Below are 43,840 nucleotides of genomic sequence, written 5' to 3'. Positions count from 1 at the left end.
CCCCCGGCGTCGTTTTTTCATGGCACCGGCCTAGGAGTTGTAGCCCAGCGGGTTGTTCTTCTGCCAGCGCCAGTGGTCCTCGCACATCTGGTCCACGGTCTTGGTGGTGGACCAGCTCAGGTCGGCCAAGGCGGAGGTGGCATCGGCCCAGAAAGCGGGGAGATCGCCCGCCCGGCGGCCGGTGATCTCGTAGGGAAGGTCGTGGCCCACGGCCTTTTCGAAAGAACGCAGTACCTCCAGCACCGACGATCCCTTTCCGGAGCCAAGGTTCCAACGGAACACGCCTGTGCGGTCAGCCACGTGGTTCAGCGCTGCAACGTGGCCTTCGGCAAGGTCCACGACGTGGATGTAGTCACGCAGGCACGTGCCGTCAGGGGTGTCGTAGTCGCCGCCGAACACCATCAGCTTTTCGCGTCGGCCCACGGCGACCTGGGCGATGAACGGCACCAGGTTGTTGGGGATGCCCTGGGGGTCTTCGCCGATCCGGCCGGACGGGTGTGCTCCCACCGGGTTGAAGTAGCGCAGGAGCGCGATGTGCCACCGGCTGTCCGCGGCACCGAGGTCCGACAGGATGTCCTCGATCTGTTCCTTGGTCCGGCCGTACGGGTTGTTGGCGCCGATTTCCATCTTTTCGACGTACGGAATGGGGTTGTGCTCGCCATACACCGTGGCTGAGGAGCTGAACACGAGGGAACGGACGTCGTACCGGTCCATCACCCGGATCAGGTTCAGTGTGCCCACCAGGTTGTTGTAGTAGTACTTCAGCGGCTCCCGGACGGATTCTCCCACCGCTTTGAGGCCGGCGAAGTGGATCACGGCGTCGATCCGGTCCCGGGCGAAGACGGCATCGACAGCCGGCTCGTCCACGAGGTCGACGTTGTGGAACACCGCTTCCTTGCCGCTGAGCTCGGCTACGCGGCGCAGCGACTCCTCGCTTGAATTGACCAGGTTGTCGATGACCACCACCTCATGGCCGGCTTCCTGAAGGGACAGAACTGTGTGCGACCCGATGTAGCCGGTGCCGCCCGTAACCAGAATTCTCATGGGCTCAACGCTATCCCACTTCGCCGGGCTTCCGCCCGTGTTGCCCACAACTTGGCGGCACAACTGTGCTAAATAATAAGGGTGCCCAAAATTGTTGATGCCGCAGCCCGGCGACAGGAAGTTGTCATAGCAGTTTTCAGGATCATCGCGACGGACGGGCTGGAACGGGCCTCACTGCGCGAAGTGGCCGACGAAGCCGGGCTGGCGGTGGGTTCCGTCCGCCATTACTTCTCCAGCAGCGACGAGCTCCTGGCCCATTCCTTCGGCGTTGCGGTCGACAGGATCACCGGAAGGCTGGACGAGGCCCGGGAGAACCTCAGCCGGCTGGTCCCCGGCACTGCGGAGCACCGGGAGGGAGTGTTAACCCTGCTGGGCCAGTTCCTTCCCCTGGATGAGGAACGGGCGGTGGACGCGTGCGTCTGGATGGCGTTCAAAAACGCAGCCCGGATCAAGCCCTTCCTCGCCGCCGAGGCCGACCGCAGCCACCGGGCCGTGGCCGCCGTTGTCGGTTGGCTGGTCATGGAACTGCGGGCGCCCGGGGAGGCAATGGACGGCGACGGCCACCTGGGCCTGGTGACCGAAGCGGAGCGGCTGCTGGCTACCTTGGACGGACTGACGATGCATGCTTTGCTGCAGCCGGAATGGATGACTGCCGAAATGTGCAGGGACGTCCTGTCGTCCCACCTGCACAGCCTTGGACAGTCTGAAACCAGCCATTAACGTCAGTAGTCAACAGGATTAGACTGGGACAGTAAACAAGCCAAGGGAGGCCATTCGGATGCACCAAACAGGCGGTCCTGGCTGGCGAATCACCATGGACACTTCAGGTCCCATGCTCATCGCACTTTACGTTCGCGACGCCGCCGGCCTCGACAGTGCCGGGCGTCCGGCACTGTGTCACATGGCACCGAAGATCCGTCCGGTGGACCACACCAACCTCACGTCCGAAGTGGGCGGGATCAGCGCGCTGAAGACTGAATGGGAGGCCTGGTGGGAGCAACTGCTCAAGGCGCACCCGCAAATGACCCCCGACGTGACGCCTCCGGACTTTGAGGCTTTTGGCAACTCTCCGGCACTCCAGCGCGTGCTGCAGGCGCATTTCGGTTCGGCGCTGACGTGGGCGCGGGAGCGCCGCGCAGAATACGCGGAGCTGGAAGCCGAACGGGAGGCCAGCGGCGCCCCGCAGCTCTTGGGCGACATGGTGGAGGACCGGCTGCTGGAGGTGGGCCGCGGTTCGCGGGACTTCAACCTGACCATCGTCGAACTTCCATTGACGGAACCCCGGGCCTGGTACCTCGAGCCGGACAAGATCATCATGAGCAAGGAACTGCTCTCCCAGCCTGAGGTGTTCCGAAGCTACGTCCAGCCCGTCGTGGAACTGCTCGTCTGAGGCTCTAGCGTCAGGGAGTCCCGGTAGCGACCGTGACCCTGACCTGACCGGACAGGGCCTCCGAAGGCTGCCAGCCGTTCCTGGACGCCCGGTCCCAGCTGCGGCCCTCGACGCCGACCGCCGTCACGGACAGCGACTTCGCGTTGGCCACGGCCCACTGCGCCACAGCCCAGGCCTGGCTGCCGCTCGCCTCCAGCACGACGGTGCTGCCGTCGGCCGTCGCCGGGATGTTCCCGAATGCCGCTGCCACTTCGTCAACGACGGCCTGGACATCACCGGCTTCCTCGGGCGATTTGAGGGTGCAATCGAGTGCTGCGGCAGACTGGCCGGTCAGGGCGGAGGCGAAGACCCTTCCCATGTCCTCGTGTTCGGCGTAGGCCTGCGGGTACGCCGAACGCTGGACCTGCTGGGCGGCGGCGGTGATTTCCAGCGACTCGTACTCCGGGATCTTCACCAGGGCGTCGTAGAACGCACCGCTCGAATAATAAGGGTCCATCACCTGTTCCTCGGTGCCCCAGCCCTGCGAGGGACGCTGCTGGAACAGCCCGCGGGAATCCGGCCCGGCATGGTCGCCGTGCCCGATGTTGCGCAGCTTGGATTCCTGCATGGCGGTGGCCAGGGCGATACTCGCCGCCCGCGGCGGCAGCCCCCGGCGCACCGCAACCGCCGTTATCAGGGCCGCGTTGGCCGCCTGGTCGGTGGCCAAGTCGGCTTTGCGGGACCCTGCGACGGCGGTGCACTTTTCGGCAATCAGCGTTTCCGAGCGTTGAATAAAGGCCACGGCCGTGTAAACGCCGCCGGCAATAAGTGCCAGAGCCAGCCCCAGGACTAGCAGGCGGCGCAGGCCACGTCTCCGTGACACGAAGTTACTCCCTCACGCCCTGGACGGGCCGGTTGACTTCTGCGGGCGGACGGAATCAGTTGGCGTGGAGTGCCTCATTGAGTTCCACGGTCTGGCCCTTGCGGGGGAGTACCTCCACCGCGCCGGTCGAGGAATTCCGGCGGAACAGCAGGTTGGGCACGCCGGAGAGCTCAACGGCCTTCACCACCCGGGTGGTGTCCTCGCCGTCGGCATCCTTGGGCCCGACCACGCGGACGCGGGTCCCGGCCGTGACGTACAGGCCGGCTTCCACCACCGAGTCGTCGCCGATGCTGATTCCGACGCCGGAGTTGGCGCCCAGCAGCACACGTTCGCCGAGGGAGATCTTTTCCTTGCCGCCGCCCGAGAGGGTGCCCATGATGGAGGCCCCGCCGCCGACGTCAGTGCCGTCACCGGTTACAACGCCCGCAGAAATGCGGCCTTCCACCATGGAGGTGCCCAGGGTGCCGGCGTTGAAGTTCACGAAGCCCTCGTGCATGACCGTGGTGCCTTCGGCGAGGTAGGCGCCAAGGCGGACGCGGTCGGCGTCGGCGATCCTGACCCCTGCGGGCACCACGTAGTCCACCATGCGCGGGAACTTGTCCACGCCGTAGACAGTCACGGCTCCGCGTTTACGCAGCTTGGCCCGGGTCAGCTCGAAGCCGTCTACGGCGGCCGGGCCGAAGTTCGTCCAGACGACATTGGGGAGCTTGCCGAAGATGCCGTCCAGGTTGATGGTGTTGGGCTGGACCAGCCGGTGCGAAAGCAGGTGCAGTCGGAGGTAGGCGTCCGCGGTGTCGGCGGGGGCTTCGTCAAGGTGAACCTGGACGAAAACAACCTGCTGCTCGGTGCCGCGGTCGGCGTCGCTGCCGGCTGCGGCGATCTCGGCAAGCACGGGATCCGCGCTCTCCACATTCCGGAGGCTGTCCGCTGCGGTTCCGAGGGACGGCGCGGGGAACCAGACGTCCAGCACGGTGGCCTCGCCGTTGCGGGTGGAAATGGTGGCCACACCGTAGCCGTAGGCGGAGCGGGCGTCGGCGGACGCGGAATTGTCAGCGGGCACGGCGGAAGCAGCAGCGGTTTCAGTCATGCCCCCAGTCTATCGAGAGGGAGGCTCAGGTCTCGAACTAGACTGTCATCGTGACTGCTCAAACTGCCTCTGTCCGCCTGGATCTCCGCCAGGACGTCGCCCTCCTCACCGCTGCGCTTATCGACATCAACAGTGTCTCGGCCAACGAGAAGGAGCTGGCCGACGCCGTCGAACATGCCCTGCGGAAGATTCCGCAGCTTACCGTGGTCCGCGACGGCGACTCCATCATTGCCCGGACCGCACTTGGCCGCACTGAGCGCGTCATCCTGGCCGGACACCTGGATACGGTGCCACTCCCCACCACCGAAGGGGCCCTCGGCACCGTCCCCTCGTTCTGGCCGTCCGGCGCGCCGGGGGAAGGGCTGCTGTATGGCCGCGGCACTACGGACATGAAGGGCGGCGTCGCGGTGCAGCTGGCGCTGGCGGCCACCATGTTCGACGGCGGCGCGGAGCCGGGCAAGGACGTCACCTTCGTGTTTTACGACCACGAGGAAGTGGAAGCGGTGAAGAGCGGCCTCGGGCGGCTGGTGCGCAACCACGGCGGCCTCCTGGACGGCGACTTTGCCATACTGCTCGAGCCGACGCACGGAACGGTGGAGGGCGGGTGCAACGGCACCATGCGGTTCGAGGCAACCACCATCGGTGAAGCAGCACACTCCGCCCGGGCCTGGATGGGAAGCAACGCCATCCATGCCGCCGCACCCATCCTCGCGAGGCTGGCAGCCTACGAACCGGCCACCATCAACGTGGACGGCCTGGACTACCGGGAAAGCCTCAACGCGGTGAAGATCAACGGAGGCACGGCCGGCAACGTCATCCCTGACCGCTGCGTGGTGGAAATCAACTACCGCTTCGCTCCGGACAAGACTCCGGATCAAGCCGAAGCCCACGTCCGCGAACTCCTCGACGGGTTCGATGTGGTCAAGACCGACAGCGCGGCCGGTGCGCGGCCGGGGCTGAACCATCCGGCTGCCGCATCCTTCGTGGCCGCTGTCGGTGCCGAGCCCAAGCCGAAGTACGGCTGGACCGACGTCGCGCGTTTCAGCGAGCTGGGTATTCCCGCGGTCAACTTCGGCCCGGGCGATCCCTTGCTGGCGCATAAGGACAACGAGCACGTTGACGCTGACGCGGTCCGTGAATGCCTGAGGGCGCTCCGGACGTGGCTGGCCAACTAGGCGGACAACGTCCCTGCCAAAGCAGGAAGGCCCTGATCCTTTGATCAGGGCCTTCCTGGTTCTCGCGTTCGTTACTGCTATTTCACTTCGGCTTCAATCGGCTCAGGCTCCGCTTTGGCCACGCCGCCGGCGGCCTTCTTGGAGCCGCGGCGTTCAATCCAGACTGCGATGCGCGAAACGCAGATGTTGATCGCAATGTAGATCGCAGCGGCTACGAAGAATATCGGGAACAGGAACTGCGTTCCCAGGAAGTCGGCCATGACCTGCACTGCCCGGAGCAGCTCACCGTACGCGACGATGTAACCCAGGGACGTATCCTTCAGCAGCACCACGAGCTGGGCCACGAGCGAAGGCATCATCCGGCGGACGGCCTGCGGCAGCTCAATGATCATGCGGGACTGGAAACTTGTCAGGCCAATGGTGAGGCCCGCTTCACGTTGCCCCTTGGGCAGGGACTGGATGCCGGCGCGGATGATCTCCGCAAAGACAGCCGCGTTGTAGAGGACCAGGCCGGCCACCACTGCGATGAATTGGTTGGTGCCAAAGACCAGCAGGACGAAGAACATCATCAGGACCACGGGCATGCCGCGCAGGAATTCCAGCACGATCCGGGTGGGAATCCGGATCGCGGCGAGGTCGGAAATCCGAAGCAGGCACACCAACAGTCCCAGAGGGAACGCAATGACGGCGGCCACAGCGGCAGCGCTGAGGGTGGCGCCGATGCCGTTGCCGAGCAGCGTCCAGACGTCCGCGCGGGTGAAGATGGCCCAGCGGCGTCCCTCGAAGATGCCCTGCTGCGCCAGCGTACTGACGATCCACGCTAACAGGCCAAGGATCAGCAGGGACCCGACTACGGAACCGATCAGTGAGACCCGGCGGGCTTTTGGCCCAGGGACGTCGTACAGAACTGAGCTCATCGGGCGATCGCCACCTTTCGTTCGACGGTGCTCGCCAGGATGCCCAGCGGAACAGTGATCAGCAGGTAGAAGAATGCCACTCCGAGGAGAACGGCCAGGACCTGGTCGCCATTGGAATTGGCCAGCTGGCGGCCGTAACCGAACAGCTCCAGAACGAAGAAGGCGCCGGCAACGGAGGAGTTTTTCACGAGCGCGATCAGGATGTTGATCAACGGCGGGATCACCGTCCGCAGTGCCTGCGGGAGAATGATCAGGGAAAGCACCTGGCCGAATTTCATGCCAATGCTGCGTGCTGCTTCGGCCTGGCCGACGGGAACGCTGTTGACACCGGAGCGTACGGCTTCCGCGATGAAGGCCGCCGTGTAGGCACTCAGGGCAATGATGGCCGCCACCTCAAACTGCTCGAATTTCACGCCGAGCCGGGGCAGGACGATCGCGGCAAAGAAGAAAGCAATGGTCAGGGGGGTGTTCCGCAGGATCTCCACATAGGCCATGCTGAAGCCGCGGAGGGCAGCAACAGGGGAAACACGGGCCGCGGCCAGCACGGTTCCCAGCAGGAGGGCGATGACTCCGGACACGGCGGACAGGAACAGGGTTCGGAGAAAGCCTTCCCAGTAAAGTGGCAGGTTTTCGATGATGACGTCCATAACATCCTTTGGCTGTGTGTCGCGGACGGGAGCGAAGATGGGAGCGGCGGTTGCCGGAGGCGCGGTACGCGGACTCCGGCAACCGCCGGCGCTATTTAGTAACGGTTGATGGCCGGGAGTTCCGGAGCCGTCTTGATGACGGCGCCGGCGGTGGCTTCCCATGCCTTCTTGTAGGAGCCGTCCTTCGCGAATTCTTCCAGCTGGTCGTTGATCCAGTTGCGGAAGACGGTGTCGTCCTTCTTCAGGCCGATGCCGTAGGGCTCCTTGGTGAAGGTCTCATCCGAGGCCAGCTTGAAGGCGTCAGGTTCCTTGTCCACGAAGCCGGCAAGGATCACGTTGTCGGTGGTGATGGCTTCCACCTGCTTGTTGCGCAGCGGTTCGAGGCAGGCAGAGTATGTGGCTGCGGGAACGAGTTCTGCTCCGTACTTCTCCACGATGGTGCCGGCAGGGGTGGAACCGGTCACGGAACAGACCTTCTTGCCCTTGACGTCCTCGGGCTTCTTGATGGTGTCGTTGTCCTTGTTAACCATGAGCGCCTGGCCGGCCTCGTAGTACGGCCCGGCAAAGCTAACGACCTGCTTGCGCTTGTCGTTGATGGTGTACGTGGCGATGACCAGATCCACCTTGCCCTGTTCGATGAAGGGCTCGCGGTTGGCCGAGACAGTCTCCGACCATTCGATCTTGTCCGCAGCAATGCCCAGCTTGGCGGCAATCAGCTTGCCCATCTCGACGTCAAAACCGATGGGCTTGCCGTCAAGGCCGACCTGGCCGAACAGCGGCTGGTCGAACTTGGTGCCGATCTTGATGGTGCCGGCAGAGGAGAGCTTCGCCATGGTGCTGCCAGCTGCGAAGGTGGGCTTCTCGGCGACCGTGGGGTTGCTGGTGGTGCCGGTGCCGCCGCCGCCGCAAGCGCTCAATGTCAGAGCGAGGGCTGCTGATGCTGCAACCACAAAGGACTTTCGTCGGGTCAAAAATGCCTTCATGACATTACCTTTCATTGGCGGCCACTGTGGTGGCCTGGGTGCGAACTGAGTAGGTGCGGTCTCGGGGAATCAGTGGGTGAGGAGCTTGGAGAGGAAGTCCTTGGCGCGGTTGCTCTGCGGGTTCGTGAAGAACTCCTCAGGCGTCGCGTCCTCGACGATCTGGCCGTCGGCCATGAACACCACGCGGTCGGCGGCCTTGCGGGCGAAGCCCATCTCGTGGGTGACCACGATCATGGTCATGCCTTCCTTGGCCAGCTGGATCATGACGTCAAGGACTTCATTGATCATTTCCGGGTCAAGCGCGGAAGTGGGCTCATCGAAGAGCATGACCTTCGGCTTCATGGCAAGGGCCCGGGCAATCGCCACGCGCTGCTGCTGGCCGCCGGAAAGCTGCGCCGGGAGCTTGGGTGCCTGGTGTCCCACGCCGACACGCTCCAGGAGCGCCATGGCGTCCTTGTCCGCCTGCGCCTTGGGCACACCCTTGACCTTGATGGGCCCCAGGGTGACGTTTTCCAGGATCGTTTTGTGGGCGAAGAGGTTGAAGGACTGGAACACCATGCCGACGTCGGCACGCAGCTTGGCGAGTTCCTTGCCTTCCTCCGGGAGCTCCTTGCCGTCGATGGCAATCTTGCCGTCGTCGATGGTCTCCAGGCGGTTGATGGCCCGGCAGAGTGTGGACTTACCGGAACCGGAGGGTCCGATGACCACAACAACTTCGCCCTTGCGGACGTTCAGGTTGATGTCCTTGAGTACGTGCAGCTGGCCGTAGTGCTTATTCACGGCTTTCAGGGAGACGAGAGCTTCGCCGGGCACTTGAGTAGTCATAAGAGAGAATCTAGCGAACATTAGCGGGATATGACGGCAATCACTCCAACTTCCTGCAGATCGTGATTCAAGAGATACCTGCAGGTCAGGGCCCCGGGTAGCCTCTGCAACAGGATCGGACGCGCCGGACAGTCTGGCTTGGAGAACCGCGCTAGCCTTGGTGGATGAGTACCGATCCGCAGCCTTCTCCAACTCCAGTACCTCCCATTGCCACCCGTCACAAGGGTCCGCTGGAGCTGCGTCGAAAGCAGGCGGCAGTGGAGATGTCGGACCAGCACCTGCTGGACACGAAGGGGCCCGGCCAGTTTGTCCACACTGACCCGTGGCGGGTCCTCAGAATCCAGAGTGAGTTCGTGGAAGGCTTCGGTGCGCTCGCGGACCTCGGGCCCGCCGTCAGCGTGTTCGGCTCCGCACGCACCAAGCCGGGCTCCGTCTACTACGAACTGGGCGTTGAGGTGGGCCGCAAACTGGCCGAAGCCGGGGTGGCCGTCATTACCGGCGGCGGACCGGGCTCCATGGAGGCTGCCAACAAAGGCGCCGTCCAGGGCAACGGTGTATCCGTGGGTCTCGGTATTGAGCTTCCGTTCGAGCAGGGACTCAACCAGTGGGTGGACCTCGGGATCAACTTCCGCTACTTCTTCGCGCGGAAGACCATGTTCGTGAAGTATGCCCAGGGATTCATTGTGCTGCCTGGCGGCCTTGGCACCCTGGACGAACTCTTCGAGGCGATGGTTTTGGTCCAGACGCGGAAGGTCACGTCCTTCCCCATAGTCCTCCTGGGCACCGCTTTCTGGGGGCCCATGCTCGACTGGATCAGGGGCACCCTGGTGGAAGACGGCATGATTTCCGAGAAGGACCTCGGCCTTATCCAGGTAGTCGATGAGCCGGCGCACGCGGTGGACCTCGTTATCCACGGTGCCATCCGGCCGCCGCAAGGCAGCGGCACGGGCAACGGCACTGGCGGGCCGAACGGCAACCAGCGGCCGGAATAGCGGCCGCCCCGGCGTCTGGCACGATGGATCCTGTGAGTTTCTTCCTGATCTTCCTCGCCATCGCTTTGATCGGCGCCGCGCTCTTCTTCGGAGCAGATTTTACGTCCGGCATATTCCGGCGCCGGCATTCCGGAGGCCCCGCGCTGTTGGACGGATTCGACGAGCCCGTGGCCTCACTGCCGCCGGTGCTGCTTCCTGCCGACGCTGCACCGGCCGACGTCGACCGGATCCGGTTTGCTTTGGGCCTGCGAGGCTACCGCATGGACCAGGTTGACCAGGTGCTGGATGAACTCCGTGACCAGTTGGCCGCCAAGGACCGCGAAATTGAGCGGTTGCGGGCGGAACTGCGCGCGCCGGCACAGCCGGGGGAGAGCAGGCCTTGAGCAGACCGGGCACTTCCGCGGACCGGGCGGGGCCGGACCGAACCCTGGGACTGAACGGCCTGGTGCGAACCAAAGTTGCGTCCGCCGCCGCGCGTGCCGGCACGTGGCGGTGGTGGGCACAGGTGGCAGGCGTCTACGTTGCTGCACGGATCGTCAGTGCCTGCATCTTCATGGCGGCCGCCCTGCACCAAGGCGTCAACCCGTGGTTCCCCGCGGAACCCGACTACTGGAACTTCATCAATATCTGGGATGCCCGCTGGTATGGCGAGGTGCTCCGGAACGGATATCCGAGCCAGCTCCCCGTGGACGAAAGCGGAAACGTCCAGGAGAACGCCTGGGCTTTCTACGGGCTGTTTCCGATGCTGGGGCGGGCGTTGTCGGCCATGACGGGCCTGGACCCCGCACTTGCCCTCACATTCATCGCAATGGCATCCGGGCTGGGGGCCGCCCTGGTGGTGTACTGCCTCTTCCGGCAGAAAGCCGGCCACCGCACGGCCATGTGGGCAGTGGTTTTCTTTTCCACCTTCCCCGTCGCCGCAGTGCTCCAGGTTCCCTATGCCGAATCGCTGAACCTCCTGCTGCTGGCGTCGGCACTCCTCCTGGTGATGCAACGGCGGTACCTGTGGGCCATGCCGGTAGTGCTCCTCATGTGTCTTTCCAGGCCAACGGGGGTTCCGTTCGCAGCGATGGTGTGCGGGCTGCTCGCGACCCGGCTGTGGCTGCGGAACCGTCCTGCCGCCCCGGGCAGTCCGGCGGCACAGCACAGTGGTCGGGACCTCGCGGCGTTGGCGGGCCTGGCCGCAGTCAGCGGACTCAGTGCCCTGATCTGGCCTGCCATCGCGTGGGCAGTGACCGGCGATCCCGCCGCCTATACCAATACGGAAACCGTCTGGCGCGGCCACGACCTCGTGCCGTTCAAGCCCTGGTTCGACACTGGAATCCAGCTTTTTGGACCTGTGCTGGGTGTCCTGGCTCCCTTTGTCTTTGTCGCCGTCTTCGGGCTTGCCATGACGTCCCCGCCCGTGGTGGCGCTGGGTGCTGAGCTGCGGCTCTGGTGCGTCTGCTACATGGGCTATCTGCTCGTGTTCCTGCACCCCCAGACCAGCACTTTCCGCATGCTGCTGCCGCTGTTTCCGCTGGCCTTGGGCGCAGCCCTGCTGTCCCGATCCCGGGCATACCGCGGGACTGTGGTCACCATGTTCGTGCTGCTCCAGATTGTCTGGATCGTCTGGCTGTGGGCCTGGGCCGAACTGCCCGGCGGGGGAGACTATCCGCCGTGAGACGTCCGTGAGCCGGTCCGCGGAACTATGACGCACGGCACAGTCGGCCGCAATTTTCCAAGCGATGAAGAAAATCCATCAATTAGCTACAGGCGGGTAATTACAGGATAATAGGGGTTAAGCATGAACAAATTGCATTCAGAACTGTTCAGCCATGGCGGTAGCTGCTAGGCCGCCATGGGGCTTGATTGACGACGCGGCCACAGCCCGCCCGGGCTGGTAGGTCCTGGGACTATTGGAGGGGATTTTCCTCATGGCGGCTATGAAACCACGCACCGGCGACGGCCCTATGGAAGTAACCAAAGAGGGCCGCAGCTTGATTATGCGTGTGCCGCTCGAAGGCGGGGGGCGGCTTGTGGTCGAACTCAACGCGGCGGAGGCGGCAAACCTTAAGGAATGCCTCGTCGGCGTTACCGAATAGATTTGCTGGGGCGGGGTCCGCGGCCGTAAGGCTGCGGGCCCCGCCTTATTTTTTAACCGCTACCAGCAGCCCGTCGCCGGTGGGCAGCATTGCTGAAGCCAGGCGGTCGTCGTCGCGGATGGATTTGCCCACCTGACGCAGCACCACCGTGGTGGAATCCCGGGCAGCCGGGTTGGCCACGCGGTCCTTGTCCAAGGCGTCGTTGATAATCAGCAGCCCGCCGCGCTTGAGCAGCCGGATGGCTTGTTCGACATACCCGGGGATGCCCGGCTTGTCCGCGTCAACGAACACCAGGTCGTACGCGCTGTCGGTCAGCCGCGGCAGGACGTCGCCGGCGCGGCCGGAAATAGTGCGGGTGCGGTTGGCGGGGCTTCCCGCTTCCTGGAATGCCTCCCGCGCAGCCCTGAGGTGTTCAACATCCACATCGATGGTGGTCAGGACCGCCTGGGGGCCGAGCCCGCGGAGCAGGCAGACGCCGGACACGCCCGCGCCGGTTCCGATTTCCACCGCTGTCTGTGCCTTGGACGCCGCAGCCAGCACGGTAAGCACCGCTCCCACGCCCGGTCCCACCGGAGTCACGCCCAGCTCAAAGGAACGCTCCCGAGCATGCAGCAATACTTCATCCTCGGCAGGCAGATCTTCTGCATAGGACCAGCTCGTGGACTTATCGGCGCTCATGAGGATTCGCTTTCTGGGCGGCAAGGGGATTGTTCCTATCAGCGTACTGTGTCAGGGGGTGCCGGGCCCGGAGGTGGCGAGTCGGCAGGCTGTGGCTTCCGGCCGATGTGACGGGAACCACCCTGTTACGGGGTCCGGGGGCGCGCGTCGTTCCGCCCAAGGCTGAAGCCCTGCAATAGTCAGGAAATTCCCAGCCAACTTTGAAATGATTGGAATCCGCTCATCCAGGAGGTGATCGGCGCCGAAGCACTGGTGTCAGCACCATCCAGGCGTTAGTTCCATCCACGAGGGGAGTGGACGATGTCAGCATCAGTTGTGGCACCTGTCCCGGCAATTGAAGATTCAGTGGCCCAGCCGGACACCGAGTGGGTCAGGCCAACCTGGGAGGAAGTGGTCACGAACCACTCCGCCAAGGTATACCGCCTTGCCTACCGCTTAACCGGCAACAAGTACGACGCCGAGGACCTCACCCAGGAGGTGTTCGTCCGGGTATTCCGGTCCTTGGAGAACTTCAAGCCCGGTACGCTCGACGGTTGGCTGCACCGGATCACCACCAACCTCTTCCTGGACCAGGCGCGGCGCAAGAGCCGCATCCGCTTCGATGCCCTCGCTGACGACGCCGAATCGCGGTTGCCAGGCCGCGAGCCCGGTCCGGAACAGAGCTTTGAATTCAACAACCTGGACCTCGACGTGCAGGCCGCCCTCGAAGAACTGCCGCCTGACTTCCGGGCCGCCGTCGTGCTTTGTGACCTTGAGGGCCTGTCCTACGACGAGGTGGCCGAGGCCCTGGGCGTCAAGCTCGGAACCGTGCGGTCCCGCATCCATCGCGGCCGTACCATGCTCCGCGAAAAGCTGGCGCACCGTGATCCCAGGACCAGGCAATCCCTCAAGCCGCGGCTCAAGCTGCCGCGCATCGCCGGCATCCTCTGATCGGCTCCATGGGTCAGCTGAGAAACCTGCTGCGGTGCCTGGGAGGCAACTGTGCGCGCGGAATCCTGCCGCGCAGCAAGCGCGGCCGCAGCTCAAAGCACATAGAATCCTGCCCGGAATGCACGTCGCTTCAGTGGCGTGAGCGCCAGTATCTTGAGCGCCTGCGCAGCGCGGCCATCCCCGCTGCAAGCGAGGACTTCACTGCCAGGCTGTTGGCCAGGACGCAGCAGCTCGCGTCCGCGCCGGGCGGTACGGCCGCCGGCCATGCCGTGCGCCGAAGCACGCCCGCAGGGTTCCCGGCGCTACGCGCACTGGGCCTGGCGGCGGGCGGGGCCCTGGCCGCGGCCGGAGTGGTCACCGGCGCTGCCTACTTCGTGGCCGGTGACCCCCGGCCCGTCGCCGACGGCACCCCTGCAACGTGGTCCCGGCAGCACGAGGCCGCTTTCGGACTTCAACCGCCGGCCGGCAGTGCTTCCCCCGGGTCCGCCGGAATGCTGACATCCACAGACCTTGAGGGACTCCGCACGCAGGGATGGTCGTGCCCGGAGCTTCGCGACATGGGGTTCCACGTCCTTTGGGCGCGGCATGAAACCGTCGCCGGACAGGCAGTCCTGGAACTGCGGCTCACTGACGGGACACACTTTGCCACAGTCCTCGAACAGCACTCGCGGCCGGCACCCGCTGACGGCGCACAACCAACCGTGCCGCTGTCATCACCCACGAACATTTTGACCGGCCGTCCTGCCGAGGTCGACGGGTTCGTGCGTTCGCCTGGGGCCTCTGGGGCCGCTGCGGCAGGCGGGGCGGTATGGATCAATGCTTCTGCCCCGTGGCGGGCCATTTACCAGGCTCCGGGCGTGACCTTCACCTACATCTCGGATCTGCCTGCTGACTCCGCCGATGATGGCGTGGCAGAACTGGTTCGCTCGGGTTCCACCACCTCAGTGCGCAGCCCCGAGGTCCCCGCGACCGGAACGGCCGGCAGCGCCGCGCCCGGCACGGAAAGCGTGCCTGCCGGGGAAGGCCTGCCCGATAGGCTGCAGCGCGGCCTGGGGCGCATCGTGGAGCTGTTTACGCCATGAGCCGGCCGCCCGGAGCAGCCGCCGGTGTGCGCTCCGCGTCAGAATCGTCACCACTGTGCCGGAGAGGGTAATCTTCCTAAGGTGTTTGGAATCAACGGTCCGGAGTTTCTTCTTCTGCTGATCATCGGGGTCCTGGTGATCGGCCCCAGCCGGCTGCCCGAATACACCCAGAAACTGGCGAACCTGGTCAAGGAAGTCCGCCGGATGGCGTCCGGCGCACGGGAGCAGATCAAGGACGAAGTCGGCATCGACATCGACGAGGTCGACTGGAAGAAATACGATCCCCGCCAGTACGATCCGCGCCGGATCATCAAGGAAGCCCTGCTCGACGACGACACCAAGCCTGTCAGTGCCGGGGCGCCGGCTGCGGTCGCGGCAGTTGCCTCTGCCGCCGCGGCATCCTATGCGGAAGAGCGGCCGGCGCGCGTCATCGAACGGCTGCCCGAGGGCGAGCCTGCCCCCTTCGACTCCGAGGCCACGTAGGGCCCGGATTTCGACAGGCCCAATCACCCGGGGACAGGCTCCATCACCGGGGCTGGAGGCCCAGCTTCATACCCGTCAGGCCCCGCGGCCTTGCAGCCAGCTTGTCCGCAATCCCCGTCAGCGCCTTGGCCGCCGGGGTCTCGGGACGGCCCAGCACGATCGGTTCGCCGGCGTCGCCGCCCTCGCGCAACAGGATATCCAGGGGAATCTGGCCCAAAAGCGGCACATCCGCGCCGACGGTCGCGGTCAGGCGCTCGGCGAGGACAGCGCCGCCGCCGCTGCCAAACAATTCCATTCTGCCGCCGTCGGGCATTTCCAGGTAGGACATGTTCTCCACAATCCCGGCCACGGACTGGCCCGTCTGGGTGGCGATGGCACCAGCCCGCTCGGCGACGTCGGCGGCAGCGGCCTGCGGTGTGGTCACCACCAGGATCTGCGCCTTCGGAAGCAGCTGCGCCACGGAGATGGCGATGTCCCCCGTGCCCGGAGGCAGGTCGAGGAACAGCGCGTCCAGGTCGCCGAAATAGACGTCGGTGAGGAACTGCTCAAGGGCTCGATGGAGCATCGGCCCGCGCCACGCCACCGGCTGGTTGCCCTTGACGAACATGCCGATGGAAATAACCTTCACCCCGTACGCGACCGGCGGCAGGATCATGTCATCCACGCGGGTGGGGGCCTGGTCGATGCCCATCAGCGCGGGGACCGAGAACCCGTACACGTCGGCGTCGATGATGCCGACGCGCAGCCCCTGGGCAGCCATGGCGCAGGCGAGATTCACCGTGACGGAGGACTTGCCCACCCCGCCCTTGCCGCTGGCAACAGCAAACACCTTCGTGAGGGATCCGGGCTGGTTGAACGGGATGCCGCGCTGGCCGCCCGGTCCGCGGAGTTTTTCCTTCAACGCGTCCCGCTGCTCCTGCGTCATCACTCTGAGCTCGACGTCGACCGCCGTCACTCCGGGGACCGCGGACAGCGCGGCCTCGGAGTCCGCGGTGATGGTGCCGCGCAGCGGACAACCGGAAATGGTGAGCAGCACGACGAGCCGGACCCGGCCGTCGTCGGCGATGTCCACGGACTCCACCATGCCAAGTTCGGTGATGGGGCGCCGCAGTTCGGGGTCGATGACAGTGGCCAGTGCAGCGTCCACTGCCTGGGCCAGGGGGGTGCTCATGCAGTCAGTGCTCAGCTTTCGGGGGAATTGAGGTGCGCGGGAGTGCCAGGGTGGTCCGGCTTGACCTTGGGGATCTGCTGGGTCCGCGGGTTGCGCTGTTTGTCGCGGCGTTCCTTCAGCTTCTCCTTGAGTTTGTCCTTCGGCGACTCGTGGCTGCCGGCGCCGGACGGATCATGGGTGCGGAGTTCCTCCTGCGCCTCCAGCATGTCCTCGAGCAGGCTGCGCAGCTCGGCGCGGACGTAGTCGCGTGTGGCGACCTCGCGGAGCGCGATGCGCAGGGAGGCCAGCTCCCTGGTGAGGTACTCGGTGTCGGAGAGGTTGCGTTCAGCGCGCTGCCGGTCCTGCTGGAGGGACACGCGGTCGCGGTCATCCTGCCGGTTCTGGGCCAATAGCAGCAGCGGGGCCGCATAGGAGGCCTGGAGGGACAGCATCAGAGTAAGCAGGGTGTAGCCCAGGGCCTGCGAGTCGAACTGCCAGGCCTCGGGCGCGAAAGTATTCCAGACCAGCCAGAAGACGCAGAAGATCGTCATGTAGACCAGGAAGGTCGGCGTGCCCATAAAACGGGCAAAGCCTTCCGTGGCGTGGCCGAACGCGTCGGGATTCGGCGAAAACTTGGGAAGAATGCGCTGGCGCCCGCTGAGCGGCGTATCCAGGCCAGCGGATGTCTTGGCTCCGGGACGGTGGGAGGAGTTCCGGGGTGAGCTGAGATCAGCCAATGCGGCCTCCAAGTTTCCTTATCGGGGCGTCATCATCGTGGGCGCGCCAGTCGTCCGGCAGCAGGTGGTCAAGCACGTCATCAACAGTCACCGCCCCCACGAGGCGTCCGTCCTCGTTGACGACCGGGAGTGAGTTCAGGTTGTAGGTGGCCAGGGTGCGGGCCACCTCGCTGATGTGAGCCTGGTCCGACACAGGTTCCAGGTTCTTGTCCACCAGATTTCCGAGCGGTTCAGGCGGCGGGTAGCGAAGGAGCTGCTGGATGTGGACCACGCCAAGGAACCGCCCCGTGGGCGTTTCCAGCGGCGGACGGGCAATGAAGATCGACGACGCGAGCGCCGGTGAGAGCTCCTCGCGCCGGACGTGGGCCAGGGCTTCGGCCACCGTGGCCTCAGGAGGGAGGATCACCGGGACAGGCGTCATGAGTCCACCGGCGGTGTCCTCGTCGTACTCCAGGAGGCGCCGGACGTCCTCGGCCCCTTCGGGTTCCATGAGCTGGAGCAGTTCCTCTGCCTGTGCCGAGGGGAGTTCGGCGAGGAGGTCGGCGGCGTCGTCCGGATCCATCTCTTCGAGGACGTCGGCGGCGCGGTTGACGTCGAGGGCGGAGAGGATTTCCACCTGGTCGCCTTCGGGCATCTCCTGCAGGACGTCGGCGAGCCGTTCATCCTGAAGTTCGCTGGCCACTTCGAAGCGGCGTTTGTCGCTCATCTCCTGCAGCGCTTCGGCGAAGTCGGCCGGTTTCAGGTCCTCGTGCGTGGCCACGAACTGGGTGGCGGCCTGGGGCTCCGTCCTGGCGCCCTGCAGGGCATCCGCCCAGTCGATGATCATGGTCTCGTTGCGGCGGAGCCGGCTCAGCGGCGAGAGGGAGTGGCCGCGGCGCACGAACAGTTTGCTGACGAACCAGTCGCCGGAACGGTGCCGGTCCATGGCGATGTCCTCGATGGTGGCGTCGCCGCTGCCGTCCGCCAGGGTCACGCGGCGGTCGAACATTTCGGCCACCACCAGGGTTTCGGCGCCGCGCTGTTCGAAGCGGCGCAGGTTCACCAGGCCGGTGCAGATGACCTGGGTCTGGTCGATTGAAGTAATCCTGGTCATGGGGACGAACACCCGCTTCTTGCCGGGTACTTCCACCACGATGCCCACCACGTGGGGGGCGCCCCGAGTGCCGCGGGAGAGCACCACGACATCGCGCAGCCTGCCCAGCCGGTCGCCCAGGGGGTCGAAGACATCCAGTCCGAGAAGGCGCGCAACAAACACCCGCGAAAGATTTGTGCTCACTTGTACAGGCTACCGAGTCTGCTCTCTTTTAGCTGAATTTCAGCCTGCACACAGCCGGATGGGCAAGAATGGAGGTATGTCAAACATTTTTGGTGCTCCCAAGGCCGGTGTCCCGAACGGGCCGGATGAATTCCGCACGGTTCCGGCCGGGGACACCGTCGGTTCGTATAACTCCTACTTGGACGCCCAGAAGGCGGTGGACTACCTCGCGGACCAGCAGTTCCCCGTCCAGCTGGTGTCCATCGTGGGCAACGACCTGAAAATGGTGGAGCGCGTCACCGGGCGGCTGAGCTACCCGCGGGTCGCTCTGTCGGGCGCATTGAGCGGCATGTGGTTCGGCTTGTTTGTCGGCGTGATGCTGTCCTTCTTCTCGCCGACCGGCGGCTACTTCTCGATTGTGACCTCGGTGCTCATGGGTGCGGCGTTCTTTATGCTCTTCGGCATTGTCACCTACGCAACGCAGCGCGGGAAGCGTGACTTCACGTCAACGAGCCAGGTGGTGGCCACGAACTACGACGTCGTGGTGGCCTTCGAGGCTTCCCACGAGGCACGGCGCATGCTGCAGCAGCTGCCCATGACCCCGTCGGACGCGTCTGCAGGGTCTGCTTCCTATGGCCAGGGGGGCTATCAGAACCAGCCCTTCCAGCAGCCCGGGCACCAGCACGGTCCGCAGCAGGGGCCCCAGCGGCCCGCGGGTTGGAACGACCCCTACGGCCAGCGGACCCCGGAGGCAGGGAACCAGCCGGCCGCGGGCGCCCACGCGACATCCGGAGCGGTCAGCCAAGGTCCGCAGCCCCCTTCCGAGGAACACCCGCAGCACGCGGCCGCGCCGACGCCCGCGGTGCGCTACCCGGACCTCCCTGACGGCCGGCCGCAGTACGGGGTGCGCGTGACCGACGCGCCTACGCCTGAAGGCGGCGCCAAACGTGAGCCCGCCGAGGGCAACACTCAGCAATAACGCGAACACCAAAGGCCTCCGTCCGGACGATCCGGACGGAGGCCTTTGTGTTTCCGATTTACGGCTTTCCGGGGCTACGCGTGGTCGGCTTCCTGATAGATGCCCGCCATCCAGGACTCGACGTCGTCGGCCTTGCGGGGGAGGGCGGCACTGAGGTTGACGGGACCGTCGGCCGTCATCAGGATGTCGTCCTCGATCCGGACGCCGATGCCGCGGTACTCCGCGGGAATTGCGAGATCCTCGTTCTTGAAGTACAGGCCGGGTTCGATGGTGAACACCATGCCCGGAGTGAGGACGCCGTCCAGGTAAAGCTCACGCTTGGCCTGGGCGCAGTCATGCACGTCGAGGCCCAGGTGGTGGCTGGTGCCGTGCGGCATCCAGCGGCGGTGCTGCTGGCCCTCGGGGCTGATGGCCTCCTCGACGGACACGGGCAGCAGGCCCCATTCGGCAAGGCGTTCGGCCAGGACCGTGGTGGCGGCTGTGTGGATGTCACGGAACTTGGTGCCGGGGCGGGCTGCGGCGAAGCCGGCGTCCGCTGCGTCCAGGACGGCTTCGTACACCTTCCGCTGGATGTCGCTGAACGTGCCGTTGGCGGGCAGGGTGCGGGTGACGTCGGCGGTGTAGAGGGAATCAGCCTCAACACCTGCATCCAGCAGCAGCAGTTCGCCGGCGTTGACCTTTCCCGTGTTCCGCGTCCAGTGCAGCACAGTGGCGTTGTTGCCCGAAGCCGCGATCGTGTCATAGCCGAGCTCGTTGCCCTCTTCCCGGGCACGGGCGAAGAAGGCACCTTCGACTACCCGCTCGCCGCGCTGATGCGTCAGTGCGCGGGGCAGCGCCTTGACCACCTCGGCAAACCCTTCCACCGTGGCGGCCACGGCAATTTTCATTTGCTCGATTTCCCACGGGTCCTTGAGCAGGCGGAGCTCGGAGAGGGCTTCCGTGAGCTTCTCGTCGAGGGCATCCAGCACGCCCAGGTCCAGGTTGTCCGGGTCCTTGGCCGTGTTGTAGCGGGCCGTGTCCACGAGGGCGTCGATGTTGTCATCCACCTTGCGCACCAGCCGGATGGAAATGCCGCCGATTTCGGGGGCGCCCACGTTCTTGGTGATGGCGAGTTCGAGCTGGTCGATGTGCGCCGTGGCGAGGCCCAGCCTCCGCTCGAACTCCGCGAGCGTGGGGCGGGCGCCGATCCAGAATTCGCCGGAGCGGGAGTCTGCATAGAACTGTTCGGTGTCCCGGCCGGCCAGGGGCCGGAAGTACAGAGTGGCGCGGTGGTTTCCGCCGTCGTCGCCCGTACCTTCCGGCACCGGTTCCAGAATGAGCACGGCGTCGGGCTCGTGGTCCAGGCCCAGGCCGGTCAGGTGCGCGAAACCGGAGTGGGGGCGGAAACGGTAGTCGCAGTCATTGGAGCGGACCTTCAGGGGCCCGGCGGGGACCACCAGGCGTTCGCCTTTGAACAGGCCCGAAATGGCGCGACGCCGGGCCGCGGCGTGGTCGGCCACGACATCCCGATCGGGGAGCTCCTGTGCCGAGGGCGCCCAGTTGCTGGCCATAAAGGCTTTGAAGGCGTCGGAGCTGGGCCGCTGCGAGCGGTTGTTGACGCGCTCTTCGAGGGGCTGGGTGGCTGTAGTTTCACCGTTGTAGGTGTTATCTGCATCGTTCACGGTCCCATCGTCTCACCAGCTGCGTGGCCGGGGCCACCGAACACTGCACCGCACACTGCACGCACACCGCACCGGCCGCCCACGGCGGGCATCTACTAGGCTGGGCAGGTGAAGATTGATCTGCATGCGCACTCGAACGTTTCCGACGGCACGGAGGCGCCCGCAGCGGTGATGGCGTCCGCCGCGGCAGCAGGCCTGGACGTGGTGGCCCTGACCGACCACGATTCCACTGACGGCTGGGCCGAGGCGTCCCTCGCGGCCCGGGCCGAAGGGATTGCGCTCGTGCCCGGCATGGAAGTGTCCTGCCGGACCGAGGAAGGCATCAGCGTCCATCTCCTCAGTTATCTCCATGACCCGTCGCACCCGGGCCTGCTGGAGGAAATCACCAAGGCCAAGGACGCGCGCCTCACCCGGGCCGAACGCATGGTCACCCTCCTGGCCGAGGACTACCCGCTGAGCTGGGACGACGTCATCCACCACGTAGCACCCGGCGCAACGCTCGGCCGGCCGCACATAGCCGACGCCCTGGTGGCCGCCGGAGTGGTCGCGGACAGGACCGAAGCCTTCGCCTCGATCCTGACCTCCCATTCCCGGTATTACGTCCAGCACTACGCCCCGGATCCGGCTGTCGCCGTGGCCCTGGTCCGGGCGGCGGGCGGCGTGCCGGTGTTCGCCCACCCGGTGGCGTCCGCACGCGGCCGCGTGGTGGGCAGGCGCACCTACCTGGAAATGATCGATGCAGGCCTGGCCGGATTGGAGATCGAGCACCGCGACAACCCGGAAGACGGCCGGGCCTACCTCCGGGCGCTTGCGGAGGAGCATGGCCTGCTGGTCACGGGCTCATCCGACTACCACGGCACCGGCAAGCCGAACCTGCTGGGCGAGAACCTGACCTCGCCCGAGGTCTTGGCGAGGATCGAAGAGCAGGCGACCGGAACCGCCGTCGTACGTCCTTGAACTGTATGCCCGACTGACTGGCAGTTAACGCTGTGAAATCGGCGGATGACGACGTTAAGTGCGAGTCAGTTGGGCGGGAAGGACGTGAACGTCGCGTGGGCGCTGAGGCGCTTGGCCATCACGTCGATGGCGGGCTGGTTCTGGTCCACGCAGACGAATTTCCGGCCAAGTTTGGCGGCCACCGCACCCAGGGTGCCGGAGCCAGCGAAGAAGTCCAGGCACCAGTCGCCCGGCCGGCTTGAAGCGGCCACGACGCGGCGGATCAGGCCCTCGGGCTTCTGCGTCGGGTAGCCGGTCTTTTCCTTGCCGGTGGGGGAGACGATGGTGTGCCACCAGACGTCCGTGGGCAGCTTGCCGAGCTCCCGCTTTTCCGGAGTCACCAGCCCCGGCGCCATGTATGGTTCGCGGTCCACTTCAGCGCTGTCGAAGTGGTACTTGGCCGGGTTTTTGACGTACACCAGGATGTTGTCGTGCTTGGTGGGCCAGCGGAACTTGGCACGGGCGCCGTAGTCGTAAGCCCAGATGATTTCGTTCAGGAAGCATTCGCGGCCAAAAATGGCGTCCAGCATCACCTTGGCGTAATGCACTTCCCGGTAGTCCAGGTGAAGGTAGAGGGTGCCGTCGTCGGCCAGCAGCCGCCACGCTTCCACGAGCCTCGGTTCCAGGAACGACCAGTAGTCACTGAAGGCGTCGTCGTATTTGTGCAGGGCGCCTTTGATCGTGTCATAGGAGCGGCCCTTGAAACCCACGCGGTCGCCGCCGCCGTCCGCGTTCCGCACCATGGTGGTCTGCTGCCGGCTCTGGGCGCGGCCGGTGTTGAACGGCGGGTCGACGTAGATGAGTGTGAAGGCGCCGTCCGGCAGCGTGGGGAGGTACTCGGCGTTATCCGCGTGTACCACCAGGTTGCTGCCGTCCGGCGCCCAGACGGTGTCAGTCATTGAGGGGTTTAGGCCTCAGTGTTGCCGTGGTGCGCGCCGTCCTGCGCTGCAGTTCCGCCGCCCACCACTTCGCCGTTGCGGCGGCGGGTGCGGGTGCGGCGGCGGGCGCGGGTGGCCCGGTCAACCTCGGCGGGCGCCGCAGCTGCCACCGGGGCTGCCACCGGGGCCGCCTCGGCAGCGGGAGCGGCTGCTGAACTGCTGTCGGAGGAACGACGGCGGCGGTCACCTGAGCGTGAGCCCTCGCGTCCGGCGCTGTCCCGGCTGCCGCCGGCGTCGCTGCGGCGGGAATCGCGTCCGCCGGAGCGGCTGCCGTCCCGTCCGCCGCCGGTGCTTCCGCCACGGGCGGTGTCCCGTCCGCCGTCCCTTGCGCTGCCGCGCCCGGGTTTCTTGCCGGTCTCGCCCAGGTCCTCGAGGACTTCGGCGTCGACGCCGGCAAGGACGCGCTTGTCGCGGGGCAGGCGGCCCTTGGTGCCTTCGGGGATGTCCAGCTCTTCGTAGAGGTGCGGCGAGGAGGAGTAGGTTTCCACCGGCTCCGGGTAGCTCAGGCCAAGGGCCTTGTTGATGAGGCCCCAGCGCGGCATGTCGTCCCAGTCCACGAACGTCACGGCGGTGCCCTTGTTTCCGGCGCGGCCGGTGCGGCCGACGCGGTGCAGGTAGATCTTTTCGTCCTCGACGCACTGGTAGTTGATCACATGCGTGACGTCGTCGACGTCGATGCCGCGGGCGGCGACGTCGGTGGCCACCAGGACGTCGACCTTGTTGTTCCGGAAGGCGCGCAGCGCCTGCTCGCGGGCGCCTTGGCCGAGGTCGCCGTGGATGGCGGCCGCGGCGAAACCGCGGTCCACCAGTTCCTCGGCCACCTTGGCGGCGGTGCGCTTGGTCTTCGTGAAGATGATCGTGCGGCCGCGTCCGCGGGCCTGCAGGATGCGGGCGACGACCTCGACTTTGTCCATGCTGTGGGCACGGTAGATCAGTTGGCGGATGTCGCGCTTGGTGAGGCCCTCGTCGTCCGGATCAGCAGCACGGATGTGGGTGGGCTGGGTCATGTAGCGGCGCGCCATGGCGATGACCGGGCCGGGCATGGTTGCCGAGAACAGCAGGGTCTGGCGGACGGCCGGGGTTCCCGCGATCAGCGTCTCTACGTCCGGCAGGAAGCCGAGGTCCAGCATTTCGTCGGCCTCGTCGAGGATGACGATTTTGACGTTCTTCAGGCTCAGGTGCTTCTGCTTGTAAAGGTCGATCAGCCGCCCTGGGGTGCCGACAACAACCTCGACGCCCTTCTGCAGCGCCTCCACCTGGGGCTCGTAGGCACGGCCGCCGTAAATGGTGGCAATGCGGGCATTGCGCTTGCGGGCAGCGTTTTCGAGGTCCTTGGCAACCTGGACAGCGAGTTCGCGGGTGGGCACAATCACCAGTGCCTGCGGCGCGCCCGGGACTGCCAACTTGTCGAATCCGGGGTCGTCGCGTCCCACCACGCGCTGCAGCGCGGGGATGCCGAAGCCGAGGGTCTTGCCGGTACCCGTCTTCGCCTGGCCGATGATGTCGTGGCCGGCGAGGGCCACGGGCAGGGTCATCGCCTGGATGGGGAAGGGGTGCGTGATTCCGGCGTCGGCCAGGGACTCGACGATGTCGGCGCGGACGTTGTAGTCGGCGAAGGTTTTTTCTTCAATCTCGTGCGGTTTTTCGTCCGAGATGATGGTCTCTTCCGGCTCGATCGATTCGGTGCCGGTGTCGTCGGTCAGAAGTTGGTGCGTGTGCAATTCACTCACAGGGGAGTTTCCTTATTCATTTGGGCATTGGCGCTGCTTGCTCAACGGGGCCGGCCGCAAGGCCGTTCCGGAGCACGCTCAGGCGCGCAAGCAAATCCAGTGGAAGCCGATCGCGGGCTATCTAAATGCTGGCACTGGGGACCAACGGGTGTATCTCAAGATCGCGTAGGGGCGGGCTTGTTGAATTCAAAAATCATGGAAATCAACGACCGGGCATCCATTACTACCCCTTCAGTCTAGCTGTTGACCGCAACCATCACCGACTGACGCCCCGGGCACGGCCCACAGCCAATCCACAATCACTCCACCAACTCCAGCCGGATCGCGCGTGTGTCGATGTCCGAGGAGATCAGCCTGACCCGGACCGTGGTGCCGGATTCAAGTTCGCCGGGGCACCTGGCGGTCACTGCCGGGTCCGCGATCTGGATGATGCCGGACGGTCCGTTCCCGTTTCCGTTGCCGCCGTTTCCGTTTGTCTTGCCCGGTTTCGAACCGGAGATGACCACGGCGTCGAACTCCTGCCCGATGTGGTTGACAAGGAGGGCGGCCTCCACCGTATCCAGGGCCAGCCGCTCCATCCTTGCTGCCAGCTGGTCCGAGGCCGCCATGATCTCCGGCAGGGACGGCAGGGCGTCACGGGCCCAGCCGGGGACAGCAGTGCGGTTGCTCAGCGCCTCGCAGATCACCAGGACAAAACGGTCTATCAGCCGCCGCAGCGGGGCCGTGGTGTGCGCGTAGGCAGCTCCGATTGCCGACTGGATGGCGTCCTTCGGCACTGTGCCGTCAAAGGGCGTATAGCCGGCGCCCCGGAACAACATGCCGGCGGAATGCAGGATGGCCAGCTGCCTGGGGTCCGTGGGATCAAGGGAGCGCAGGTACTCCCCGTAGCTCGCCCGGCCGTCCCAGGGCTTTCCGAGCGCGTTCGTCTGCCGTTTGAAGTGCAGGAGCGAGCGTTCGTCGGGCGAAGGCATGGTCCGCAGGATCCCCACTTTGCCTTCCAGCATCAGGTCCGCCGCAGCCATGCCGGTCATGAGGGAGATCTGGGCGTTCCAGTCCTCCACCGGAAGGGACGGAGCAGCGACAATGCGGTAGCCGCCGTCGGGCAGCTGTTCAATGTCCTGTTCCGGCATGTTCAGGCTGGCTCCGCCGCGCAGCCTCTCCAGTTCCACCCGCTTGAGCCCCACTTCCTTGAGCAGCTGCAGGACGGGGGCGGCAGTGCCGGCATCGAGTTCGGCCTGTACGCCCTTGTAGCTGAGCTTGGCACGGCTCCGGATTTTGGCACGGCGCACCAGCACTGACTGGACGCGGGCCCCCGCGTCCAGGCCGAACTCCCAGACGAAAGCGGAGCACATTTGTCCGGCCAGCAGGCTGCCCGCCTGTTCGCTGATGACTTCCGGGTGAAGCGGAATCCGGCCGTCAGGGGCGTAGAACGTCTGCCCCCGGCGGCGTGTTTCGGCGTCCAGCGCCCCGCCGGGTGCCACAAAGGACGGCACATCGGCGATGGCGTAGAAAACCTTGTACCCGTCGCCTGACCGCTCGATGAACAGGGCCTGGTCCAGGTCCGTGGACGACGCCGGATCTATGGTCACAAAGCCCACATCCGTGAGGTCCAGGTCCGGCATCTTGTGTTCCGCAATGGCCGCCAGCGCATCCTGAAGGACATCATCAGGAAACGGCCCCGGCAGCTCCAACTCCGTACGGAGCGCGTTCAACGCGTCGGCCAGCCGGTTGGTCTGTTCGTGGACACTTGGAGTTAGGCGATGATGGGACACGAAAGTCAGGTTAGCTCCATTTCCGCCATTAGTCTTGGACGATGAGCTCAACCCCGGCTGACACTGCTCGCTACAACCGCTTCGTCGCGGACCTGTTCGGAATGATGGCATACGGCGAGCTTTCGGCCTTTGAGCGGTTTGCCGCCGACGCACGGTATTCACCCACCCTCCACGACCGGGCGGTGCTCGGCAGGATTGCCGTAGTGGAGTTCCGGCACTACGAACTGGTGAGCGCCCGGCTCGAGGCCAGGGGGATCGACGCCGAGGACGCCATGTTGCCTTTCCAGCCAGCCGTGGACTACTTCCATTCGCGGACACGCCCGGCCGACTGGTACGAATCGCTGATGAAGGCCTACGTCATCGACACGGTCTCTGCCGACTTCTACCGGGCCATCTCACAATACGTCGACGCCGAAACGCGGGAACTCATCGAACAGATCCAGGCCTCCGATGAAACGACGGAGGTTCTCCGCGACCGGCTCAAGGGTGCCCTCGCCGATGATCCCAGGCTCGCCTCCAGGCTGGCGCTGTGGGGCAGGCGGCTGCTGGGCGAAGCCCTGACCCAGGCGCAGCGCGTCAGCTATGAGCATGCGTTCCTGGGAAGCCTGATCGGCGGCGAGGACACCGCCGAGGCGAAAGCCCTGGTCAGCGGCCTGATCGCCGGGCTGGCGGAAAACCACTCCAAGCGGATGACGCAGCTCGGACTGACCGGATAGTCAGGATGCGCCGGTGTCGAGCGCTTCGAGCAGTGACCGCGCGGCCGCGGCGGGATCGTCCGCCTCGGTGATGGCGCGGACCACCACAATCCGCTGCGCCCCTGCAGCCACCACCGGCTCAACGTTGCCCAGGTCAATGCCGCCGATGGCGAACCACGGAACCGTCGTCCCGGCGGCCGCTTCTTCGTCGGCGGCGCCCGCCGCGTAGCGGAGCAGGTCGAGGCCGACGGCGGCCCGCCCCGGCTTCGTGGGGGTGGCCCAGACCGGCCCCACGCAGAAGTAGTCCAGTCCTCCGGTACCGCGGGATGCGGCCCTGGCGGCGTCGATCTGCCCGGTGCTGTGCGTTGACAGGCCGATGACGGCTTCGTTGCCGAGGAACTTCCGGGCCGCCGCCAGCGGAAGATCCTTCTGTCCGATGTGGAGCACGGGCGCGCCGGAAAGCGAGGCGATGTCCGCGCGGTCGTTGACCGACCACAGGCGCCCGTGGCGGCGCGCAGCGGACTCCAGCACAGCAAGAAGTTCGAGCTCTTCGGCCGCCTCCAGGTTCTTGTCGCGGAGCTGGATGATGTCGACGCCACCGGCGTAGGCGGCATCCACGAAGTCTTCGAAATCGCCGCGGTCCGTGCGGGCGTCAGTGCAGAGGTACAGGCGGGCATCGGTGAGGAGAGCTTGCTCGGTCATGGCACCAGCCTAGTTCCCCTAAACTGGGGGAGTACCGCGGGAGCCCGCAGCAGCTGTCACAAAGCTGCAGGGCTGAGAGGGCGTCAGAGCCGACCGCTTGACCTGATCCGGTTAGTACCGGCGTAGGGAAGGATGACTATGGCCCCGCATACCCCAGCAGGCAGCCCCGCCGCGCGCAGCCGCGACATCAGCGCCGACGTCGCCGTGGTTGGCGGCGGAATCATCGGCCATGGCATCGCCTGGGAGGCCCGGCAGTCGGGCCGGTCCGTGGTGCTCATCGATGACGCGCCCGGTACGGGAGCGAGTTGGGCCGCCGCCGGCATGCTGGCACCGGTCAGCGAACTCCACTACCAGGAGGAGGACCTCCTGGAGCTCATGCTTCACTCCTCAGGGCTGTGGCCCGCGTTTGCGGCGAGCCTTGAAACCGAGGGGGTTCCCGGGGAATCCGGCAACGGCGGCCCGGACACCGGCTACCTCACGACGTCGACCCTCGCCGTGGGGGCCGACGCCGCCGACCGCCGCGCGCTCGCCGACCTTCGCGGCGTCCAGCTGTCGAGCGGCCTCACCGTGGAACCGCTGACCGTCAGGGAAGCGCGGGCACGGGAGCCGTTGCTGAGTCCCGGGATCTCCTGTGCCTTCGACATCCCGGCGGACCACCAGGTGGATCCCCGAAAGCTCCTCGCCCTCATCGCGGAGTCGCTGGCAGGTTCCGCCGTGCGCCGGCGGGCGGCCGGCCTGCTGTGGGAGGACGGGCGGGTCAGCGGCGTCAGCCTGGCCGGGGGAGGTGCAGTGCACGCAGCGGAGACGATTATTGCCAACGGGCTGGAGTCTGCGTCCCTCGGCGGGCTGCCCGCGGGACTGAAGCTGCCCCTCCGCCCGGTGTACGGGGACATCCTGCGGCTGCGGGTCCCCGCCTACCTGCGGCCGCTGCTGACATCCACCGTCCGCGGCATGGTCCATGGGGTTCCCGTCTACATCGTGCCCCGGCAGGACGGAACCGTGGTGATCGGGGCCACGCAGCGTGAAGACGCCCTCCCGGGGGCAGACGCTGCGGACCTTGGAGCCGGACACGCAACGCCGGTCCGTTCAGCCGTTTCAGCCGGCGGCGTCTACCAGCTGCTCCGTGACGCGCAGGTGCTGGTTCCGGCCGTCGCCGAACTGGAACTCCTGGAAGCCACGGCAAGGGCGCGTCCGGGAACGCCGGACAACGCGCCGCTGCTGGGGCGCGTAGCCGCTGCGGGAACCGGCAAGGACGTCGAAGGGCTGATCATTGCCACCGGATTCTTCCGGCACGGCGTCCTGCTCACTCCTGCGGCAGCGTCCATCTGCAGGGAGCTCATGGACGGCACCGCCGACGTCCGCTGGGCGCCTTTCCGGCCCGACCGGTTTTCCGGCCTTTCGCCAACGCCGGCAACACCGGCAACGCCACCGAACATCGTCACAATTGACCCGAACAAGGAAACAGCATGAACATCACACTGAACGGCACCGTCCATGCGGTGGACGACGGAGCGTCTGTCACCACCCTCATCAGCCAGGTCACTGGCAGGAACCTCGCCCCCAACGGGCAGGCCGCCGACGGCCGGAAGCTGGGCGTCGCAGTGGCCCGGAATTCCGAGGTGGTGCCGCGCAGCCAGTGGTTCGTCACGGCGCTCGCCGAGGGCGACGACGTCGAACTCGTTACCGCGGTACAGGGAGGTTGAGCATCATGGCAGGAACTACGGTTGCCGGCATGGCAGGGACGGCACGGCACGCGGCGGCGGACCCCTTCATCGTGGACGGTGTCCACCTGGGATCGCGGCTGATCATGGGAACCGGCGGCGCGCCCAGCCTGGACGGTCTGGGGGCGGCGCTGATCGCCTCTGGCACGGAGCTGACCACCGTGGCCATGCGCCGCTATTCCCCGGCGGAAACAGGTTCGCTGTTCCAGCTCCTGGTGGACCACAACATCAGGGTCCTGCCCAATACGGCCGGCTGCTTCACCGCACGGGACGCCGTCATGACGGCCGAACTGGCGCGGGAAGCACTGGAAACGGACTGGGTGAAGCTTGAAGTGATTGCCGACGAGCACACCCTCCTGCCGGACGCCGTGGAACTCGTGGATGCCACAGAGCAACTGGTCAACCGCGGGTTCAAGGTGTTCGCCTACACGAATGACGACCCCGTGCTGGCCCTGCGGCTGGAGAACCTCGGAGCCACGGCCGTGATGCCGCTTGGATCGCCCATCGGCACCGGCCTGGGCATCCTGAACCCGCACAACATCGAACTCATCGTTTCCAGGGCATCAGTTCCCGTGGTGCTGGACGCCGGCATCGGTACGGCGTCCGACGCGGCCCTCGCCATGGAACTGGGCTGCGACGCGGTGCTGCTGGCGACCGCAGTGACCCGGGCGCAGAACCCGGCGATGATGGGGGAGGCCTTCAAACACGCTGTCATCGCCGGTAGGCTGGCGAAGGCGGCCGGCCGGATTCCGCGCCGTGAACACGCCCTTGCCTCGTCCGCCATGGAGGGCCGGGCGGAGTTCCTGTAGCAGTCCGAACCAGGCAAGGAGCCAGCGGTGACCGGCAAGGAAGACGTTCTGACGCGAGCCCGGATCGACGCCGCCCTGGCGGACCTTCCCGACTGGAGGTACCGGCTGGGAGGCCTGGTGACCGTTTTCAAGACGCCGACGGTGGCCGGAGCGCTCGAGCTGATTGCCGCCGTCGGGCGCCTCGCCGAGGAGCAAAACCACCACCCGGACCTGGACTGGCGCTACAACAGGGTGTTCATCCGCTTCACCTCGCACGACGCCGGCTCGGAGGTGACGGAGCGTGACGTCACCGCTGCAGCGGCCGTGAGCCTGGCAGCCGCTGCTGCGTCGGCGGCCGCTGAGCCCGGCCTGTACCGGACAGTGGAGATCGCCATAGACACTGCGAACCCGGACGAGATTTCCGAGGTGTGGCGGACCGCCCTTGGCTACCGGAAAGGCAGGTACGGCGACCTGGTCGACCCCTACGGCCGCGGCCCGGGGGTCTGGTTCCAGGAAACGCCCACCCCGAACGAGAACCGCTTCCACCTGGACATCCACCGGAGCAAAGCGGAATCCGGCCCGGCACTGGAGAAAACCGCAGCCACCGGGGCCTTAATGAACCGTGACCACGCACCCAACTGGGTGGTGGTCACGGATGCGCAGGGAAACCGGCTGTGCCTCTGCACCGAGGAAGGGCACGAACCGGATCTGTAGCCCTGGCTAGAGTCTCAGGGCTGCCGTCAGCTGCTTTGTGTCATGCAGGGTACGCTTCCGGCCCAGGTACACCGCGGCAGCGAGTGCCGCCCCGGTGCCCAGCACCATGGGCAGCACCCAGGGAATCCACGTCAGGCCGGGCTGGTAACCAAGCCCCGCTGCCATGAAGATGATCCAGCTCAGCATCCCCACGGCAAGGGAAACGCCCGGCGGCATGGCGATGCCGTACTTCGCATGGCGCCGGTCGTTGGCCCAGACAACAAGGCCTGTGGCAGCGGTGACCAGGGCCACGATTACCAGGGAAAGCATTTTCGGCGAACTCCTTGCTGCAGAGCGGATTGGTCTACGTGGGGTGCCTAGAGCTGGCCGAACCCGACGCGGCGGGCTTCCTCTGCCCCGATTTCAACGTAACCCAGGACGTTGGCGGGAACGATGACCACGCGGCCCTTGTCGTCAGCCAGGCGAAGCTCGGAACCCTTGGCGATGGCTTCCTCGACGAGCTTGGCAACAGCGTCAGCATCCTGAGCCGATTCCAGCACAATTTCGCGGCCGATGTTCTGAATGCCGATCTTTACTTCCACAGCGAGGCCTCCCAGCCAATCAAAGTTCTAAAGGTGTTCTCTATTTGTAGTCTAGGTTTCCTTGGGAAAGCGGGAGATTCCGCGCCAAGCTAAACGATAGATCAGGTCACTGGCCACATCGAGGTCCAGGTTTCCGTCAGTTTCGAGCCAATAGCGCGCGCTGACCTGCGCCATTCCGGCGAGTCCGCGCCCCAGCAGCTGGGCCTCCAGCATTGGGAGCTTCGTGTCCTCGGCGATGACCCGCGCAATGGCATCGGCAAAAGCCTTGTTGAAAGTTTCGAGCCTGGAACTGACGTCGCTGTCATTAATCAGGTCCGATTCAAAGACCAGGCGGTGCGCCTGGTCGTCGCTGGCAATAAAGCGGTAATACGCCCGCATGACCGCCTGGACGCGCTCGTCATTGTCATCGGTGGAATTCAGGGCGCCCATCATCAGCTCGGTCAGGGAACTGAGGTGGCTGTCCAACAGGGCAAGGTAAAGCTCGCGCTTGGAGGGAAAGTGCTGGTACAGCACCGGCTTGCTGACGTGTGCCGTTTCCGCGATCTCGTCCATGGCCGCACCGTGGTAGCCGTTGGCCACAAATACTTCCTGGGCGGCCGCCAGTAGCTGGGCGCGTCGTTCGTCACGCGGGAGCCGCGCTGAACGCGCACCGCCGGTCCGCGTCTGTCCCGCGGCTGCCTTCCCGGCCTGTGTCCGATCAACCGGTGCATGATGAACCACTGTTGGCCTTCTTTCGATTGCAGTTACCTACACTTTACGCGCGGGTAATATGACCTGGCGGTATCTTCGGGCATACATTGAAGTATGGCTTCCACGTTCACCGCAACTGCTGTCCCTGCAACCCTGGATCCGCTCGTGGAACCGGCGGATGCCCTGACCGCCGAAGAGGTGGAGCGCTACTCCCGCCACCTCATCATTCCCGAAATCGGCACGCTGGGCCAACGCAGGCTCAAGAACGCCAAGGTCCTGGTCATCGGAGCCGGCGGCCTGGGCTCGCCGGCGCTCCTTTACCTTGCCGCCGCAGGCGTGGGAACCCTGGGAATCATCGACGACGACGCCGTTGACCTGAGCAACCTGCAGCGTCAGGTCATCCACGGGGTTGCGGACGTGGGCAGGCCCAAGATCGAGTCAGCCCGTGACTCCATTGCCGCGCTGAACCCCTTGGTGGACGTTCGGCTCCACAATGTCAGGCTGGACGCCTCGAACGCACTGGAGCTGTTCGCAGGCTATGACCTCATCCTGGACGGCGCCGACAACTTCGCCACACGCTACCTGGTCAACGATGCCGCCGCCATCCTCGGCAAGCCCTACGTATGGGGCTCCATTTTCCGTTTCGACGGCCAGGTCAGCGTGTTCTGGGAGAAGCACGGCCCCACCTACCGCGACCTCTACCCGGAGGCGCCGCCGGCCGGTTCGGTGCCCTCCTGCGGCGAAGGCGGCGTGTTCGGGATGCTGTGCGCGGCCGTCGGCTCGCTCATGGTGACCGAGGCAGTGAAGCTGATCACCGGCGTCGGGCGCTCCATGCTGGGACGTGTGGCGCTGTTCGACGCCCTCGGCGGCAGCTGGCGCGAGATCAAGGTGGCACGGGACCCGGCGGCTGAACGCATCACGGAACTCACGGACTATGAGGCATTCTGCGGAATAGCTCCGGAGGCTGAAACGGCCAAGGAAAACACCGTGACGGCCACTCAGCTGGCCACCATGCTGGCCTCGCGCAAAGCCGGCCTGAAGGACTTCGAACTCGTGGACGTCCGCGAGCCCGGCGAGCATGACATCGTCAGCATTGACGGCTCCGTCCTGATCCCGCAGGGCAGGATCCTGGCGGGGGAGGCGTGGGCCGAGCTGCCCCAGGACAAGGACATTGTGTTCCACTGCAAGGCCGGGACGCGCTCAGCGGCCGTCCTGGCGGCGGCGCGCAAGGCAGGCTACCAGCGGGTCAGCCACCTCGACGGCGGCATCCTTGCCTGGGTACGGGAAGTGGAGCCGGCCAAGCCGGTTTACTGAGCAATGAACCAGGACACCAGCAGGACGCCGCAACGTAAAACCGGTTCCGGCTTCGGCAAGGAGTCGACCGCCGCTGAGGTCGTTGCCGGCATCGACCTGACCGGCAGGACTGCCATCGTCACGGGCGGATACTCCGGACTCGGACTGGAGACGGTCCGGGCACTAGTGTCCGCCGGCGCCGAGGTGCTGGTGGGCGCACGGAGGCCCGGCCATGCGCGGGAAATGCTGGAAGCGGTCGGAATACCCTTCGGACTGCCTGCCGGAGCAGAAGGCGGAGCCGTTAGTGTCGGGGCGCTGGACCTGGCGGATCTGGCCAGCGTGAAAAGCTTTGCAGACGGGTTCCTGTCCGCGGCGTCCGGGGACCCAGCCGCAGGGCTGGACATCCTCATCAACAACGCAGCCATCATGGCCAGCCCCGAGGAGCGCGTCGGTCGCGGCTGGGAGTCGCAGTTCGCCACCAACCATCTGGGACACTTTGCCCTGACCAACCTGCTGTGGCCCGCGCTGGCGGCCGGCCACGGCGCGCGCGTGGTCTCGCTGTCGTCCACCGGGCATAAGCTGTCGCCCATCCGTTTCGACGACATCAACTTCGACACCGGCTACGACAAATGGAAAGCCTACGGCCAGGCCAAGACGGCCAACTCCCTCTTCGCCGTGCACCTGGACTTCCTCGGAAGGGACACCGGCGTTCGGGCATTCGCCGTGCATCCCGGCGGCATCATGACGGAACTGCAGCGCCACCTGCCGCGCGAGGAAATGGTGGCGGCCGGCTGGATGGACCAGGACGGCAACGTCGATGCCAGGTTCAAGACCCCGGCACAGGGCGCCGCAACCACAGTGTGGGCCGCCACGTCCCCGGCGTTGCAGGGCATGGGCGGGGTCTACTGCGAGGACTGCGACATCGCCGAACCCACCCGGACGGGGAGTCCTGAAGCCCGGATCAGGGGAGTGGATGCGCACGCGGTGGATCCGTCGGATGCTGCGCGCTTGTGGACGCTCTCGGCGGAGATGACCGGGATAAACGCCTTCGGCTGACATCTTGCCGCCCGGTTGGCTCCGCGTTTGGCTCCGCGTCGGGCGCGTGCGCCGGGGCGGGCCGGAAGCCTGAGGCTAGGCGGTTTCCCGCCGGAGGTCGGCGGACGCCGGGCCGGCCTGGCCGTGGTCCACCGGGCATTCGGCAGCCGGGGCAGCGGCGGGCTGCTCAACGGTGATGCCGTACAGCGCGTCAAGGGCCGCAATGTACTGTTCCTGCTGGCCGTTGGAGGCCAGCTCCCGCGCGCGGACCGTGGGAACGTGCAACAGCTGCTTGACCATCCGGCGCAGGGCGAACTCGACTTCCTCAGCGGCGGCCGTGCAGCCGTGGCGTGCCCGGACCTTCTCCATTTCGGCGTCGAGGACGTTCATGGTGTGGCGGCGCAGCGCGACAATCGCCGAGTCCACGGACCTGGCCTCGCGCTCCTGCTCAAACGCTGCAGCCGCGCCGGTAACGATGCCGCTGGCCTGTGCCAGCGATTCGGCCTGCTCCTGGGGGGCAGCGAGCCGCACGGACTCGAGCGTCAGCAGCTCCACGCCGTCGAGCTCTCCCACGGCGGGATCGAAATCATGGGTGAGCGCCAGGTCGATGGCGATCAGAGTCTGGGGTGAGCCGGCGCGAACGCGGGCGAGTTCATCCGCTTCGACGCGGGTATCGGAGCCGCTGCACCCGATCATGACGTCCGCTGCGGCCACCGCGGAGGGAAGCGAATCGGCGTCGAGGGCCTTGCCGCCGCGCGTAGCGACGAAGGCTTCGGCGCGTCCGGAGGAGGAAAAGACGGAAATATCGGTGCATCCGCGTTCGCGGAGCAATGACATGGTGGCGCCGGCGTAGGCGCCGGTCCCGAAGACCACGGCCTTCTTGGTGGACCAGTCGGGGTTTTCCGAAAGGTCAGTGGCGAGATCCAGCGCCACCGAGACAATGGACAGTCCGCGCGATCCCAGGGCCGTCTGCGCACCGACATCCTTGGCGGTCTTGGATGCTGCCTGGAAGAGGCGGACGAGCCCTGAGCTGGCAGTTCCTTCATGCTGGGCGGTGATGAGTGCCCGGCGAACCTGCCCCGCGATTTCGCGTTCGCCCACCACAGCCGAGTCCAAGCCGGAGCTCACGGCGAAAAGGTGTTGGCTGACTTCGCCGCCGGTGCGCGTATTGAATGAGCGGGACACCAGTTGCTCGTTGAGTCCGGTGCGTTCACTGATCTGGGCAACGAGGGCGGCCCGTGCGGCTTCCACGTCATCCGGATGGGGCGCTTCACCATAAATTTCGAAGCGGTTGCAGGTGGCAAGCACCACCGCACCCGTCACTGCCGGCGACCCGGAGAGTGCGGATGTAGCAAGCTCGGAAGCACCGGTGCTCAGTTGAGCAACGGTCTCGAGGTCGATGTCGGCGTGTGTAGCCACCAATGAAAAAAGAACCACAGCATCACAATCATAGCTTTTACGTCGCGGCGTAGAACAACAAAGCACCGTGGTGAACCCCACGGCGGCCTGTGATTCCTGCCACGGAGGGCCGTGGCTAGCCCCGGATGACAGCCTGTCGTTATCTTTTCGGCGCGACTTTAGGGACAATCGGAGTCATGACTTCAAGCGCTGCAACGTCCAACGGTACGGTTTCCGACGCCCCGTTCACCGATGCCACCCTGGATGCAGGACACCCGCTGATGGACGGCCGCACGGCTGATTCGCCGCTCATCACCGCCTACCGCGGCGGTAAGCCGTCCCGTCGACCCGTCTGGTTCATGCGGCAGGCCGGCCGTTCCCTGCCGGAGTACCTGAAGGTGCGCGAAGGCGTGGCCATGCTGGATTCCTGCCTGCGTCCCGAGCTGGCCTCCGAGATCACGCTGCAGCCCGTGCGCCGGCACGACGTCGACGCCGCCATTTTCTTCTCGGACATCGTGATTCCGTTGAAACTGGCCGGGGTGGGCGTGGACATCGTTCCGGGCGTTGGTCCGGTCCTGGACAAGCCGGTCCGCACCGCCGAGGACGTCGCGGCACTCCCGCAGCTGACCTGGGAAGCGCTGGAGCCGATCCGGGAAGCCGTCCGCCTTACCGTTGCGCAGCTGGGCAAAACGCCGCTGATCGGTTTCGCGGGTGCGCCCTTTACCCTCGCCGCGTACATGGTTGAGGGCAAGCCCTCCCGCGACCACCTCGGCCCGCGCACCATGATGCACGCCGACCCCGAAACCTGGACTGCCCTGGCCAACTGGGCTGCCGACGCCTCGGGCATGTTCCTTCGCGCCCAGCTGGAAGCCGGTGCTTCCGCAGGCCAGCTGTTCGACTCCTGGGCGGGCTCGCTGGGGCTGGCCGACTACGAGCGCTTCGTGGCCCCGGCCTCTGCCCGTGCGCTGGACCACGTCCGGCACCTCGGTGCACCGCTGATCCACTTCGGCACCGGAACCTCCGAACTCCTGGTGGCCATGCGCGACGTCGGCGTCGACGTTGTGGGCGTTGACTACCGGCTGCCGCTGGACGAAGCCAACCGCCGGCTGGGCGGCACCGTCCCGCTGCAGGGCAACATCGACCCCGCCCTGCTGTCAGCTCCGTGGGCAGTCCTCGAAGCGCACGTGCGGGAGGTCATCCGGGCCGGATCCTCCGCCCCCGGCCACGTCCTGAACCTGGGCCACGGCGTACCGCCGGAGACCGACCCCGACGTCCTGACGCGCGTCGTCGAACTCATTCACTCGATTTCCCCGGAGTAAATGGTGAGCGCAGCCACGCCGGAAGCGTCCGTTACTACGGCCGTGGTGGTGGGAGGCGGCGTTTCCGGCCTGCTCGCCGCCCTTGAGCTTGCCAAAGCCGGCAGGCACGTCACCGTCCTGGAAGCCAGCGAAGCCTGGGGTGGCTGCGTGGGCAGCCATGTGGTGGGCGGCCTGACGCTGGACAGCGGAGCGGAGTCCTTCGCCACCCGTACAAACGCCGTTGCGGACCTCGCGGCAGAACTCGGCATCGCCGGCAACATCGTGGCGCCCCATCCCGGCGGTGCCTGGGTTCAGCTCCCCGAAGGCGCCCGCGAGCTCCCCAAAACCGGCGTGCTGGGCATTCCGGCCAACCCGTGGGACCCCGAAGTGCGGCGGACGCTGGGACTGGCCGGTTCCCTCCGGGCGTCCCTGGACAGGCTCCTGCCGGCTTCCGCGGGGACCCGCGCGGGCATCACCAGTGTCTCGGCCCTGGTCAGGCAGCGGATGGGCCGCCGCGTTCTGGAACGCCTCGTCGAGCCGGTGGTGGGCGGCGTGCACTCCGCAGATCCCGCGCTCCTCGACGTGGACATGGTGGCGCCCGGGCTCCGCGACGGAATCAAGGCCCACGGCTCCCTGGCCGCCGCTGTCGCGGCCCAGCGCCGGGGGACCCCGGCGCAGGGCACCAAGGCGGGATCCGCCGTCGCCGGCCTCCACGGCGGCATGCACACCATGATCAGCGCCCTCGTGGCGGAGCTGCGCCGGCGCGGCGTGACGCTCCTGCCCGGAACCCTGGCAGAGGCTGTGGCCAGGACAGCTGACGGTTGGCGGGTTTCGGCGGGGGAACAAACGTACGACGCCGGTCTGCTGGTAGTTGCCCTTGATGGCCCGTCCGCCGTCGGGCTGCTGCAGGATGCCGTGCCTGACCTGGCCGGGCACCGTCCGGCTGCCGGTCCGGACGTAAAGCTTGTGACACTTGTTGTTGACCTTCCGGAACTGGACCGCCGGCCGCGCGGAACGGGCATCCTGGTGGCACCGCAGACACCCGGCATCGAGGCCAAGGCCTTGACCCACGCCACCGCCAAATGGGACTGGCTGGCGGCCGCGGCGGGGCCGGGGACCCACGTCGTCCGGCTGTCATACGGCCGGGGTGAGCGCCTCCCCTCAGAGGGTGCCATCGCACCTGTCGGAGCCGGCTCCCGCGAGGGTGACCGTGCCCTGCTTGATGCGGCCTTACGGGATGCGTCGGCACTGCTGACAATGCCTGTCACGGCCGATGACGTTCTTGATTGGGACGTCGTCAGCTGGGGCGGTGTTTTGCCTTTCGCAGCCGTGGGCCATCGGCAGCGGGTGGCGGAAGTCCGCAGGGTCTGCGCTGCTGACGGAAGCCTCGTGATGGTGGGCGGGTGGCTGGCGGGCAACGGCCTGGCAGCGGTTGTGGCCGACACCAAAAAACAAATCGCGGACAGCCTCCACTAGCCCGCGAGTACCGCGTGCAGGGCTTCTTTGCAAGTTTCAAATGGCACGAATTTCTGGCTAGGGTCGATGACTATGGTCAATCAGAAGTCCGAAGAAACTCGAACGCTGACTGGTTTCCATGGGGGTCTTCGGCGCGGCACGGCAGCAGCGGCGCTCGGAGCGGTACTAGTCCTTTCCGCAGGTGTTCCTGCATCCAACGCTGTATCCCTCGTCCCGGCTCCGGACACCACAGACGGCGCTGACGCCGCCACGACGGCTTCCGTGGAAACGGGTGCTCTCCCGCTGGATATCTGGGCATCCGTGGTCCTGGGACCCAAAGGCGATCCAGCCCGCCCGCCCGCACCCGGCACCGGCAAGCAGACGCCGCCCGGACAACGGTCGCAGCCCACGCCGTCGCCATCTCCGACGACCGACCCGGTGACGCCTTCGCCGTCGCCCGACCCGGAGACGCCGTCGCCGTCACCGGACCCGGAGACGCCGTCACCGTCTCCCTCCGAAAGCAGCGCGCCGTCGGGCACTCCAGCACCTCCCGCGGGCGGGGCTGCAGGCCCGTCCACCGGTCCGGCACAGGCGCCGGCCGCGCCTGCTCCCGCCCCCGGAGCGGCTCCTGCCGGTACGCCCGGGGCGCCAAGCCCGTCGCTGCCCGGAAGTGCCGCACCGGCCGCTCCGGGAACGGCACTAACCACTCCCGGCACGTCCGCGAAAGTGCCGGCCACTGGCGTAACGGTGCCGGCGACCGGCAGCCGGGCCGCAGGGTCCGCAACCACTGCGCCGGCGTCGGCATGGACAACCACGAACAGGTACGGTCCTGCCAACATGGCCATATTGACGTCGGCAGGGGTCATGCCGCTGTCCGGGCCCGGCTACGGTGTCTCGAGCGCACCGGTGATGCGGTCTGCCGTGAGCGTCTCGCCGATGGGCGACTTGTCGCCCCAGGTCTGGTGGGGTGCCGGGCTGGTCGCGCTGGCCTGCGCCGCCGGGGTGGCCTACGTGCGGATGCGCCGGATCTGAGTCAGTTGCGGGCAGTATGACCTGTGAAATTAAGCACTTCTACACGTTGTAGAACAGTTCGGTTTCGACTTAGGCGGCACCGAGGGGCAGACTGGTAACTATGAGCCACACTTCTGCCGAATCTGTCAGTAAAACCGAATCAGTAGCCGGAAAATCAGCAGCCGAAGAAACAGAGCAGTTCTTCACCCTCTGGACGGTTTTCAAGCGCTCCTCGAACGTCCAGCGCAGCGGCGATGCTGCCATCGAATTCGAAGCACTGCTGGGCCGCCTTGCGGATGCCGGGGTAGTCCACCGCGGCAGCTACGACGTTTCGGGCATGCGTGCAGATGCGGACATCATGGTGTGGCTCCACGGCCCCAAGCCCGAGGCGCTGCAGCAAGCCGTCCGCGACATCCGCCGCAGCAGCCTCTTTGCCGGCACTGAGATCGCCTGGTCCGCCATGGGCGTGCACCGCGAGGCCGAATTCGCCAAGAACCACACGCCCGCGTTCTCCCGCGGCGTGGAACCCGCCGAGTGGCTCTGCGTTTACCCGTTCGTCCGCTCCTACGAGTGGTACCTCCTGCCCGACGCTGAGCGCGGCGCCATGCTGCGCGACCACGGAATGCTGGGCCGCGACTTCCCGCAGGTCATCTCCAACACCGTTTCGTCCTTCGCCCTGGGCGACTGGGAATGGATCCTCGGCCTCGAGGCCCCCGAGCTGGTGGACCTCGTTGACCTGATGCGCCACCTGCGCGCCACCGAGGCCCGGCACCACGTCCGTGAAGAAATCCCGTTCTACACCGGCCGGCGGGTCACCGCCGGGGAGATCGCCGAGGTCCTCGCATGAGCCCGCTCGAATCCCAGGAAGCGCCTGGCTCGGCAGCCGCCAGCACCGCCGTCAACCCGGTCACCGAAGCCGGCCGGATGGCGCCAAAGGAGTACGACGCCGTCCTCCTCGCCTCGTTCGGCGGCCCCGAAGGCCAGGACGACGTCATCCCGTTCCTGCGCAACGTCACCCGTGGCCGCGGCATCCCGGACGAACGGCTCGAAGAGGTCTCGCACCACTACAGGGCCAATGGCGGCATCAGCCCGATCAACCAGCAGAACCGTGCCCTCAAGGCCGGTATCGAAGCCGAACTTTCCGCCCGCGGCATCGACTTGCCCGTCTTCTGGGGTAACCGGAACTGGGATCCTTACATCCCGCAGACCCTGCAGGACGTGTACGACGCCGGCCACCGCAAGGTCCTGATGGTCACCACGAGCGCCTACTCGTGCTACTCCAGCTGCCGCCAGTACCGCGAAGATATCGGCCTTGCGCTGACCTCCACCGGCCTGGACGGAAAGCTGGAAGTGGACAAGGTCCGCCAGTACTTCGACCACCCCGGCTTCGTGGAACCGTTCATCGAAGGCACCGCCGCCGGCCTGGCCGACGTCCGCGCCCAGCTGGCCGCCGCCGGCACCCCGGACGCACCCGTTCACATCCTGTTCGCCACCCACTCCATTCCCACGCGTGACGCCGAAGCCGCCGGTCGTTCCGAGGACGAGCCGCGCCAGTTCGCTGAGGGCTCGGCCTATGTTGCCCAGCACCTGGCATCCGGCGCCGAGGTGATCCGCCGGGTCGAGGAGGAAACCGGTGACACCGCCCCGTGGTCGCTCGTTTACCAGTCCCGCTCCGGCGCCCCGCACGTTCCGTGGCTCGAACCGGACATCAACGACGCCATCGAGGAACTCGCCGGCCAGGGCGTCAAAGGAATCGTGATCGTGCCCCTTGGCTTCGTCAGCGACCACATGGAGGTTGTCTGGGACCTGGACACCGAAGCGCTGGAGACCTGCCGGAGCCACGGCCTCGCCGCAACCCGGGTGCCCACCCCCGGCACGCACCGCAAGTTCGTGGGCGGCATCGTGGACCTGATCTGTGAGCGCACTGCCGCGAACAACATTGCCGACAGGCCCCACCTGACCGACCTCGGCCCCTGGTACGACGTCTGCCGCCCGGGCTGCTGCGCCAACTTCCGGGGCGAGAAGCCCACCATCGCAGGAGCGGACACCACCGTCGGAACGGGCCACGACCCCTACCCCTCGGACCCTGCTGCCGCCCCGGCTCCACAGGCGGCGGGACAGGAATCGCTGTGACAGTCCGCATCGGGACGCGCGCCAGCAAGCTGGCGCTCACCCAGACCCAGCAGACGGCGGACCAGCTTGCCGCAATAGGCGGTTTCCCCGTGGAACTCGTGCACATCAGGACCGACGGGGACGTCCTGACCGGCTCGCTCTCGCAGATGGGCGGCACAGGTGTGTTCGTTGCTGCCTTGCGCGATGCGCTGCTGCGGGACCAGTGCGACGTTGCCGTGCACTCGCTCAAGGACCTGCCCACCGGAGCCGCTCCCGGGCTGACCCTCGCTGCAACGCCAAAGCGCGTGGACGTCCGCGACGTGCTCTGTGCCCGCGACGGTTTCAAACTGGCCGACCTGCCGCAGGGCGCCCGGGTGGGTACCGGTTCCCCGCGCCGGGCAGCGCAGCTCCGCGCCGCCCGTCCAGACCTGGACGTCGTGGACATCCGCGGCAACGTGGATACGCGGCTGGGCCGTGTCCCCGGCCTGCCGGGCAACGCGACCGACGCCGTGGTGGACGGGAAATCCTGCGACCTCGACGCCGTCGTGCTTGCGGCTGCCGGCCTTGAGCGCATCGGCCGGCTGGACACCATCAGCGAATACCTCGAAACGGACGTGATGCTTCCGGCCGCCGGCCAGGGCTCACTGGCCATCGAATGCCGCACCGCTGATGCGCCGCGGAAAACCGGGTCCACCGAGGGCTCCCAGGGACCGCTGGCGCAGGCGCTGGCAGCGCTCGATGACACGGACACGCGGCTGGCGGTCACGGCCGAGCGGGCACTCCTGGCCCGGCTGGAGGCAGGCTGCGCGGCTCCGGTGGGTGCCTACGCGTTCCGCAAGGGAAGCATGCTGTACCTGGAGGCCGCGGTCTGCGCTGTCGACGGGAAAGCCTCCGTCCGCGACAAGCGGGCAACAGACGGGCTCACCGAGGTGGGCGCCACGCTTCTCGGCATCGAACTTGCCGAGGTGCTGCTGGCGGCCGGCGCAGCCGACATCGCGGACCTTGCCGCTTCCTGAACCGGCGGAGCCCGCCACATGATGGGACGACGCAGTGCCCGCCGCGCTGAGGGCGAGCCAGGGCCGCGGGTGCTGGAGGGTGCCCGCGTCCTGGTCACCCGCAGCCCGGACCGGGCAGCGGCCCTCCTCGCCGCCCTGCGGGAAACCGGCGCCGAGCCGCTACTGCTCCCGCTGATCGATTTTGAACGGGCCAGGGACCTGCATTCCCTGGAAGTCGCCTTCGACGCGCTGGGTGCAGGCGCCTACAGCTGGCTGGTGATCAGCAGTGTGACCACCGTCCAGGCGCTCGAGGAACTCGCCCGGGAACGGGGCAGCACGCTGAGCCGATGGCTGCCGGGCTCCGTCCAGGTGGCCACCATCGGGCCCGCCACGCGGCGTGAACTTGAATCACGCGGGGTCACGGTCGACCTTGCGCCTGCCCGGCTTCAGTCCGGCGTCGGGCTCCTGGACATCTGGCCGCACGGCCAGGGCAGCGTGTTCCTTCCGCAGGCGGACATCGCGGACGGCAGGCTGGCCGACGGGTTGGAAGCACTCGGTGCCAGCGTCCAGGCAGTGACTGCCTACCACACGGTGGATTACCCGGCGGATCCGGCCCGTAGCTTCACCACGGAGGCATCCGCCGCCGTCGCGCAGCCCGGAACTGAGGTGCTTACTCCGGCCGAAGCGAAAGCCGAGCTTGCCGCCGGGCGGCTGCATGCCGTCGTCGCCGCTTCACCCAGCGCCGCCCGCCGCATCCATGCGGGGCTGTCGCCCCTGGGTGACTGCCGGTTCGTGGCGATCGGGCGTTCGACGGCAGCTGAGGCCGCATCGCTGGGGCTGCCGGTGGCCGCCGTCGCCGAGGAGCCAACAGCGTCCGGCCTGGTGTCCGCCGTCCTCCAGGCGCTGGCACCAGGACATTCCACACCACCACCCTCCGCCGCTGAAACCCCCGTCC

Annotated in this window: 46 protein-coding genes and 1 riboswitch; of the genes, 26 read left to right on the top strand and 20 right to left on the bottom strand. The window is 66.5% G+C overall.

Features of this window, described 5'->3' with window-relative positions:
* Positions 1-30: 30 nt before the first annotated feature.
* Positions 31-1,044, bottom strand: a complete 1,014-nt coding sequence (gene galE, locus AC07YR_RS21065; protein ID WP_055796729.1) for a UDP-glucose 4-epimerase GalE — start codon at positions 1,042-1,044, stop codon at positions 31-33.
* Positions 1,045-1,125: 81 nt separating this feature from the next.
* Between galE and AC07YR_RS21060 the strand changes: the two genes are divergently transcribed.
* A complete protein-coding gene (locus AC07YR_RS21060) occupies positions 1,126-1,764 on the top strand; it encodes a TetR/AcrR family transcriptional regulator (RefSeq protein WP_494735146.1) in 639 nt (212 codons plus the stop codon).
* Between the two features lie 58 nt (positions 1,765-1,822).
* A complete protein-coding gene (locus AC07YR_RS21055; protein ID WP_055796723.1) occupies positions 1,823-2,434 on the top strand; it encodes a hypothetical protein in 612 nt (203 codons plus the stop codon).
* A gap of 10 nt (positions 2,435-2,444) precedes the next feature.
* Here the strand turns inward: AC07YR_RS21055 and AC07YR_RS21050 are convergent, their stop codons facing one another.
* Positions 2,445-3,296, bottom strand: a complete 852-nt coding sequence (locus tag AC07YR_RS21050) for a hypothetical protein (protein WP_494735145.1) — start codon at positions 3,294-3,296, stop codon at positions 2,445-2,447.
* 55 nt (positions 3,297-3,351) lie between these two features.
* Positions 3,352-4,383: a 2,3,4,5-tetrahydropyridine-2,6-dicarboxylate N-succinyltransferase gene (gene dapD, locus AC07YR_RS21045; protein ID WP_055796717.1), complete on the bottom strand. Its 1,032-nt coding sequence runs from the start codon at positions 4,381-4,383 to the stop codon at positions 3,352-3,354.
* Positions 4,384-4,433: 50 nt separating this feature from the next.
* Between dapD and dapE the strand changes: the two genes are divergently transcribed.
* Complete coding sequence (dapE, locus tag AC07YR_RS21040; protein ID WP_436058129.1) at positions 4,434-5,558, top strand: succinyl-diaminopimelate desuccinylase; 1,125 nt, start codon at positions 4,434-4,436, stop codon at positions 5,556-5,558.
* 77 nt (positions 5,559-5,635) lie between these two features.
* Here dapE and AC07YR_RS21035 read toward each other — a convergent pair whose 3' ends face one another.
* The 4 genes from AC07YR_RS21035 to AC07YR_RS21020 form a co-directional block, all read right to left on the bottom strand.
* Positions 5,636-6,475 carry an amino acid ABC transporter permease gene (locus AC07YR_RS21035; protein WP_055796711.1) on the bottom strand — a complete coding sequence of 280 codons (840 nt, stop codon included), beginning with the start codon at positions 6,473-6,475 and terminating at the stop codon, positions 5,636-5,638.
* Entirely contained in the window at positions 6,472-7,122 is a 651-nt protein-coding gene (locus tag AC07YR_RS21030) for an amino acid ABC transporter permease (RefSeq protein WP_055796710.1), read from the bottom strand. The genes AC07YR_RS21035 and AC07YR_RS21030 overlap by 4 nt, the downstream gene beginning before the upstream one ends.
* Before the next feature lie 95 nt (positions 7,123-7,217).
* Entirely contained in the window at positions 7,218-8,105 is an 888-nt protein-coding gene (locus AC07YR_RS21025) for a glutamate ABC transporter substrate-binding protein (protein WP_055796707.1), read from the bottom strand.
* A 69-nt stretch (positions 8,106-8,174) separates the two neighbouring features.
* Positions 8,175-8,930, bottom strand: a complete 756-nt coding sequence (locus AC07YR_RS21020) for an amino acid ABC transporter ATP-binding protein (RefSeq protein ID WP_028269433.1) — start codon at positions 8,928-8,930, stop codon at positions 8,175-8,177.
* Between the two features lie 164 nt (positions 8,931-9,094).
* Between AC07YR_RS21020 and AC07YR_RS21015 the strand changes: the two genes are divergently transcribed.
* The 4 genes from AC07YR_RS21015 to AC07YR_RS21000 all read left to right on the top strand — a co-directional run bounded on the left by AC07YR_RS21015 (position 9,095) and on the right by AC07YR_RS21000 (position 12,006).
* Positions 9,095-9,922, top strand: a complete 828-nt coding sequence (locus AC07YR_RS21015; protein WP_055796704.1) for an LOG family protein — start codon at positions 9,095-9,097, stop codon at positions 9,920-9,922.
* 23 nt (positions 9,923-9,945) lie between these two features.
* Positions 9,946-10,305, top strand: coding sequence for a DivIVA domain-containing protein (locus AC07YR_RS21010; RefSeq protein ID WP_494735144.1), 360 nt, complete (start codon positions 9,946-9,948; stop codon positions 10,303-10,305).
* A 44-nt stretch (positions 10,306-10,349) separates the two neighbouring features.
* The gene (locus AC07YR_RS21005; protein ID WP_494735147.1) at positions 10,350-11,585 is read left to right on the top strand and encodes a putative hexosyltransferase; all 1,236 of its coding nucleotides are present in this window, start codon (positions 10,350-10,352) and stop codon (positions 11,583-11,585) included.
* A gap of 253 nt (positions 11,586-11,838) precedes the next feature.
* Positions 11,839-12,006, top strand: a complete 168-nt coding sequence (locus AC07YR_RS21000) for a DUF3117 domain-containing protein (protein WP_009357720.1) — start codon at positions 11,839-11,841, stop codon at positions 12,004-12,006.
* A gap of 45 nt (positions 12,007-12,051) precedes the next feature.
* Here AC07YR_RS21000 and AC07YR_RS20995 read toward each other — a convergent pair whose 3' ends face one another.
* A complete protein-coding gene (locus tag AC07YR_RS20995; RefSeq protein ID WP_436058127.1) occupies positions 12,052-12,684 on the bottom strand; it encodes an O-methyltransferase in 633 nt (210 codons plus the stop codon).
* A 300-nt stretch (positions 12,685-12,984) separates the two neighbouring features.
* Here AC07YR_RS20995 and sigE point away from each other — a divergent pair, with 300 nt between their 5' ends.
* From sigE to AC07YR_RS20980, 3 genes are all read left to right on the top strand, one after another.
* Positions 12,985-13,614, top strand: a complete 630-nt coding sequence (gene sigE / locus AC07YR_RS20990) for an RNA polymerase sigma factor SigE (RefSeq protein WP_494735143.1) — start codon at positions 12,985-12,987, stop codon at positions 13,612-13,614.
* 8 nt (positions 13,615-13,622) lie between these two features.
* Complete coding sequence (locus AC07YR_RS20985) at positions 13,623-14,696, top strand: anti-sigma factor (RefSeq protein WP_494735142.1); 1,074 nt, start codon at positions 13,623-13,625, stop codon at positions 14,694-14,696.
* A gap of 81 nt (positions 14,697-14,777) precedes the next feature.
* Positions 14,778-15,179, top strand: a complete 402-nt coding sequence (locus tag AC07YR_RS20980) for a twin-arginine translocase TatA/TatE family subunit (RefSeq protein ID WP_436058124.1) — start codon at positions 14,778-14,780, stop codon at positions 15,177-15,179.
* Between the two features lie 43 nt (positions 15,180-15,222).
* Here AC07YR_RS20980 and AC07YR_RS20975 read toward each other — a convergent pair whose 3' ends face one another.
* Genes AC07YR_RS20975 through AC07YR_RS20965 form a run of 3 tightly spaced genes read right to left on the bottom strand, consistent with a single transcriptional unit; the run spans position 15,223 to position 18,342 of the window.
* The gene (locus tag AC07YR_RS20975) at positions 15,223-16,350 is read right to left on the bottom strand and encodes an Mrp/NBP35 family ATP-binding protein (protein ID WP_494735141.1); all 1,128 of its coding nucleotides are present in this window, start codon (positions 16,348-16,350) and stop codon (positions 15,223-15,225) included.
* A gap of 11 nt (positions 16,351-16,361) precedes the next feature.
* Positions 16,362-17,078, bottom strand: a complete 717-nt coding sequence (locus tag AC07YR_RS20970) for a DUF1003 domain-containing protein (protein WP_055796687.1) — start codon at positions 17,076-17,078, stop codon at positions 16,362-16,364.
* Positions 17,059-18,342, bottom strand: coding sequence for a magnesium transporter MgtE N-terminal domain-containing protein (locus tag AC07YR_RS20965; protein ID WP_055796684.1), 1,284 nt, complete (start codon positions 18,340-18,342; stop codon positions 17,059-17,061). The genes AC07YR_RS20970 and AC07YR_RS20965 overlap by 20 nt, the downstream gene beginning before the upstream one ends.
* A 76-nt stretch (positions 18,343-18,418) precedes the next feature.
* On the opposite strand from AC07YR_RS20965, the gene AC07YR_RS20960 reads away from it, so the two are divergent.
* Positions 18,419-19,300: a YflT domain-containing protein gene (locus AC07YR_RS20960; protein WP_494735140.1), complete on the top strand. Its 882-nt coding sequence runs from the start codon at positions 18,419-18,421 to the stop codon at positions 19,298-19,300.
* Positions 19,301-19,374: 74 nt separating this feature from the next.
* Here AC07YR_RS20960 and AC07YR_RS20955 read toward each other — a convergent pair whose 3' ends face one another.
* The gene (locus AC07YR_RS20955; RefSeq protein ID WP_494735139.1) at positions 19,375-20,961 is read right to left on the bottom strand and encodes an aminopeptidase P family protein; all 1,587 of its coding nucleotides are present in this window, start codon (positions 20,959-20,961) and stop codon (positions 19,375-19,377) included.
* Between the two features lie 108 nt (positions 20,962-21,069).
* Between AC07YR_RS20955 and AC07YR_RS20950 the strand changes: the two genes are divergently transcribed.
* Positions 21,070-21,918, top strand: coding sequence for a PHP domain-containing protein (locus tag AC07YR_RS20950; RefSeq protein ID WP_494735138.1), 849 nt, complete (start codon positions 21,070-21,072; stop codon positions 21,916-21,918).
* Between the two features lie 65 nt (positions 21,919-21,983).
* Here the strand turns inward: AC07YR_RS20950 and AC07YR_RS20945 are convergent, their stop codons facing one another.
* From AC07YR_RS20945 to AC07YR_RS20935, 3 genes are all read right to left on the bottom strand, one after another.
* On the bottom strand, positions 21,984-22,856 hold the full coding sequence (locus tag AC07YR_RS20945) for a DNA-methyltransferase (protein WP_055796673.1): 873 nt from the start codon (positions 22,854-22,856) through the stop codon (positions 21,984-21,986).
* A gap of 8 nt (positions 22,857-22,864) precedes the next feature.
* Complete coding sequence (locus tag AC07YR_RS20940) at positions 22,865-24,625, bottom strand: DEAD/DEAH box helicase (protein WP_494735137.1); 1,761 nt, start codon at positions 24,623-24,625, stop codon at positions 22,865-22,867.
* A 299-nt stretch (positions 24,626-24,924) separates the two neighbouring features.
* Positions 24,925-26,397, bottom strand: a complete 1,473-nt coding sequence (locus AC07YR_RS20935; RefSeq protein ID WP_494735136.1) for an RNB domain-containing ribonuclease — start codon at positions 26,395-26,397, stop codon at positions 24,925-24,927.
* 41 nt (positions 26,398-26,438) lie between these two features.
* On the opposite strand from AC07YR_RS20935, the gene AC07YR_RS20930 reads away from it, so the two are divergent.
* Entirely contained in the window at positions 26,439-27,113 is a 675-nt protein-coding gene (locus AC07YR_RS20930; RefSeq protein ID WP_494735135.1) for a ferritin-like domain-containing protein, read from the top strand.
* Here the strand turns inward: AC07YR_RS20930 and thiE are convergent, their stop codons facing one another.
* A complete protein-coding gene (thiE, locus tag AC07YR_RS20925; RefSeq protein ID WP_494735134.1) occupies positions 27,114-27,794 on the bottom strand; it encodes a thiamine phosphate synthase in 681 nt (226 codons plus the stop codon).
* Between the two features lie 26 nt (positions 27,795-27,820).
* A riboswitch (TPP riboswitch) is annotated at positions 27,821-27,940 on the top strand.
* Here thiE and thiO point away from each other — a divergent pair.
* The 4 genes from thiO (at position 27,933) to AC07YR_RS20905 (ending at position 31,017) form a co-directional block, all read left to right on the top strand.
* Complete coding sequence (gene thiO / locus AC07YR_RS20920; RefSeq protein ID WP_494735133.1) at positions 27,933-29,264, top strand: glycine oxidase ThiO; 1,332 nt, start codon at positions 27,933-27,935, stop codon at positions 29,262-29,264. Its footprint overlaps the riboswitch before it by 8 nt.
* Positions 29,261-29,497 carry a sulfur carrier protein ThiS gene (gene thiS, locus AC07YR_RS20915; protein WP_055796656.1) on the top strand — a complete coding sequence of 79 codons (237 nt, stop codon included), beginning with the start codon at positions 29,261-29,263 and terminating at the stop codon, positions 29,495-29,497. The genes thiO and thiS overlap by 4 nt, the downstream gene beginning before the upstream one ends.
* 29 nt (positions 29,498-29,526) lie before the next feature.
* Positions 29,527-30,324, top strand: a complete 798-nt coding sequence (locus AC07YR_RS20910) for a thiazole synthase (RefSeq protein WP_055797276.1) — start codon at positions 29,527-29,529, stop codon at positions 30,322-30,324.
* Positions 30,325-30,351: 27 nt separating this feature from the next.
* Positions 30,352-31,017 carry a 4a-hydroxytetrahydrobiopterin dehydratase gene (locus AC07YR_RS20905; protein WP_494735132.1) on the top strand — a complete coding sequence of 222 codons (666 nt, stop codon included), beginning with the start codon at positions 30,352-30,354 and terminating at the stop codon, positions 31,015-31,017.
* A 6-nt stretch (positions 31,018-31,023) separates the two neighbouring features.
* Here the strand turns inward: AC07YR_RS20905 and AC07YR_RS20900 are convergent, their stop codons facing one another.
* The 3 genes from AC07YR_RS20900 to AC07YR_RS20890 are packed head-to-tail and all read right to left on the bottom strand — an operon-like array spanning position 31,024 to position 32,318.
* The gene (locus tag AC07YR_RS20900) at positions 31,024-31,326 is read right to left on the bottom strand and encodes a hypothetical protein (protein WP_055796649.1); all 303 of its coding nucleotides are present in this window, start codon (positions 31,324-31,326) and stop codon (positions 31,024-31,026) included.
* Positions 31,327-31,373: 47 nt separating this feature from the next.
* Positions 31,374-31,598 carry a DUF3107 domain-containing protein gene (locus tag AC07YR_RS20895; RefSeq protein WP_055796646.1) on the bottom strand — a complete coding sequence of 75 codons (225 nt, stop codon included), beginning with the start codon at positions 31,596-31,598 and terminating at the stop codon, positions 31,374-31,376.
* A 51-nt stretch (positions 31,599-31,649) separates the two neighbouring features.
* On the bottom strand, positions 31,650-32,318 hold the full coding sequence (locus AC07YR_RS20890) for a TetR/AcrR family transcriptional regulator (protein WP_436058109.1): 669 nt from the start codon (positions 32,316-32,318) through the stop codon (positions 31,650-31,652).
* Between the two features lie 84 nt (positions 32,319-32,402).
* On the opposite strand from AC07YR_RS20890, the gene moeB reads away from it, so the two are divergent.
* Both moeB and AC07YR_RS20880 read left to right on the top strand, forming a co-directional pair.
* Complete coding sequence (moeB, locus tag AC07YR_RS20885) at positions 32,403-33,602, top strand: molybdopterin-synthase adenylyltransferase MoeB (RefSeq protein ID WP_055796641.1); 1,200 nt, start codon at positions 32,403-32,405, stop codon at positions 33,600-33,602.
* Positions 33,603-33,605: 3 nt separating this feature from the next.
* Positions 33,606-34,637, top strand: coding sequence for an SDR family NAD(P)-dependent oxidoreductase (locus AC07YR_RS20880; protein ID WP_494735131.1), 1,032 nt, complete (start codon positions 33,606-33,608; stop codon positions 34,635-34,637).
* A 75-nt stretch (positions 34,638-34,712) separates the two neighbouring features.
* Here the strand turns inward: AC07YR_RS20880 and AC07YR_RS20875 are convergent, their stop codons facing one another.
* The gene (locus AC07YR_RS20875) at positions 34,713-36,053 is read right to left on the bottom strand and encodes a glutamyl-tRNA reductase (RefSeq protein WP_494735130.1); all 1,341 of its coding nucleotides are present in this window, start codon (positions 36,051-36,053) and stop codon (positions 34,713-34,715) included.
* 158 nt (positions 36,054-36,211) lie between these two features.
* Here AC07YR_RS20875 and hemE point away from each other — a divergent pair, with 158 nt between their 5' ends.
* From hemE to AC07YR_RS20840, 7 genes are all read left to right on the top strand, one after another.
* The gene (hemE, locus tag AC07YR_RS20870) at positions 36,212-37,333 is read left to right on the top strand and encodes a uroporphyrinogen decarboxylase (protein WP_055796631.1); all 1,122 of its coding nucleotides are present in this window, start codon (positions 36,212-36,214) and stop codon (positions 37,331-37,333) included.
* Entirely contained in the window at positions 37,334-38,788 is a 1,455-nt protein-coding gene (hemG, locus tag AC07YR_RS20865) for a protoporphyrinogen oxidase (RefSeq protein WP_436058105.1), read from the top strand.
* A gap of 66 nt (positions 38,789-38,854) precedes the next feature.
* Positions 38,855-39,799: a hypothetical protein gene (locus AC07YR_RS20860; protein ID WP_494735129.1), complete on the top strand. Its 945-nt coding sequence runs from the start codon at positions 38,855-38,857 to the stop codon at positions 39,797-39,799.
* A 100-nt stretch (positions 39,800-39,899) separates the two neighbouring features.
* Positions 39,900-40,625 carry a hydrogen peroxide-dependent heme synthase gene (gene hemQ / locus AC07YR_RS20855; protein WP_494735128.1) on the top strand — a complete coding sequence of 242 codons (726 nt, stop codon included), beginning with the start codon at positions 39,900-39,902 and terminating at the stop codon, positions 40,623-40,625.
* The gene (locus AC07YR_RS20850; protein ID WP_494735127.1) at positions 40,622-41,911 is read left to right on the top strand and encodes a ferrochelatase; all 1,290 of its coding nucleotides are present in this window, start codon (positions 40,622-40,624) and stop codon (positions 41,909-41,911) included. Before hemQ ends, AC07YR_RS20850 begins: the two co-directional genes overlap by 4 nt.
* Positions 41,908-42,906, top strand: a complete 999-nt coding sequence (hemC, locus tag AC07YR_RS20845; RefSeq protein WP_494735126.1) for a hydroxymethylbilane synthase — start codon at positions 41,908-41,910, stop codon at positions 42,904-42,906. The genes AC07YR_RS20850 and hemC overlap by 4 nt, the downstream gene beginning before the upstream one ends.
* Positions 42,907-42,924: 18 nt before the next feature.
* On the top strand, positions 42,925-43,840 hold a 916-nt coding region (locus AC07YR_RS20840), incomplete at its 3' end, for a uroporphyrinogen-III synthase (RefSeq protein ID WP_494735125.1).

Source organism: Arthrobacter sp. GW460-12-1-14-TSB2 (assembly GCF_059423525.1).
The sequence above is the reverse complement of the archived record's forward strand: the minus strand, read 5'-3'. Positions and strand labels throughout refer to the sequence as shown.

Excerpts from the sequence above, each read along its gene's own strand:
- galE (WP_055796729.1), bottom strand. The coding sequence starts at position 1,044 with ATGAGAATTCTGGTTACGGGCGGCACCGGCTACATCGGGTCGCACACA.
- AC07YR_RS21055 (WP_055796723.1), top strand. The coding sequence starts at position 1,823 with ATGCACCAAACAGGCGGTCCTGGCTGGCGAATCACCATGGACACTTCA.
- dapD (WP_055796717.1), bottom strand. The coding sequence starts at position 4,383 with ATGACTGAAACCGCTGCTGCTTCCGCCGTGCCCGCTGACAATTCCGCG.
- AC07YR_RS21035 (WP_055796711.1), bottom strand. The coding sequence starts at position 6,475 with ATGAGCTCAGTTCTGTACGACGTCCCTGGGCCAAAAGCCCGCCGGGTC.
- AC07YR_RS21030 (WP_055796710.1), bottom strand. The coding sequence starts at position 7,122 with ATGGACGTCATCATCGAAAACCTGCCACTTTACTGGGAAGGCTTTCTC.
- AC07YR_RS21025 (WP_055796707.1), bottom strand. The coding sequence starts at position 8,105 with ATGAAGGCATTTTTGACCCGACGAAAGTCCTTTGTGGTTGCAGCATCA.
- AC07YR_RS21020 (WP_028269433.1), bottom strand. The coding sequence starts at position 8,930 with ATGACTACTCAAGTGCCCGGCGAAGCTCTCGTCTCCCTGAAAGCCGTG.
- AC07YR_RS21015 (WP_055796704.1), top strand. The coding sequence starts at position 9,095 with ATGAGTACCGATCCGCAGCCTTCTCCAACTCCAGTACCTCCCATTGCC.
- AC07YR_RS21010 (WP_494735144.1), top strand. The coding sequence starts at position 9,946 with ATGGATCCTGTGAGTTTCTTCCTGATCTTCCTCGCCATCGCTTTGATC.
- AC07YR_RS21000 (WP_009357720.1), top strand. The coding sequence starts at position 11,839 with ATGGCGGCTATGAAACCACGCACCGGCGACGGCCCTATGGAAGTAACC.
- AC07YR_RS20995 (WP_436058127.1), bottom strand. The coding sequence starts at position 12,684 with ATGAGCGCCGATAAGTCCACGAGCTGGTCCTATGCAGAAGATCTGCCT.
- sigE (WP_494735143.1), top strand. The coding sequence starts at position 12,985 with ATGTCAGCATCAGTTGTGGCACCTGTCCCGGCAATTGAAGATTCAGTG.
- AC07YR_RS20985 (WP_494735142.1), top strand. The coding sequence starts at position 13,623 with ATGGGTCAGCTGAGAAACCTGCTGCGGTGCCTGGGAGGCAACTGTGCG.
- AC07YR_RS20975 (WP_494735141.1), bottom strand. The coding sequence starts at position 16,350 with ATGAGCACCCCCCTGGCCCAGGCAGTGGACGCTGCACTGGCCACTGTC.
- AC07YR_RS20960 (WP_494735140.1), top strand. The coding sequence starts at position 18,419 with ATGTCAAACATTTTTGGTGCTCCCAAGGCCGGTGTCCCGAACGGGCCG.
- AC07YR_RS20945 (WP_055796673.1), bottom strand. The coding sequence starts at position 22,856 with ATGACTGACACCGTCTGGGCGCCGGACGGCAGCAACCTGGTGGTACAC.
- AC07YR_RS20930 (WP_494735135.1), top strand. The coding sequence starts at position 26,439 with ATGAGCTCAACCCCGGCTGACACTGCTCGCTACAACCGCTTCGTCGCG.
- thiE (WP_494735134.1), bottom strand. The coding sequence starts at position 27,794 with ATGACCGAGCAAGCTCTCCTCACCGATGCCCGCCTGTACCTCTGCACT.
- thiO (WP_494735133.1), top strand. The coding sequence starts at position 27,933 with ATGGCCCCGCATACCCCAGCAGGCAGCCCCGCCGCGCGCAGCCGCGAC.
- thiS (WP_055796656.1), top strand. The coding sequence starts at position 29,261 with ATGAACATCACACTGAACGGCACCGTCCATGCGGTGGACGACGGAGCG.
- AC07YR_RS20910 (WP_055797276.1), top strand. The coding sequence starts at position 29,527 with ATGGCAGGGACGGCACGGCACGCGGCGGCGGACCCCTTCATCGTGGAC.
- AC07YR_RS20900 (WP_055796649.1), bottom strand. The coding sequence starts at position 31,326 with ATGCTTTCCCTGGTAATCGTGGCCCTGGTCACCGCTGCCACAGGCCTT.
- moeB (WP_055796641.1), top strand. The coding sequence starts at position 32,403 with ATGGCTTCCACGTTCACCGCAACTGCTGTCCCTGCAACCCTGGATCCG.
- AC07YR_RS20880 (WP_494735131.1), top strand. The coding sequence starts at position 33,606 with ATGAACCAGGACACCAGCAGGACGCCGCAACGTAAAACCGGTTCCGGC.
- hemE (WP_055796631.1), top strand. The coding sequence starts at position 36,212 with ATGACTTCAAGCGCTGCAACGTCCAACGGTACGGTTTCCGACGCCCCG.
- hemG (WP_436058105.1), top strand. The coding sequence starts at position 37,334 with ATGGTGAGCGCAGCCACGCCGGAAGCGTCCGTTACTACGGCCGTGGTG.
- AC07YR_RS20860 (WP_494735129.1), top strand. The coding sequence starts at position 38,855 with ATGACTATGGTCAATCAGAAGTCCGAAGAAACTCGAACGCTGACTGGT.
- hemQ (WP_494735128.1), top strand. The coding sequence starts at position 39,900 with ATGAGCCACACTTCTGCCGAATCTGTCAGTAAAACCGAATCAGTAGCC.
- AC07YR_RS20850 (WP_494735127.1), top strand. The coding sequence starts at position 40,622 with ATGAGCCCGCTCGAATCCCAGGAAGCGCCTGGCTCGGCAGCCGCCAGC.